Origin of the sequence: Sphingomonas sp. Leaf407, assembly GCF_001425385.1 — a bacterium.
GTDB lineage: Bacteria > Pseudomonadota > Alphaproteobacteria > Sphingomonadales > Sphingomonadaceae > Sphingomonas.
This window is the reverse complement of record NZ_LMQO01000001.1, coordinates 113,280-168,256: the sequence shown is the minus strand read 5'-3', so window position 1 is coordinate 168,256 and position 54,977 is coordinate 113,280. Positions and strand designations below refer to the sequence as shown.

Below are 54,977 nucleotides of genomic sequence, written 5' to 3'. Positions count from 1 at the left end.
AGCTTCCACCCCGAGCGCAGCAGCGCATACGCGCCGACCGCCATCGCGACGTCAACGGCAAGGATCACCGCCCCGCCGATCAGCACCGGCGAATCGGCGCGTTCGAGGAAGCCGTAGCGAAACCCTGAGATGATGTAGAAGAACGGGTTCAGGTGGCTGATCTGCCGGAACAGCGGGGTCAGCGCCTCGACCGAATAGAAGGTCCCCGACAGCAGCGTGAGCGGCCCAATCACGAAATTGGTGATCGCGGCGGCATGGTCGAACTTTTCCGCCCAGATCGAGGTCAGCACCCCGGCGAGCGCGAGGAACACCGACCCGAACAGCCCGAACCACAGCACGGCGCCGGGATGGCGCGGCATCACATGGACGCCGGGATACAACAGCATCGCCCCCCACAGCACGATGCCGACGAGGAACGCGCGAGTCACCGCGCCGCCGACCAGCGCGGCCAGCAGCTCGCCGGTCGACAGCGGCGGCATCAGATAGTCGACGACCGTGCCCTGGATCTTGCCGACCAGCAGCGCAAAGCTGGAATTGGCGAACGCATTGTTCAGCATCGCCATGGCGATCAGCCCCGGCGCGACGAAATCGGGGAAGGGCACGCCCAGCACGGTGCGTCCCGCCCCGCCCATCGCGACCGAAAAGATCACGAGGAACAGCAGCGTCGTGACCGCCGGTGCCCAGATCGTCTGCAACTGCACCTTGAAGAAGCGGCGCACCTCCTTGATATAGAGCGTGCGCAAGCCCCCCCAGTTGACGTTCCGTATGACGGGCACGCCGGGTTCGGGCAGAGTGATTTTTGCGCGCAACGGGGATTGTTCCTGCATGGCTGCGTCGCCTAATCGCTGGCAGGCGCGGCGGCAAGGATCATGGTCGCCCAAGCGCATCGAACGAAGGACGAGTACGGGCATGAGCTGGACCGAAGAGCGCATCGCGACGCTGGCCAAGATGTGGGAATCGGGCATGACCGCCAGCCAGATCGCCGAGGAACTGGGCGGGATCAGCCGCAATGCAGTGATCGGCAAGGCGCATCGCCTGGGGCTACAGTCGCGCCCCTCGCCGGTACGATCGGCCGAATCGAAGGCGGCAGCAGCATCCGCAGCCGCGGCGGCCGCCGTTCCCGCGCCGGCACCCGTTGCGCCCGAGCCTGCCCCTGCGCCGGTCGCGGAAACCCCGCCCGCGCCGCCGCCGGTACCCGAACCGGTCGTCGCCGCTCCTGCGCCGGCTCCGGTCGAACCTGCTCCGGTCGACGACGATCCCTTCACCCCGCTCGCCGATGCGATCGAGGATGAAGAAGAGGAAGACGAGGAGGAGGACGATGCCCCCGCCGCGCCGAAGCCGCGCAGCGATGCGCCAGTGCTGCGCTCGGTCGGCCCCGGCGGCTTCCTGCGCCAGAACCCCGGCGAGCAATCGGCCCCGCTGACCCCCGCGCCGCCGCGCCGCCTCGTCCCCGCGCGGCCGAGCGATGCGATCTCGGGCAAGACGACGCTGCTCGACCTGAACGACCGCATCTGCAAATGGCCGATCGGCCATCCGGGTGAACCCGACTTTCATTTCTGCGGCGACAAGGTGAATCCGGGCTTTCCGTACTGCGTCAACCATTGCGGCCATGCGTATCAGGCGCAGCTCCCGCGCCGCGACCGTCGCCCCCCGCCGCCGCTACCCTATGGTGGGCCACGGGTGCGTTGACCGCGCAAGGCCGGGCATTTGCCCGGCCGCGCCCTTGCGGTCAGCCGGCCGGCGCGGCCCAAAGCCGCGACCGACGCCATGGGCTTTGCCCATGGCGCACCCCTGACCCACAACCGCCACTCCCTTTGCGGATGGCCCCGTTTCGTTCTATACCGTCGCCATGGCCGACAATCTGTTCGACGCGAACGCTCTCACCCCGCCCGCCTATGACGCTTCGTCGATCGAGGTGCTCGAAGGGCTGGAGCCGGTTCGCCGCCGCCCGGGCATGTATATCGGCGGCACTGACGAGCGCGCGCTGCACCACCTCGCCGCAGAGGTCCTCGACAATGCGATGGACGAGGCGGTCGCCGGCCATGCCACCCGGATCGAGGTGCAACTGGACGTCGGCAACCGGCTGACGGTCATCGACAACGGTCGCGGCATCCCGGTCGATCCGCACCCCAAATTCCCCGACAAATCGGCGCTGGAGGTGATCCTCTCGACGCTCCATTCGGGCGGCAAGTTCGCGGGCAAGGCCTATGCGACCTCGGGCGGGTTGCACGGCGTGGGCATCTCGGTCGTCAATGCGCTGTCGGTCGATACCGTGGTCGAGGTGGCGCGCGACCGGCAACTCTACCGCCAGCGTTTCTCGCGCGGGCAGACGATCGGGCCGCTCGACCATGTCGGCGCGGCGCCCAACCGGCGCGGCACGCTGGTGGCCTTCACCCCCGATGCGGAGATCTTCGCCGACCTGCAGTTCAAGCCGGCGCGGCTGCACAAGCTGGTGCGGTCGAAGGCGTATCTGTTCGCCGGGGTCGAAATCCGCTGGAAATGCGCGCCCGAGCTGGTCGCGGGCACCGATGTCCCGGCCGAGGCGGTGTTCCAGTTCCCCGGCGGCCTTGCCGATCACCTGCGCGAACAGGTCGGCGGGCGCGAATGCGCCACCGCCGACTTCTTCACCGGGCGACAGGATTTCGCGGGCGAGGCGGGGCGCGTCGAATGGGCGGTGGCGTGGCCGCTGTGGAGCGACGGCAGTTATAGCTATTATTGCAACACCATCCCGACGCCCGATGGCGGCACGCATGAACAAGGGCTGCGGCAGGCGCTGGTCCGGGGTCTGCGGACCTTCGCCGATCTGGTCGGCAACAAGCGCGCCAAGGACATGACCGCCGACGACGTGACGATCGGGTGCGAGCTGATGCTGTCGGTCTTCATTCGCGAACCGCAGTTCCAGAGCCAGACCAAGGACCGGCTGACCAGCGTCGAGGCCGCCAACCTCGTCGAGAAGGCGGTGCGCGACCATTTCGACCATTTCCTCAGCCATAATATGGAGCGCGGCAAGGCGCTGCTGGGGCTGGTGCTCGACCGGATGGACGAACGCCTGCGCCGCAAGGCCGAGCGCGAGGTCAAGCGCAAGACCGCGACCTCGTCGCGCAAGCTGCGCCTGCCGGGCAAGCTGACCGATTGCGCCTCGGACGATCCCAAGGGCACCGAATTATTCATCGTCGAGGGCGATTCGGCCGGTGGATCGGCCAAGCAGGCGCGCGACCGCAAGAACCAGGCGATCCTGCCGATCCGTGGCAAGATCCTGAACGTCGCCTCGGCGACCAGCGCGAAGATCGTCGCCAATCAGGAGATTGCCGACCTGATCCTCGCGATGGGCTGCGGCACGCGCAAGGACTGCCAGCCCGATGCGCTGCGCTACGAACGGATCGTCATCATGACCGACGCCGATGTCGACGGCGCGCATATCGCCACGCTGCTGATGACGTTTTTCTTTCAGGAGATGCCCGACATCGTCCGGCGCGGGCACCTGTATCTAGCACAGCCGCCGCTTTACCGGCTGACCGTGGGGGCGAAGTCGCTCTACGCCCGCGACGACGCGCATCGCGCCGAGCTGGAACGCACCGCCTTCAAGGGCAAGAAGGTGGAGGTTTCGCGCTTCAAGGGACTGGGCGAGATGAACCCGGGGCAGCTCCGCGAAACGACGATGGACCCGAAGAGTCGCAGCATGATCCGCATCACGTTGCCGCAGGAATATGAGGAACGCGCGGCGGTGAAGGACCTCGTCGACCGGCTGATGGGCACCAACCCGGCGCACCGCTTCGCCTTCATCCAGGAAAATGCGGCACGGCTGGACGATGCGGTGATCGACGCCTGACCGGGCGATTGACGCGAAACCGCGGCAAGCGCAGGTTGTTATCCGGGGACGGAGAACTGCCGAAGGGACGATCGACGATGCAACCGATGATTGCCACATTATTGTTGTTCGCAGCACCGGCCACCGCGCAGGAGGCACCGCCCCCCAACCCCGACCGTGACATCGTCGTGACGGGTGTGCGACTGGAAGACACCCGCAAGGCGCTTGAATCCTGTCTCGCGCAGCATTGTTCGCCGCGTGAGGATATGGCGGCGACGCTGGCCCATACAGAAAATCTGTTCGTGGCCGGCAAATATCAGATGGCGCACCGGGTGGTATCGGCGGGCGTCGACCGCAATCGTCGCTACGGCCGCGAACTTCCGCGGGAGGTTGCGGGACTGTTGCGCGCCCATGCGAGGCTGTCGGGAACGCTGGGCGATATTGGCCTGCAACGTTCCAGCACGCTGGATCTGGTCAGCGTATTGAAATCGGGTCTGCCCGCGAACACCCCGGATATTCAGATCGCGCAGATCGAACTCGCCGACGTCTATGGCAAGAACGGCAACTACCTGATCGCCGAAGCCAATTATCGCCAGATCGAGGCGGACGCGCGTGCCGCCGGCAATCTTCAAGCGGAGGGCTATGCCCGGTTCCGGCGCGGCGTCATGCTGCTCGCCCTGTCCGAAACCGATGGTGCGTTCCGCGGCCGCGCCCGGGACGTGTTGCAAGATGTCGCTCGCAGCACCGTCCCGGAACATGCCGTATTCGTCGATGGCGCGCGGATCGGCTTGGGACGCATTGCGGCGCGCCAAAGCGGGAAGCAGGGCGGCGACCAGATGCTGGCCAATATGCCCGCGCTGGCCGCGACGACCCGGCCGACACTGATCTATGGCGAGCCGATACGGTTGAACGTTACCCGCCTCGAGGAAGAGGGCGGATCGGTCACGCGGCGGCTTGCCACCGATTCGGTCGAGGATCAGTGGATCGACGTGACCTTCATGATCGATCGCGACGGCAAGCCGCAGGACATCGAGGCGGCGCGGACCAGCGCGGGCTACAGCGGTGACTGGGCGGACAAGGTGATCGAATCGGTTCAGTCGCGGCGCTATGCCCCGCTCAAACTCGCGGCGGGTACGCCGGGACTGTTCCGGGTCGAACGCTATACCAAGACCGCGCCGTTCACGACGGGCACCGGAACCCGTATCCGCCAGCGTTCGACCGAATCAAGGGTCGAAATGATCGACCTCTCGATCGAACCGGCTGCACCGCTTGGGACGCCGATGACGGGTTCCGCCGGACCGGCGGCCTGACGCCATGTGGCTCGCGTTGGCGCTGCAGGCCGCAGCCGTTGCCTCGGCGCCAACGCCCGGTTCGGCACCGGTTCGCCAGGGGGTAGCGAATGATCCGGCGGTGCGAGCTCGCACCGAGGATGTGCTGCGGCTTCTCGACAACAGGAGCGGCTACGACACCACCTTCGCCCCCGCTTTTCGCAACGCCGTGCCCAAGGCGCAGTTCGATGCGATCGTCAGGCAACTCTCCGATGCGCTCGGCAGGCCGACCGGGGTCGAATCGATCACGGCGGTGACGCCGTGGTCGGCGCGGGTGCGGATCGGTTATGAACGCGGCGTGCTCAATGCCGACATCGTGGTCGACTCCGCCGCGCCGCATCTCGTCACCGGATTGCTCGCCAAGGGGGCGGAACCGCGTGGGCCGCAAGTGGCGTCGGTCGACGAGGTCGTTCGGCAGATCGCCGCACTGCCCGGCCGGACCGGGTTCGCGCTGGCAAGGCTGGGTGATGGCGCGCCCGCGCTGACTGCCGGGCATGAAGCCGGCCGTCCACTGGCGATCGGGTCGGCGTTCAAGCTGGTGATCCTTGCCGAACTGGCCCGGTCGATCGCGGCGGGCGAGCGTAAGTGGGGTGATGTCGTCACGCTCGACGGCAGCGCGCTGCCCGGCGGCGGCTATGCGCAACAGCCCAAGGGCACCAAGATCCCGCTGCGCGAACTGGCCGGGCGGATGATCTCGGTCAGCGACAACAGCGCGACCGACATCCTGCTGTTTCATCTGGGCCGGACGAAGGTGGAGGCGATGCTGCCCGTCGTCGGCATGACCGACGGCGGCCGGCGCAACGTGCCGTTTCTGGGCGCGCTCGAACTCTTCAAGCTGAAGGGGGTGAACGGCGGGGCGCTGGGGGTCGAGTATCTGACGCTCGATGCCGCCGGGCGACGGCGAATGCTCGACGGCAAGGTCGCGGCAACGCCGATCGCGGCGATCCCGCGCGATCTGTTCCAGGACAAGAAGCCGGTGCGTATCGCCGAACTGGAATGGTTCGCCAGCCCGGGCGACCTGATCCGCACGATGGACTGGCTGCGGCGGCACAGCGAGGGACCGGACGGGGCTGAGTTGCGCGCGATCCTGTCGAAGAACCCCGGCCTGTCCTCGGCGACCGAAAGCTGGTCCTATGTCGGGTACAAGGGCGGATCGGAGCCGGGGGTGCTCACCATGACCTTCCTGCTGCGGGGCAATGATGGCGCATGGGCCGCACTGTCCGCCGGCTGGAACGATTCCGCGAGCGATGTCAATCTGTTGAAATTCAGTGGCCTGGTCGGCAGCGCACTGAGGCTGGCTGCGCCGAACTGAGGGTGGGAGCCGGACGACCCGCTGCGAAATCGTTGCGGCTGCTTCCTTCCGGACCTGACCGGGTTGGCGACGACATCGTCCGCCCGACTCCCGTGCGCCCTATGCGCGAAGCCGGACGGCAACGCAAGTCCGTCAGCCGCGCCGCCCCGGCAGGCGCGAATAGGGCACGAACTCGCCGAGCGCGACCGAGCCGCTGAACATCTGCGATCCCCGGTCGACCAGCGTCACGATGTCGATGCTGCACAGCCGGGTGGAGATCGTCCGGGTGACGAGAATATCGTCGCGGTCGAGCAGCCCGCCGCCTTCGGGACGGTTCACGTAGAGCATGCCGTTATTCATGCGATAGACGATCGCGGTATCCTCCACGATCTCGCTCGACCGGATGTCGCGCAGGTTGATGCAGGAAACCGGCGCGGTGGCGCTGCGTCCGGCGGTGATCTTCGCCAGCGCCGCCTCGCCATTGGCACCACGGTCGCGCGCGGCGGCGGGAAGCGCGAGCGCGGCCAGCGCAAGCGCACTCGGGAGCAGGACGGACAGACGCATCGGACGGTTCCTCATGGCAGCGGGTCGGGCCTCGCTAGCATAGCACCGCTGAACGCTGGCTGACGACCGCTTGGTTCCTGTTGCCGGGTCAACGCCTTGGCGGCGGGGAAGATGCACGCCCCCTCCCCGCCGGACCCGTCAGAAGGCGGCCGCCGCCTCGATGATCGGTACGAACTTGTCGGCGGTGAGGCTGGCGCCGCCGACCAGCGCGCCGTCGACGTCGTCGATGGCGAGGATCGCGGCGGCGTTCGCGCCCGTCACCGACCCGCCGTAGAGGATGCGGATCGTGTCGGCCGCATCGCCGACCATCTGGCGCAGCTTGGCGCGGGCGATGGCGTGGACCTGCGCGATCTCCTCGGGCGAGGGCGTGCGGCCGGTGCCGATCGCCCAGCGCGGTTCATAGGCAAGCGTGAACCAGTCGCCGTTCGCGCCTTCGGGCACCGACTTCTCGATCTGCGCCTGCACGACGCGCTCGGCGCGGCCGGCGTCGCGCTCGGCCTCGGTCTCGCCGCAGCACAGGATCACGTCGAGGCCGTGGCGACGCGCGGCGGCAGCCTTGGCCCACGCGTCGTGGCTCGTCTCGTTCTGGTCGGCGCGGCGTTCGCTGTGGCCGACGATCACCACGCTCGCGCCTGCCTCGCGCAGCATTTCCGCCGACACGCAGCCGGTGTGCGCGCCGCGATCGTTGGCGTGGACGTCCTGCCCGCCGATCCGCACCGCGCGGACGATCCCGGCGGCATGATGCACCAGCGTCGCGGGCACGCAGAGCGCCACGTCCACCCCCGGCGCGGCGAGCGCGGCGGCATCGATCGCCTCGATCTCGGCGAGGCCGGTGCGCAGCCCGTGCATCTTCCAGTTGCCCGCTACCAGCTTGCGACGACTCATGCCCTGCCCTCCAACGCCCGTTTTACATGTTCTACAGCCGATAGCGGCTTGTGCGGTCCACGCAACCTTGAAGCGTGCGCGCCTGCCTTCTAAAGCACCCCGGTTTCCATTCTTTCGATCGGTTGCACGGATGCTCGGTTTCTTCAGGCGCATGACCAAGTCGAAGGTCGGCATTTTCGTCGGCCTCGCGTTTCTTGCGGTCATCGCGGTCGGTTTCGCCATGGCCGATCTGAACAGCATGCGTCCCGCGTCGCTGGGCGGCGGCGGGTCGGCGGTGGCGACGATCGGCGATCAGCAGATCACCGACCAGCAACTGACTGATCGGGTACGCAACGACGTGCAGGTGGCAGGCCAGCGTCAGCCGGGCCTCGACGTCGCGCAATATATCGCGGCCGGTGGCTTCGACGGATCGCTCGACCGCGCGATCAGCGATGCCGCGCTGATGCAGTTCGCGCAGGAACATGGGCTGGTCGTATCCGACCGCTATGTCGACGGGCAGATCGCCAGCATCGCCGCGTTTCAGGGGCTGAACGGCCAGTTCGACCAGCGCACCTTCGAACAGGCGCTCGCCCGCGCGCGGATCACGCCGCAGCAGTTGCGCGACGACATCCGCCGGGCGGCGCTGACCAAGCTGATGCTGGCGCGCACGATCGAGAGCAAGTTCATGCCGCAGCAGATCGCGCTGACCTATGCCTCGTCGCTCAAGGAAGCGCGCTCGGGTCAGGTCACGATCGTGCCGACCGCCGCGCTGCCCGCGCCGGCCGCGCCGACCGACCAGCAGGTGCAGGCCTATTACGCCGCGAACCGGGCGCGCTACCTGATCCCCGAGCGGCGGGTGATCCGCTACGCGATCGTAACCCCGGCGAGCGTCGCAGCGCAGGCGCAGCCGAGCGATGCAGAGGTGCAGGCCGCGTATCGCGCCAATGCCGCGCGCTTCGCCGCGACGCAGACGCGCAATGTCGCGCAGGTCGTCGTCGCCGATCAGGCGGCGGCGAACCGCATCGCGCAGGCGGTGCGTGGCGGCCAGAGCGTGGCGGCGGCCGCCAGCGCCGCCGGGCTGGAAGCGACGACATTGACCGGCCAGACCAAGGCACAGCTCGCCGGGCGCAGCGCGCCGGCGGTAGCCGATGCCGCCTTCGCCGCACAGCAGGGTGCGGTGGTCGGCCCGATCCGGTCGCCGTTCGGCTTCGTCGTGCTGAAGGTCGATGGCATCACGCAGGTGCCCGGCAAGACGATCGAGCAGGCGCGCCCCGAGCTGGTCGCCGAACTCGCCAAGACCAAGGGCGCGACGGCGCTGGGCGCGGTGCAGGAGAAGATCGACGCGGGGATCACCGACGGCGCGACCTTCGACGAGATCGTCAAGGACGCCGGTCTGACGCCGCAGGCGACCGCGCCGGTGACGGCGCAAGGGGTCGATCCGCTCAAGCCCGCACAGCCCGACCCAGCGCTTGCCCCGATTCTGCAGGCGGGGTTCGCCGCCGAGGCGGGCGACGCGCCGCAACTGGTGCAGACTGGATCGGACGGCACCTTCGCGCTGGTTGCCACCGGGGACATCACCCGCGCCGCGCCGCGCCCGCTGACCGAAATCCGCGAGCAGGTCGCCGGGCAATATCGGCAGGATCAGGCGATGAAGGCGGCGCGCGCGGTGGCGCAGGCGATACTGACCAAGGTCAACGGCGGCACCCCGCTCTCGGCGGCGGTGGCGCAGGCGGGGGTCCGCCTGCCGGCACCGCGCCCGGTCACGGCGTCGCGCCAGCAACTGGCGCAACTGGGCGGACAGGTGCCGCCGGCGTTGTCGCTGCTGTTCGCAATGGCGCCCAAGAAGGCGCGGATCACCGCCGCGCCCGACGGGACGGGCTGGCTGGTCGTCTATCTCGACGGTATCCAGCGCGGCGATGCCTCGGCCGACAAGGCGGCGATCGCCGGGGTCGGGCGCGAGCTGGGCCAGATCGGCGGCAATGAATATGCCGAGCAGTTCGTCGAGGCGGTGAAGCGCGAAGTCGGCGTGAAGCGCAACGACGCGGCCATCGCCCGCGTGCGCGGCGAGCTGGCGGGCGGCGCGGCCGCAGCGCCCGCGCAGTGAGCGGCGTCGAAGGCGTCGAGGCCGCACGCACCGCGCTGGGCGACGGCAAGGGCGCGCTCGTCTGGACCAGCCGGGTCGCCGATACAGAGACGCCGGTCGCGGCGGCGCTCAAGCTGATCGAGCCGGGGCGCGGCGACTTTCTGCTCGAATCGGTCGAGGGCGGGTCGGTGCGCGGGCGCTACAGCCTGATGGGCCTCGCCCCCGATCTGGTGTTCCGCGCCGAGGGGCAAGCGGCGGCGATCAACGATCGCTGGCTGACCGATCGCGATGCCTTCGTCCCCTGTGGCGAGCCGACGCTGGCGGCGCTGCGCACGCTGGTCGGACAGTGCCGGACCGACGTGCCCCCGGCGCTGCCACGCGCGCTCGCCTGTCTGGTCGGCTATTTCGGCTATGAGACGGTCGGGCTGGTCGAGAGCTTGCCCAAGGCGGCGAACGATCCGCTGGGGCTGCCCGACATGATGTTCGTGCGGCCGACGGTGCTGCTGGTGTTCGACCGGCTGTCCGACACGCTGTTCGTCGTGGCGCCGGCGTGGCCGGGCGGGTCGGTCGACGCGGCGGTCGAGCGGATCGAGGCGACCTGCGCTGCGCTGGATGCCGCCGCGTTGCCCGCGCCGGCACGGCTGGCGGAGGTGCCCGAGGTGGCGCTGACCCCGGTGCTGCCGGAAGGGCGCTATGGCGCAATGGTCGCGGCGGCTAAGGAGTATATCGCGGCGGGCGACATTTTTCAGGTGGTGCTGGCGCAGCGCTTCACTGCGCCGTTTCCGCTCGCACCGTTCGAGCTGTACCGGGCGCTGCGGCGGATTAATCCGTCGCCGTTCCTCTATCACCTCGACCTGCCGGGCTTCGCGCTGACCGGTTCCAGTCCCGAAATCCTCGTGCGGTTGCGCGATGGCGAGGTGACGATCCGGCCGATCGCCGGCACCCGGCCACGCGGCGCCACGGCGGCGGAGGACGAGGCGAACCGGACGAGCCTGCTCGCCGACCCCAAGGAGCGCGCCGAGCATCTGATGCTGCTCGACCTCGGGCGCAACGACGTCGGCCGGGTGGCGGCGGCGGGCAGCGTGCGCGTGACCGACAGCTATGCGGTCGAACTCTACAGCCATGTCATGCACATCGTCTCGAACGTGGTCGGCACGCTGGATAGCAAGGCCGATGCGCTCGACGCGCTGTTCGCCGGCTTTCCGGCGGGCACGGTGTCGGGCGCGCCCAAGGTGCGGGCGTGCCAGATCATCGCCGAACTGGAGGCCGACAAGCGCGGGGCCTATGCCGGCGGAGTCGGCTATTTCAGCCCCGACGGGTCGATGGATTCGTGCATCGTGCTGCGCACCGCGATCGTGAAGGACGGGGTGATGCACGTCCAGTCGGGCGCGGGGATCGTCGCCGACAGCGATCCCGCCTATGAACAGCGCGAGTGCGAGGCGAAGGCCGGCGCGCTGCTGGCAGCGGCGCGCGAGGCGGTGGCCCAAGCGGGGGCGGCGCGCTTCGGGCAATAGCGCGTTACCGTACCGGATTGAGCTACGCCGATGACCCAATCTGGTCTGGTAACGCTCTGGGCAAAGTTTACAAAGTTTACACTTGCGGGCCGTCTGCGGGCGCTTGCTGACGGGTGTCTGCTTCGGGGCGTCGGCATGGGGGCAGGTTCACGGAATCGAAAGAGCGCTCCCACCCTACCCCGGCGGCCATATTGTAGGACAGCGGTTCAGCGGCGCAGCGCGTGGGCCGCCAGCCAGAGCCAGCCGCCGATCAGCAACAGCCCGCCGAGCGGCGTGACCGGCCCCAGCACCCCGCGCGGCCCGCCCAGCGCCATCGCATAGAGCGACCCGCCGAAGAACAGCCCGCCCGCGACGAACAGCCAGCCCGGCCCGCGCGCGCCCATCTGCAGCGCGACCAGCGCGGCGACGGCATGGACCAGTTGATATTGGCCGCCCGTGCGCAGCCAGTCGGCCGCCGCGCCCGAGGCACCATGCGCGCCGAACGCCCCGGCGGCGACGGCTATCGCCCCCGACAGCGCGGCGGCGAGAAGCAGGACGTTCATCGAAAAATCTCCAGCGTGTCGACCACCACTGCCCCGGCGACCCCCAGCGCGGCAAGCGCCGCGACGAGGACCGCGCCGGCCAGCATGTCCTTGGCGATACCGATCTCGCGGTGATGATCGGGGTGGAGCCGGTCGATCACCCCCTCGATCGCGCCGTTGAGCAGTTCGAGCGCCAGCACCAGCGCGACGGTGATCGCGACCAGCGCCCACCAGATGGGGGCGGGGCGCAAGGCGAGGAGCGCGATCAGCACGGCAGCAGCGAAGCCGAGATGGGTGCGGAAGCTCGCCTCGCGCGCCCATGCGGCGCGCAGGCCGCTCAGTGCGAAGCCAAGGCGTTCGCGGAACGGACGGCCTTTCATGACGTGCGGTCGGGCGGCAGGGGCATGGGCGTGAACGGTGTTCCGATGGCGGGGGAATCGATCCGGTGGTGATCCTGCCACCGGCCGGCGATCGGCGATACCGGCTTTGGCCGGCTGTCGTTCAGCGAACGGCTAGAAATGATGGCGAGCGGCGTTCTGCAAGGATAGTGTCGCGCCATGCGCTACGCCTTGCCCGCTTTCCTCGCCCTCATGGCCGCTCCGCCTGTCCAGGCCGAGCCAAAGCTTGAACGCGGTTTCGACGGGGCGCTACGAGGGTGCGAGGAATGGTTGCTGAATCCGGCGAGCTGGGTGGATGGCACGGACGCCTTCATCAAGGCCGTCGGTCTTGGCGAACAGATGCGTTCGGTCGACAAGGTCGACGAGGTCAACCTGCCGCCGGAGCGGATGCGCAAGGCGAACCATTATTGGCGGATCGATTCGAGTCCGAGGTCCGGCTATGTTCTCGTGGTTTCGGACCAACTCCCGATCTGCCACATTACCGGTGGCGGCGGCACCGATCTTCAACCCAGCGTTCAGAGCGTTCTCGCGTCGCCCGGGTTCGACACCCGCTGGGAGCCGGTGAACAACAGTTCGCGGGACGGCATGGCGACAACGACGTTCCGCAACCGGCGGGACCCGAATTTGTCGATCACCATCAGTCGCGCGGCGCAAGCGCAGCAGCGACTGGACAGGGTTCAGGTGCTGGCTACCGCCATCTTCCAACCCGCCGGGTGATCGCACGACACCATGAGGCGATGGTAGCCACCGGACAAACGGACGGTGCGGAGATCGACACGCCCGTGATTTGCGGACCGTGACGGCGGCCCGGCCGTTCTGACCAGCGCGGCAAGAATTCCGATCCGGAAATCACATCGATTGCGCAGCCATTTTTTCACCTTTGCCACCTACGTGCCGGACCCTTGTTGACCGCACGGGGCATGGGAATGAGACAGGCCGGAAACGAGACACCCGCCCTGCGGGACCTGCCGGTCAATGTCGCGGCGCTGCTCGACCAGTCGATCGCGTTGATCGGCGTGTACGACCAGAATGAGGTATTGCGCTACAGCAACGCGGCCTTTCGCGCGGCGTATTTCGTGGAGCCGGGAGAAGACGTCGACTGGCAGGCCCTGATGCGCCGCAATCACGCGGCGGGTCGCGGCACCATCATCGAAACCGCCAATATCGAAAACTGGATTTCGTCGGTGCGGTCGCGCCGGGGCAAATCCCGGCAGCGCACCTATGAGAGCGACCTCCAGGACGGTCGGTTCATCTGGGTGACCGAAACCAGACGGGACGACGGCTGGATCGTCTATGTCGGTACGGACATCACGTCGCTCAACGTGTCCGAGCGGAAGCTGCGGCTGGCAAACGAGCAACTGTTCCGTCAGTCCTTTACCGACGAACTGACCGGCGTTTCCAACCGCCGCCATATCTTCGGCAAGCTGAAGGAACTGCTTGCCGAGGGGCGCGATGGCTGGGCCTGTCTGGTGGACATCGATCATTTCAAGAAGATCAACGACACCTATGGCCATCACGGTGGCGACGAGGTGCTGACCGGCATCGCGCAAACGGCGCGCAGGACCGTCCATCTGAAGGAATCATTCGGGCGCGTCGGCGGGGAGGAATTCCTGATCCTGTTCGCCAGCCAGCCGTTCGACGAGGTCAGGTCAACGCTGGCGCGGCTGCGCGCGGCCATCGGCGGCATGGACACCGCTGCCCGATACCCCGGCCTCACGGTGACGATCTCGGGCGGGCTTACCCATATCTCGCCGGGGGATACCGAAGAGGCGGTCTTCATCCGCGCCGACGCCAGCCTCTACCTCGCCAAGACGAGCGGCCGTGACAGGATCTATTTCGGGACGGCGGACATACGGTCCGACGAGGCGGGACGGATCGTCGGTTCGGGACACCGCGACACCGGGTAGCACGGTTTGGGGCCGGACCATGGCACTGGCGCGCCGTTCCTGCCCCCTCACTCCTTCCCGGCGTCGTCCGGCACCGTGCCCGCCGCCGCGGTGACGCGGGCGTTGGTGAAGATCATCTCGCGGCCGGTGCGCAGGTCGCCGGTTTCGCTCTGCTGGAACAGGCGTTTGGCGTCGGTCTTGCGATACAGGTCCTCGGTACGGTCGATCTCGCCATCGTCGACGCCGACGCAGACCATCGCGGCGCGGGCCATCGACACCGCCGAATCGAGCACCTCGCGGAACACGCCTTCGATCGGCGCGCCCGCCAGCTTCACCACCGCGCGGCGATCGAACGCACGCACGAAGATGCCGGGGTTGGGGAACGCCTGATGGATCGCCTCGATCGCTTCTGTCTCCAGCGGATCGCCGTCGGTGCAGAACAGCAGCAGTTCGGCATCCTGCGCACCCGCCAGCCGCAGCAGGTCGATACGGGTGCCGTCGCCGTAATAGACCTTCATGCCGAAGCTGCCGGCGATTTCGATCATCTCGACGTCGCGGTCGATCACGGTGACGCTGATCCCCTGCGCCAGCAGCATCTGCGCCACGGTCTGGCCGAAGCGGCCATAGCCGACGACGACCGCGCTCGCCCCGTCGTGGCGCGGGCCTTCGGGGGTGCCGCCCTCGCGCTTTTCGGGTTCGGCGCGGAAGCGACGGGTGGCCATCATCAGGAACGGGGTGGTCGCCATCGACAAGGTGACGATCGCGCCGAACACGCTCGCCGCCTCAGGGGCGATCAGCAGCGCGTTCTGCGCCTGCGCGAACAGGACGAAGCCGAATTCGCCGCCCTGGCTGAGCAGCAGGCCCAGCGCCAGCGCGCCGCGCCACGGCATGCCGAACAGGCGGCCGATGCCGAAGATCACCAGCCCCTTAGTCGCGATCAGCGCCAGCGCCATGCCGACGACCAGCACCGGATGCTCGGCGATCTCGCCCAGATCGAGCATCATGCCCACCGCGAGGAAGAAGAGGCCGAGCAGGATCGAGCGGAACGGCTCGACATCGGCCTCCAGTTCGTGGCGATACGGGCTGTCGGCGAGCATCACGCCCGCGACGAACGCGCCCAGCGCGGTCGACAGGCCGAGCGCCTGCATCAGCGCGGCGCTGGCGATGACGGTGAACAGGCCGGCGAAGACGAACATCTCGCGTTCGCCCATGTTGCCGATCAGGCGGAACATCGGCCGCAGCAGGAAGCGACCGGCGAGGATCAGCCCCGCGACCGCGCCCAGCGTCCACAGCCCCAGTTGCCAGCCCGGCGGCCCGCCGGCATCGGCCGGGTTGCGCGACAGCGCGGCGGTGATGGTGATGAGCGGCACGATCGACAGATCCTGAAACAACAGGATCGCGAAGGCGCGCTCGCCGAATGGGGTCTTCATTCGGCCCGCCGATTGCAGCATCGGCAGCACCTGCGCGGTCGACGACAGCGCCAGCGGCAGCGCGAGTGCGATCACCGCGCCCCAGGTGAAGCGCGTGCCGAACCATACGACGCCGATTAGCGCGACCCCGCACAGCGCGACCTGCATCAGCCCGAGGCCGAAGATGTCCTGCTTCATCCGCCACAGACGCGAGGGCGAGAGTTCGAGGCCGACAAGGAACAGCAGCAGGGTGATGCCGAGTTCGGCGATGCCGAGCTTGGCCTCCGCATCGCCGACGATGCCCAGCACCTGCGGCCCCACGACCGATCCGGCGACGAGATAGCCGAGCGTGGCGCCCAGCCCCAGCTTGCGGAAGATCAGCACGAACACCAGCGCCGCGCCGAGCAGCGGGGCGAAATCATGGAGCAGCGAGGCGGTGCCGTGCTCCTCCATTATGCCGCCGCCCGGTGGCTGGCGGCCTGTTCGGCGGCCTGCGCGGCGGCTTCGAAGGCGAGGCGGATCGAGGCGTGGCGCGCGCTGTGCGGGCGGGCGGGCTCGAACAGGGTCAGGCCGGGCCAGTCGGGCGCATCGCCCTCCCCGGCCAGCCATGCGGTGAGCGTATCGCGGGCGTTCACCAGTTCCTGCGGGCTGCGGCCGACGATGTGCTGCGCGAGCAGCGCCGAGGAGGCCTGCCCCAGCGCACAGGCCCGCACCAGCATGCCGACCTCAGCCACGCGATCGTCGGGGCCGAGCGCGATGTCGACGGTCACGCGGCTGCCGCAGACGGGCGAGCGTTTCTCAACCGAGGCATGCGGTTCGGCCAGACGGACGCTACGCGCCGTATCGGCGGCGAGGCGGAGGATTTCGGTGTTGTAGAGTGCGGTCACGCACAGGGATGTAGGGGAGGCAAGGGACGGTGGCGAGTCGTTACTCGCCGAACACCGGTTCGCCCTTGCGCCGCCGGTCGACGAAATCGGCGACACTGGCGCTGGTGGCGTTGAGCAGCGGATAGGTCCGCGCCTGTTTGATCCATGCCGGGCGGCCGGTCGGGCCACCGCCGACGAAATCGGCGGCGAGCAGCAGCAGCAGGAAGGCGAGGCTGGCAAGGATCAGCCCTTTCAGCGCGCCGAAGCCGAAGCCCAGCGCCCGGTCGAGCGGCCCGAGGACCGAGGCGCGGGTACGGCTGCCGACCGCATTGGCGACGAGGCGACCGCCGAAATAGCCGACGCCGCTGATGAGCGCGAAGGCGAGCGTCGCCGCGCCGCCGGCGGTGCCGGTGGGTCCGGCGAGTGCTGCGGCGACGGGGGTGTGGAACAGCTTGAGCGCGATCACCACCAGCACCCATGCGGCGAGCGAGAGGACTTCGGTGACGAAGCCGCGCAGGAACCCGAGGACCGCCGCCCCGCCGACCGTGAGGATGACCGCGATGTCGAGCGAGGTGAGCGCCATGCGTGGGGGTATGGCGCGGGCGGCGGGGAATGTCGAGGTTGGGGAGTGGCGGTCTATCTCCCCTCCCTGACAAGGGAGGGGTTGGGGGTGGGTCGGTTTGGGGCGGGCGCTGCGGTTCCTCGCGGGCCGACCCACCCCCGGCCCCTCCCTTGTCAGGGAGGGGAGTGAACTACCGCCCCAGCATATGATCGACGAACCTCGACAGGTCCTTGAAGCTCGACAGTTTGAGCGCGCCGCCCTCCGCCGTCTGCGCGGCGGGGACGAGCGCGCGGCCGAAGCCCAGTTTGCCGGCTTCCTTCAAACGCAGCGCGCCGTGGGCGACCGGGCGGACCTCGCCCGACAGCGCGATCTCGCCGAACACGATCGCGTCGGCGGGCAGCGGCCGTTCGGACAGCGCCGAGACGAGTGCTGCGGCGACCGCCAGATCGGCGGCGGGATCGGTCACGCGGTAGCCGCCGGCGATATTGAGATAGACTTCGGCCGTGGCGAAGGCGAGGCCGCAGCGCGCCTCCAACACCGCGAGGATCATCGCCAGCCGGCCCGAATCCCAGCCGACCACCGCACGACGCGGCGTCGCCCCCGACGCCAGCCGGACGGTCAACGCCTGCACCTCGACCAGCACCGGGCGGGTGCCCTCGAGCGCGGGGAAGACGACGGTGCCCGTCACATTCTCGTCGCGGCTGGTCAGGAACAGCGAGGACGGGTTGGAGATTTCCGACAGGCCCTCGCTCTCCATTGCGAACACGCCGATCTCGTCGGTGCCGCCGAAGCGGTTCTTGACCGCGCGCAGGATGCGATACTGGTGGCTGCGCTCGCCCTCGAACGCCAGCACGGTGTCGACCATGTGTTCGAGCACGCGCGGCCCGGCGATCGATCCGTCCTTGGTGACATGGCCGACGAGCACGACGGCGGTGCCGCGTTCCTTGGCGAAGCGGATCAGTTCACCCGACGAGGCGCGGACCTGGCTGACGGTGCCCGGCGCGCCTTCGATCAGGTCGCTGTGCATCGTCTGGATCGAATCGATGATGAGCAGATCGGGCGCGGCGCCGCCGCCGAACGTCGTCAATATGTCGCGCACCGACGTCGCCGCCGCCAGTTGCACCGGCGCGTTGCCGAGGCCCAGGCGACGCGCGCGCAGCCGCACCTGATCGGCCGCCTCCTCGCCCGAGACATAGGCGACGCCCTTGCCCGCCAGCGCGAGCTTCGCAGCGGCCTGTAGCAGCAGCGTCGACTTGCCGATACCGGGATCGCCGCCGATCAGCGTCGCCGATCCCTCGACGAAGCCGCCGCCCAGCGCGCGGTCGAGTTCGGCGATGCCGGTGGTGAGGCGGTCGGGCAGCGCGATGTCGGTGTCGAGGCCGGAGAGCAGGATCGGCCGTCCGCCGCTTTGCAGGTTGTGCCGCGCCGAAAACGGGGTGACGACCGCGCCGGCATCCTCGACCAGCGTGTTCCATTCACCGCAATCGGCGCATTGCCCCGCCCATTTCGACGTGACCGATCCGCACTGCTGGCAGACGTAGCGCTTCTGGGGTTTTGCCATGCCGCCGCGCCTAGCAGATGGGGAACGAAAGGGGAATATGCCGTCCCCAACGCGGGTTGCCCGGTTCAGCGGCGCGGTTCGGCGACCGGGCCTTCGGGGTTGCCGGTGGCATGCGCCTCGACCGGGCGCGCGCCCAGCCGTGCGGCGACATCGGGCGCGACATAGGACAGGGTGAGGAAGGCGAGGAAGATGCCAACACCCAGCCCGTAGAACGACGGCACCAGCCGGAGCGCGAGCCGCGAACTGTCGAGCGGCGGCTTGATCCCCTGACAATATTGCATGATGTCGGTCTTGCCCTGGAGCGCCAGCATGCCCGAGATCGCGACCGGCAACGCGGCCAGCCCCATTTGCAGCGGCGAGATGCGGGTTCCGAACACCGCCTCGCCCAGCGTCAGGATGCCACCCAGCGTCGCCACGCTGACCGAGGCCATGCTCTTGAAATAATCATAGGCGAATTTCGGATCGGGCAGCGCCCGGTCCGCCGAAGGTTCGTCGCGCATCACCCTGCCCTGTCCCCGTTGCCGTATCGGCGAGGATAGCGCGCGGTGGAGGTGGCGCAAGGGTGGCTGGCGGGATCGGGGGGCTTGGGTCGACTTCCTCTCCCCCGGCCCCTCCCCTGAAGGGGAGGCGTCAGTTCAGCTCGCTGCCGCGTTTCAGGACCTTGGCACCGTCGTCCTGCTCGATCAGATAGGCGGGGTTGTCCTTGGTGCCGTTCTTGGTGATCTTCGATCCCTTGATCGTGCGCTGGACGCGGCGTTCGAAGCGTTCCTCGACCTTGCCGGTCGCGGTGCCGTTGCCCCACGACCATTCGACCGTCGCACCCTTTTTATAGCTGTCGCTCATTGCCCGCTCCTGTTGTCGGCGGGGTCAACCGGCAGCGGCGGCAAGCGTTCCGGTAGCGTGCGATGCGTTCCGGCGCTATGCGGCGGCGATGAAGCCTTCCCACCTGCGCGTCGCGATGTTCAGCGGAAACTATAATTACGTCCGCGACGGCGCGAACCAGGCGCTGAACCTGCTCGCCCGCCACATGCTCGACCGGGGCGTCGCGTTGCGCGTCTATTCGCCGACCATCGACAAGCCCGCCTTCCCGCCGACCGGCGATCTGGTGAGCGTGCCCGCGTTCGGCATGCCGGGCGGACGCGGCGAGTATAAGCTCGCGCGCGGGCTGCCGCGCCGGGTCCGCGCCGATCTGGAGGCCTTCGCCCCCAACATCGTCCATGTCGCCGCGCCCGACATCCTCGGCCACCGCGCCTTGAGCTGGGCGCGCGACAAGGGGGTCGCGACCCTCGCCTCGCTCCACACCCGGTTCGAGACGTATCCGCAATATTACAAGATCGGCTTTCTCGAACCCCTCGCGGTCGCGCTGTCGAAGCGCTTCTACAACCGCGCCGATCAGGTGATGGTGCCCGGGCGCGGCATGGCCGAGTTGCTGCGCGAATGGGGCGTCACCTCACCGATCGGCATCTGGTCGCGCGGCGTCAACCACGCGCGGTTCCACCCGGCGATGCGCGATCTCGACTGGCGGCGGTCGCTGGGGATCGGCGACGACGAGGTCGCGGTCAGCTTTCTCGGGCGGCTGGTGCTGGAGAAGGGCCTCGACATTTTTTCCGAGGTCGCCAAGGAATTGCAGCGGCGCGGGGTCAAGCACCGCATCCTCGTGATCGGCGAAGGCCCGGCACGCGACTGGTTCGCGCAGGCCGTGCCGCATGCGGTGTTCGCGGGGTTCCGATCGGGCGACGATCTGGGCCGGGCGGTCGCGTCGATGGATGTGTTCTTCAACCCGTCGATCACCGAGACGTTCGGCAACGTCACGCTGGAGGCGATGGCGGCGGGCGTGCCGGTGGTCGCGGCGCGCGCATCGGGCGCGGTGGGGCTGGTCGACGATCGCCGCACCGGATTTCTGGTGCCGCCGCGCGACGTGCCCGCCTATGCCGACGCGATCGCGCGGTTGTGCGAGGATGCGTCGCTGCGGTGGCAGATGGGGATCGCGGGCCATGAGGATGCCGGGGGCTATCAATGGGACCGCGCCAATCAGGCGGTGCTCGATGCGTATCTGGGGATCGTTCGGGGGTAGTGGTTTGGCGGGGTCGCGGTTGCCCCTACCCCCTTCCGTCATTCCGGCGCAGGCCGGAATCCACGGATACGGGCCGGTGCGGCCCTTGCGATGCGCTTCGTGACCATGGATCCCGGCCTTCGCCGGGATGACGGGAAGGCCGGGGGTGACGGGCCGCCCCCCGCCCTTAACGTCGCATCAATCCCCGTCGCCTAAGGCTGGCGCGACACGCGAAGGGTCTGGCCGATGATCGACAATTTCTCGCTGGGCCTTACCCATGTGCTGATGCTGTTCGCGGTATGGCGGCTGCTGCGGCGCGACGACCTCGACCGCGAGGGCGAGGTCGAGTCGATGCAGCGCGCGAAGAAAGACCGTTTCGGTGCGTGACCTTGCGTTCATTGCGTTTCTGGTCGCGCTGTTCGGCATGGGGTTGCATCGGCCGTTCGTGTTCGTGCTGACCTATGTCTATATCGACATCGTAGCACCTCAGCGGCTCACCTACATGCTGCTCAATTCGATCCAGATTTCGCTGATCGCCGCCGCCTGCGCGATCGGGGCATGGGTCGTGGTCGACGACAAGCGCGATACGCGCATCGCGCCCCGGCAGGGGCTGATGCTGGCGCTGCTGCTTTACTGCCTGTGGACCACCAAGGGCGCCGATTTCCCGGTCGACGCGCAGTTCAAATGGGAATGGGTGTGGAAGGCGCTGGCCTTCGCGATCTTCCTGCCGCTGACGCTGCGCACCCGGTTGCGGATCGAATCGCTGCTGCTGTTCATGGTGCTGTCGGCGGCGTCGATCATCATCGTCGGCGGCATCAAGACATTGGGGTCGGGTGGCGGTTACGGCGAACTCAACCTGATGGTGTCGAACAACGCCGGGCTGTACGAAGGATCGACGATCTCGACGGTCGCGATCGCGATCATCCCGCTGATCCTGTGGTTCAGCAAATACGGCACGGTCTATGTTCCCGACTGGCGGGTGCGGGGCTTTTGCTATGCGCTGGTGTTCTCATGCCTGCTGATCCCGGTCGGCACCTCGACCCGCACCGGGTTGCTGTGCATCGGCCTCTTGGGCGTGCTGATGCTGCGCGACGTGAAGCGGCGGTTGACCTATCTGATGGCGGCGGGCGCGGCGGCGGTGATGGCGGTGCCGTTCCTGCCGAGCGCGTTCACCCAGCGGATGGAGACGATCGGCACCTACCAGTCCGATGCGTCGGCCTCGACCCGGATCGCGGTGTGGATGTGGACGCTCGACTATGTGAAGAATCACCCCTTCGGCGGCGGGTTCGAGGCGTATCGCCAGAACCAGATCCGCTATGACAAGGTCGCCGTCACCGGACAGGGCAACAACCAGACGGTCCGCCGCGATCTGGAGGTCGACAAGGGCCGCGCCTATCACAGCGCCTATTTCGAGATGCTGGGCGAACAGGGCTGGCCGGGGCTGTTCCTGTGGCTGGCGATCAACCTTGGCGGGCTATTCCGCATGGAGGTGCTGCGGCGGCGCTATGCCAAGCCGGGCGACGGTGAGGGTTGGGTCGCGCCCTTGGCCGGGGCGCTCCAGAACGGGCATATCGTCTATCTGTTCGGCGCGAATTTCATCGCGATCGCGTTCCAGCCGTTCGTATTCATGCTGATCGGTGCGCAGATCGGGCTCGACACCTATCTGGCGAGGAAGCGTGCCGAGGGCGCATGGCGGCCGATCCAGCGACGGGCGCGTGTCCCGGCATGAGCGAGTTGAAGGCGCTGACCGGCGCGCGCGGGATCGCGGCGTGGTTGGTGGTGTTCTTTCACCTGCGCCATTCGCTGGTCGGCGTGCCGGCCCCGGTGATGGCGGTGCTCGACAAGGGCTATCTCGCGGTCGATTTCTTCTTTCTGCTCTCAGGCTTCGTCATCGCGCTGGCATGGGGCCCACGCTTCGCCGCCGAGGGGTGGCGCGCCGTCCTGCCCTTCCTGCGCAAGCGGTTCGCGCGGGTGGTGCCGCTGCACTGGTTCGTGCTGGCGGGGACGGTCGTTTTGGCGGCGGCGATGGGGCTGAGCGGGCGCGAGGTAGGCGACCAGTTTCCGTGGGGCGCGCTGCCGCTGCATGTCGTGCTGGTGCAGAGCTGGGGGACCGGGCATGCGCTGGCGTGGAACGACCCGGCGTGGTCGATCTCGGCGGAGTTCGCGGCGTATCTGCTGTTTCCGGTGGCGGCGGTGAGCGTCGACTGGCGGCGCCGCTCGACCGGCTTGGCGCTGCTGGCGATCGCCGTCGCGACGCTGGCGGTGGCGCTGCTGCTCGCCAGCCGGGGCGAGCACGGGATGAACGGCGACGTCGGCCAATATGGCGTGGCGCGTTGTATCGGCGAGTTCACCTCGGGCACGATCGTCGCCGCGCTGTATCTGCGCTGGCACGCGGTGCCCGGCGTCGCGGTGGGGGCCGCGCTGATCGGGCTGACGATGCTCGGCGGTTTTGCGGCGGGGTGGCTGAACGAGTTGCTCGCCGCGCCGGTCGGCTTCGCCGCGCTGCTCCTCGCGCTGGCGCTTACCGCCGGGCGGGCGGGCAATATGCTGGAGGGGCGCTGGGTCCATTGGCTGGGCGAGGTCAGCTATGCGACCTATCTGGCGCATTACCCGATGTGGTTCGTGTTCAAGCTGTTGTTCGTGACCGATGCCGCCGCCGCGCCATGGGGCGTCGTGATGGCGTATTTCGGGGCAGTCGTGGTGGCGTCGGGGCTGCTCTACCGCTTCGTCGAGCGGCCGGCGCAGCGCTGGGTCAACGGCCTGGGGCGAGTACCGGTCAGGCGCGCGGTTCGCGGATGAGGCGATAGACCTCGCGCGGGGCGGCGATGCGGAAGAACTGCCCGAAGCGGTTCAGCGCCGGAACCCACCAGTCCATGCCGTTCATGGCACTGAAGATGTTGGCAGGGCCGAAATCGATCGTCCCCGTACCATCACGATGTTCGGTGAGATCGAGGCGCGGCAGCCGTTCGATGTCAAACGAGCTGAACTTGCGGTTGCGCAGGATCAGAATGCGCTGGTCGGACACGGCATAGCGCAGCGACTTGCGCAGCCATGCGTCGTGTACGAACCGGCCGGCGATCAGATACAGGCCGACAATCAGGAACGGCAGTCCCCACAGCCGGAAGAACAATGGCGGCGCACCGTCGCCGCCGCCGAACGGTTCGGACCATACCATCACGTTCCAGAAGATCGCGAAACCACCCCACAGCAGCGAGAACGGGATGAGGAAAATGTCCCTTGCACCGAACGCGATCCCCTGTCTGGGGCGACCCGACCAGCGGATGCGTTCGCCGGGGAAAAGGTAGGACTGGAACGCCGCTTCGGCCTTCATATCGCGCATGCGCCGGAGCGTAGCGCCGACCATAGGCCGGCACCAGAACCGATCGATCTTTGGGACAAACGTGCATTTCCGTCATTCCCGCGAAGGCGGGAATCCATAACCGCTGACGTTTCGGCTGGAGTCGCGACGCTGGCGCATATGGACTCCCGCCTTCGCGGGAGTGACGAAAAGGAACGGAACCGTCGTTCCGCGTCAGCGAAGCGAATGTAGATCGGCCCGGTCGTCCGGCGCGGCGGCGAACCGCCACGCCGCGCCCCTCACGCCTCGGCCAGCTCGCTCGCCAGCGCTTCGAGGATCGCCTTCGAGAAAGCGGGGATGTCGGCGGGCTTGCGGCTGGTGATGAGGTTGTCGTCGATCACGACTTCCTCGTCGACCACATCGGCCCCGGCGTTTTCGAGGTCGGTGCGCACCGACGGCCAGCTCGTCACGCGGCGGCCGTCGACCACGTCGGCCTCGACCAGCAGCCACGGCGCGTGACAAATCGCGGCGACGATCTTGTCATCGTCCATGAACTCGCTGACGATCTCGACCGCGCGTTCCTCGATCCGCAGCTTGTCGGGGTTGCCGACGCCGCCGGGCAGGAGGAGCATGTCGAACTGTTCGGTGTCGACGTCGTCGAGCGTCAGGTCGGGGGTGATCGTCCGCGCCTTCTCGCTGTCGTTGACGACGCCCTGGATCGGATCGGTCTTGATCGATGCGAGCGTCACCTGCGCGCCGGCGTCGAGCAGCGCCTGACGCGGATCGAACAGTTCGGATTCCTCGAACCCGTCGGTCGCGAGGATCAGCACGCGGGCATTGGTGAGGTCGGCCATGGGGCAGTCTCCGTAGGGGTAAGTCCGCCTCTCAACAGGCTGGTCCGGGCGGGGTTCCCGGAACGAAGCGACGAGCCGAACATTGATCCGACGAGCTGAAACGGGAACGCCGATGGCCGAGAGCGCCGAACCGATCGATTGTGCGCCGGGATGCGTTTTCTCCGATTGCGAGACGCCGGGCATCACTCGCCGCCGGCGCGGCAAGGGATGGGAATATTGCGACCCCGACGGCAAGCGGATCACCGACACGGGCGAAATCGAGCGGTTGAACGCGATCGGCCTGCCCCCCGCCTATCGCGACGCATGGTATTGCCCCGACCCCGCCGGCCATATCCAGGCGATTGGCTGGGACGAGAAGGGCCGCAAGCAATATCGCTATCACAATGATTTCCGCGAGGCGCGCGAGCTGGCGAAATACGACCGCTGCGCCGCGTTCGGCCATGCCCTGCCCGCCCTGCGTCGTGCGGTCGAGCGCGACCTGAAGGCGCGCAAGCTCAGCCGCGAACGCGCGGTGGCGGCGGTGGTGCGGCTGCTCGATCTGGGGCGGGTGCGCGTCGGCAACGAAGGCTATGCGCGCGAGAACAAGAGCTACGGCGCGACGACGCTGCGCAAGCGCCACGCGCACCTCTCGGGCACGAAGCTCAAGCTCCAGTATCGCGCCAAGTCGGGCAAGCTGCGCGTGCTGACCATCACCGACCGCTCGCTCGCCAGCTTCGTGCGCAAGTGCCAGGACCTGCCGGGACAGCATCTGTTCCGCTGGATCGACGACGATGGCGAGGCACACCCCGTCACCTCCAGCGACGTCAACGCCTATATCCGCGAGGCGATGGGCGGCGATTTCACCGCCAAGCATTTCCGCACCTGGGGGGCGAGCGTGCTGGCGTTTCAGGCGCTGGCGCAGGCGGAGGCGGACATCAGCCTCAAGGCGATGCTCGAACCCGTCGTCGAGGCGCTGGGCAATACGCCCGCCATCGCGCGCAAATCCTATGTCCACCCGCTACTGATCGATCTGGCGAAGGACGGACAGGCTGCGTTCCGCACCACGCTGGCACTGCCGCGCGCGGCCAAACACCTGTCCGCGCACGAGCGCGGGCTGATCGCGCTGCTCGAAGCGAAGGACGCCGCGCCTCGCGCCGCGTGAAAGGGTTTCCATGACCAATACCGCCACCCCCGCCGCGACCGTCGAGCGCGCGTTCAACGCCGACCGCGCGCAGGCACAGGCGCGACTGTTGTTTCAGGACAGCGCGCGCTGGATCGCCGACACGTGGTTGCAGGTGCTGATCGCGCTGGGCGTCGGCGCCGGCATCGTGCTGGTGCTGCTGATGGTGCGCCGCTGGGCGTTGAGGCTGTGCCGGAACGATCGCGCCGGCTGGGGCGGGATCGTCGGCAAGGCGGTGTCGCGCACCAGCCTGTTCTTCATGGTCACGCTCGCCGCCAAGCTAGTCGACGGCTATGCCAGCGCACCGCCCGCCGTGACCAACACCATCGAATTCCTGTTCACTGTCGCATCGGTGTTCCAGGCGGCGGTGTGGGCGCGCGAGGTGATCCTCGGCGTCGTCGAGCGGCGCACCGCCAGCGACCATTATCATGGCGAGGCGTTGGCATCGGCGATGGGGCTGATCCGGCTGCTCGTCACCTTCGCGCTGTTCGCGATCGCGCTGATCGTGGTGCTCGACAATCTGGGGGTGAACGTCACCGGGCTGGTCGCCGGCTTGGGCGTCGGCGGCATCGCCATCGGTCTGGCGGCGCAGGGCATCTTCGCCGATCTGTTCGCCGCGCTGTCGATCATCTTCGACCGGCCGTTCCGGCGCGGCGACAACGTCAGCTATGACAAGACCGACGGATCGATTCAGGAGATCGGCCTGAAATCCACGCGCATCCGCTCGATCACCGGCGAAGAGCGGATCATCAGCAACAAGAACCTGCTCGACAAGGAAATCATCAACAACAGCCGGCGCGAGCATCGTCGCGCGGTGTTCGCGATCGGCGTGACCTATCAGACCCCGGCCGACACCTGCGCGCGCCTGCCCGCGATGCTGCGCGAGGTCGTGGAGGCCAATGATCGCAAGTTCGTGCGCTGCGGCTTCACCGGCTTCGGCGCGTCGAGCCTCGACTTCGAGGTGATCTTCGATTCGCCCGGCGCCGACTATGCCGCCTTTTATGACGGACGGACGGCGGTGGGCCTCGCCATCCTGCGCCGGCTGGCCGCCGAGGGGATCGAGATCGCCTATCCGACGCAGGTGAACCTGACGGCGGCGGCCGATGGGCGGATCGTCGATCCGGGGTGACGCTACGGCGTTGCTCCATCCGCAGCAAACCGTCGCCCCAGCGAAGGCCGGGGCCTCTCGCGGCTCCTGCCGTGCGCCATGCCTGGGAGATCCCAGCCTGCGCTGGGATGACGTCTGGGGTAGTGTAAAGGAGCAAGCCCCTTTGCATTTTAGAAGGATCGGTTTGGCGAAAGCACAGAACGAAAGCTGATTTTAAGGTAACGGGTGCGGCACCGGCTTGCGCTTGCTACTACGATCCGGCTATTCCCGGCGGCAGGAGAGGAGCGCCAAATGGCGTCCCATCAAGAACCGCCCGTAGAGGAAGCCTGCCCCATGCGTTCCGCCGTCATCGTCTCGACCGCCCGTACCCCGATCGGCCGCGCCTATCGCGGGGCGTTCAACAACCTGCCCGCCCCGACCCTCGCCAGCCATTCGATCCGCGCCGCGATCGAGCGCGCCGGGGTAGAGGGAGCCGAGGTCGACGACGTGCTGTTCGGCGCGGCGCTGCAACAGGGGCATCAGGCGGGCAATATCGCGCGGATGGCGGCCTTGCGCGCCGGGCTGCCGACCAGCGTGTCGGGCATGTCGATCGACCGGCAATGCGCCAGCGGGCTGATGGCGATCGCCACCGCCGCCAAGCAGGTGGTCCACGACCGGATGGAAATCTGCGTCGCGGGCGGGGTCGAATCGATCAGCCTCGTCCAGACGCCGCAGATGCGTGTCGCGTTCGACCCCGAACTGGTGGCGATGCACGGTGACATCTACATGCCGATGCTCCAGACCGCCGAGATCGTGGCGCAGCGCTATGGCATCTCGCGCGATCGGCAGGACGACTATGCACTGCGCTCGCAACAGCGCACGGCGCACGCGCAGGCGAACGGCCGGTTCGATGCCGAACTGATCCCCGTCACCGCGACGATGAACGTAGTCGACAAGGCGACGAAGGAAGTCTCGGCGCACGAGATCACGCTGACCAAGGACGAAGGCAACCGCGCCGACACCACGATCGAGGGGCTGCGCAGCCTAAAACCGGTGATGGGCGAACAGGCAGTCATCACCGCCGGTAACGCCAGCCAGTTGTCCGACGGATCGTCGGCGTGCGTCGTGATGGAGGAAGCGCTGGCAGCCAAGCGCGGGCTGCAACCGCTCGGCCGCTATGTCGGCATGGCGGTGGCGGGCACCAAGCCCGACGAGATGGGCATCGGCCCGGTCTATGCGGTGCCCAAGCTGCTCGAACGGTTTGGGCTGGGCATGGACGATATTGGCCTGTGGGAGCTGAACGAGGCGTTCGCGGTGCAGGTGCTGCATTGCCAGGACGTGCTGGGCATCCCCGACGACCGGCTGAACGTCAACGGCGGCGCGATTTCGATCGGCCACCCCTACGGCATGTCGGGCGCGCGGATGACCGGCCACGCACTGATCGAGGGCAAGCGGCGTGGGGTGAAGTACGTCGTGGTGACGATGTGCGTCGGCGGCGGCATGGGCGCTGCGGGGTTGTTCGAGGTGTTGTGAGAGCGTCAACAATTACTTGACGTATCTTCGTCAATGATCGATTGACTTTCCGTCAGTCTTTCATTGACGGAGCGTGCCATGGACATTGCCGAAGAACACCGGTTGCGCACGCGCACCACTGCGGTCGTGCTCGACTGGGCGGCGGAGCGCGAGCCGCCGTTCCGCGGCGAGGACAAGGCGGGCTATGGCGAGGCGATCGTCGCCGCGCATATCGTCGCCGATGAGGCGCGGTTGACGCTGCATCGCTGGATCGATGCCGCCAGGCGGGCCGACCTGAGCTGGAGCGAGATCGGCGAGGTGCTGGGAATCAGCAAGCAGGCGGCGCAGCAGCGCTTCCGCGCGCTGACGACGACCGATACGTCGATGGCGGAAGCCGAAGTCGTCCGCACCGGTGCCACCGCGTTCAACGAGATGCGCATCCTTGCCGACGAAGGCCGGCAGGGCCATGAACTGACCGGCGTCGGGGTGCTGACGCTCACGTTCCGCACCAGCGACCGGCAATGGGAATATTGCCGCCGCGTCGGCAGCGGCAGCGACACCGCGCGACTGAAAGATGCGGGCTGGGAGCATGTCGCGAGCTACCTGCCGTTCCATTATTACAAGCGGGCGATGGGGTAGCGGCGGCCTGCGCTTCCCCTCTCCCAACCCTCTCCCCTGAAGGGGAGAGGGCTATCGGGATCAGCCGATCCGCTGCATCCACCCATGCGGATCGTTGCTGCGGCCGCGCTGGATGTCGGTCAGCGACTTGAGCAGCGCCTGGGTCCGCTCGCCCGGCTGGCCGTCGCCGATGGTGAAGCTGAAATCCGCCGACGACACCTTGCCGATCGGGGTGACGACCGCCGCCGTGCCGCAGGCGAATGCCTCGACCAGCCGGCCGTTGGCGGCGTCGGCCTGCCACTGGTCGATCGAATAGCGTTCCTCGCGCACCTCGATGCCGGCGTCGCGCGCCAGCGTCAGGATCGAATCGCGGGTCACGCCGGGCAGGATCGTGCCGGTCAGCGGCGGGGTCAGCATCGTGCCGTCGTCGAACACGAAGAAGATGTTCATGCCGCCCAGTTCCTCGACCCAGCGGCGCTCGACCGCATCGAGGAACACGACCTGGTCGCAGCCCTGTTTGATCGCCTCCGACTGGGCGAGCAGGCTCGCGGCATAGTTGCCGCCGCACTTGGCATCGCCGGTGCCGCCGGGCGCGGCGCGGGTGAACTCGCGCGACACCCATAGCGACACGCTCCGCGCGCCGCCCGGCCAGTAATTGCCGACCGCCGAGGCGATGACGCAGTAGAGATATTCGGCCGACGGCTTGACGCCGAGGAACGTCTCCGACGCGATCATGAACGGGCGCAGATACAGCGCGCTGCCCTCCCCGCCCGGAATCCACTCGCGCTCGGCCAGCACCAGATCGCGGCACGAGGCGAGGAACTGTTCCTCGGGCAGCTCGGCCATGGCGAGGCGGCGTGCCGACCGCTGAAACCGCCGCGCATTCTGTTCGGGCCGGAACAGCGCGACGCCGCCGTCGGGCAGCGTGTACGCCTTCAGCCCCTCGAAAATCTCCTGCGCATAATGGAGAACGGCGGCGGCCGGGTCCATGATGATCGGCGCGCGCGCGGTGATCTTCGCATCGTGCCAGCCCTTGTCGTCCGACCAGCGCATCGTCGCCATGTGATCGGTAAAGACCCGCCCGAAACCGGGATTTACGATCCGCGCCGCGCGCTCGCTCGCCTCCACCGGGTTGGCATGGGGTTCGAAGGCGAAGGTCGGCTGGCTCATGGCATCCTCATCGATCAATGCTTGCGGCGGGTTAGGCCGGATGGCACAACAGGTCAACATGACTGCCCCAATTTCGCCCGCCCAGCCGATGACCGCATCGGCGCTGTTCCTGCGCGAAGCGGAGGTGCGGCGCGGGATCGAGCTGCTCTATTTCGGCTACAGCCACCTGACCCGCACGATCGACGAGGCGCTGGCCGACCAGAAGCTGGGCCGGGCGCACCACCGCGCGCTGTATTTCATCGCCAGGCGGCCCGACCTGTCGGTCAGCGACCTGTTGCGGCTGCTGGCGATCACCAAGCAATCGCTCGGCCGGGTGCTGGGGGATCTGAGCGAACGCGGGCTGGTCGAGAGCCGCGCGGGCGACCGCGACGCGCGGCAACGGCTGCTGAAACTGACGGCGGAGGGGCAGGCGCTGGAGGCGCGGCTGTACGAGATGCTCAATGCCAAATTGTCGCGCGCCTATTCGGGCGCGGGGCAGGACGCGGTCAGCGGCTTCTGGGCGGTGCTGGAGGGGCTGATCCCGGCGGGCGACAAGGCGGCGGTGGCGGCGCTGGGGCGGTAGGTCGAATCGATCTTCCACGGCATTCTGGCGCTGCCCTCTGCCCTCGACAGGGGAGAGGGATACCGAAGCTTGCTGGCTAGCGCAGGTCGAGAGAAGGGTGAAGCAAGCCTGCGACTCGCGCGCTCGTTGTCCGAGCGCTTACCCCTCTCCCAGCTCCGACTAGGCGGGATCGATCTTCAGCCAATGCTACGGCTGTTCGTCGTTCCCGCGCAGGCGGGAACCCATAGACGCAACGGTCTCGGTTCGATCACCGGCGTCAGCGTGAATGGATTCCCGCCTGCGCGGGAATGACGCGCGGGGAGACGAGGGCAAATTCCCCCTAACAAAGCTGAATGTCGATCAGTCTTGAGTCAGCGAACTTCCTGCCGCAACCGGGTATCCAGACGTGCGTGCGCCTGCGCCGCATAGTTCACGCAGCCATGCCGGTCGACCAGCGGCTTACGCTGCGCCAGCCGCTCACCCATGTCGCTGGCTCCCGGATGCGGGGTCAGCAGGATGTCGCATTTCAGCGCCGCGACCCGCCCGATGCTGCCGCGCAGGCGCGCGATATAATCCGGGTGGTCGGTGAAGCGATAGCTGTCGGCCGACACCGCCGACAGACTGTCGGCAAAGACCATCCGGTAACATTTGCTACCCTCGCACGAGGTCCACGACCAGCTCATCCCGTCGGGAGCATGGCCGGGGGTCGAATGGGCGAGCATGCGAACGGGACCGACGCTCAGCGTCTGCCCATCGTCCACCGTGCCGGCCACCGGCACCCGCGCGACCGGGGTCAGGATCGTCCTTTGCGGATCGTCGGCCGCCGCCTTCCCGCTGGTCAGCACCGCGCGCGCGGCGGCGCTCGCCATCAGCCGCGCGCCGGTGGCGCGTTGCAACGCCGCCAGCCCGCCGGCGTGGTCGACATGGCTGTGGCTCATCAGCAGCAGTTTCACGTCGCGCGGACGGAAACCCAGCCGGGTGATGTTGGCGAGGATCGACGGCACCGCCTGCGCCGTGGCCGCGTCGATCACGACATGGCCGGCCGTGCTGGTTAACAGCAGCACGGTGATGCCGCAGGTGCCGACGTCATAGACGTTGCCGTAAATACGGACCGGCGGCGCGGGATCGCTCCAGCCGTCCTTGCCCGCGCATACCCGCTGGCGTTCGCGCACGTCGGCGGGCGCGCCCTGCGCCCATGCCGGGGCAGCACCCAGCAACGCCAGCGCAAGGAGCAAGGCGCGGATCATGCCCGCGCCGCCGCCGCCATCTCCGCATTGCGCCGTTCCGACGCGGTCAGCGTCGCCACCAGCAGGCGTTTGAGCGCATCGTCGGCATCGAGGACGTTCAGCCCCTGCCGCGTCGATCCGCCCGGACTGGCGACCCGGTCGGCCAGCACCGCCGGCGATACGTCGGCGTCGGCCGCCATCGTCGCCGATCCGCGCACCGTCGCCAGCGCGAGCCGCTGCGCCTGATCGGCGGGCAGGCCGAGCGCGGCCCCGGCGGCCGCAAGCGCGTCGACGAAGCGGAACACGAACCCCGGCCCGCAGCCCGACAATGCCGTTACCGCATCGAACAGCGCGGCATCCTCGATCCACTCGACGAGTCCCAACGGCCGCATCAGCGCCTCGGCGGTGTCGCGCGCCGGTGCGTTCGTGCCGTGGCTGTGGAGCGCCACCACCCCCTGCCCGATCGCGACCGGCAGGTTGGGCATGGCGCGCACGATCGTGCCCACGTCGAACCGCTGCGCCAGCGCTGCTTCCTCGACCCCGGCAAGGATCGAGATCAGCAGCGGCGTGCCGGCGATGCGCGGGGCGAAGCTCGCGACGACCTCGTCCAGTTGCTGCGGCTTCATCGCGAGGATCACGGTGGCGGGCGGCGGCCCGTCGGGTAGCATCGTCGCATGGGCGACGCCCGGCGGCAGCGCGCGCGGCGAGCGGGTGACGACGGTGATCCGCGCCGGATCATGACCCTCGGCCAGCCAGCGCGCGAGCATCGCCCCGCCCATATTGCCGCAGCCGATCAGCCACAGCGCGCCGCCGTCCATCGTCACGCCTCGCCCTGCGTCTCGATCATCGAGGCGGCGATCGCTTCCTTCGGGGTCTTGCCGCCCCACATCACGAACTGGAACACCGGATAGAAGCGCTCGCATTCGTCGATCGCGGCATCGACCAGCATCTCCGCCTGATCGAGCGTCAGTTGCGGCTCGTCGCCGAGCATCGCAGCGTGGCGGAACAACAGGATGCCGCTCGACGACCACAGTTCGAAATGGCCGATCCAGAGCTGTTCGTTGATGAGGCCGATCGTCTCGTACATCGCTGCGCGCCGCTCGTCGGGCACGCGCACGTCGGGCAGCGCAAGGAATTGCAGCACCCCGTCCTCGCCCCGCCAGATCGCGCGCAGCTCGAATTCGGTCCAGCTTCCCTTCACCTGCGCGACGATCTCGTCGGCGTCGCGTTCATTCTTCCAGCCGTGGGCGGCGAAATACCGCTCCAGCGTATCGATCGGTGCGGCGTCGTCGCCGTCTTCTTCCACTTCGTCGAGCATCATGCGGGTGCTGTAGGACGAATCTTGCGGTCGCGAAACCGGGCGTGGTGAGAAGGTCGAAGAAGTTTGGTTCACGCGAAGGCGCGGAGACGCGGAGGCGTTGCGTTCGCCGAGGGTGTTGCGCGCTGCTCAGAGCGGCGGCGGGCTGGGCTGGCTGCGGAGAAGAAGGGATGTTCGCGCAGAGGCGCGGAGGCGCAGAGAGGTCAGACCCACCGCGATAGCGGCTCTCCATCTCACCGATCGGCAAATGAAGGGCTTCGCCGGGCAGGTGACGACTGCAGCGCCCGGAACCTCTCCGCGTCTCCGCGCCTTCGCGTGAGTCAAATCGACCCAAGCGACCCGGCAGGAAGAATCAGAGCGCGCCCTCGCCCGCCCCCGGTTCCTTGTCGAAGCTGACCGGGGCCGGAACGTCCGCCGCATGCTTCGCCTCCAGCGCGTCGAGCCGGGCGCGCAGCGTGTCGGCCTCGTCGCGGGCGGCGACGGCCATCGCCTTCACCACCTCGAACTCGTCGCGGCTGACAAAGTCCATGCCGCCCAGAAACGTCTTGGCCCGCTCGCGCGCGGCAGCCTCGCCTTCACGCGCCATGCCGGCGATCGTGCCCGCGGCACCGTTCACGAACTTGGCGAAATCGTCGAACAGGCGGTTGTCGGACTGCATGGAACTTCCTTCGGATCGGCGGGCGACGCTTCGCCCGATGCTACAGGTCGATTTGGGTGGAGGCGGGCGGCGACGCAAGGGCCTCCGCATCCGGGTTCGCCCGGTCGATCTGCCAGTTGAGCGCGGTCGCGATCACCAGCCATGCCAGATACGGCACCAGCAGCCACGCCGCGAGCGGCCGGATCCGCCCGAAGGCGACAGTAGTGATAACCGCGGCGACGAACAGCACGATGAGGAGGATCAGCGCCGCCGACACCTGATGCGCGCCGAAGAACAGCGGGGTCCACGCAAGGTTCAGCACCATCTGGATCGCGAAGATCGCGATCGCGCTGCCCCGCCCGCGCGCGCCGCGCGCGTTCAGGATCATCGCCAGCGACACCCCCATCAGGATATAGAGCGCGGTCCACACCACGCCGAACGCCCAGTCGGGCGGCCGCATCGCCGGCAGCGTGAGCAACTGATACCAGCGGTTCTCCGACCCCACCGGGACCATCCGCCCCGACAGGAACCCCAGCAGCAGGATCAGCGGCACCGTCACCACCGCCCAGCGCAGGAACCCCGCGCGCAACTGCCCCTTCGATGCGATCTCGCTCATCCCCGACCCCCTTCGGTTCGCGCCGCCATGGCGACACGCTCAGGGCGCATGGCGCGGTGTATCGGGTGCGTCAATATCGGACAAAGGAACGGTAGCGGGCGCATGTGCCGCAAGGAGAAACTCGACGTTCCCCTCGGGTCCCGTAATGGGACTGGGGTCGATCCCCTCGACCCGCCAGCCGATGCCGGTCAGCCAGGCGGCCACCGCATCGCATACCCGCCTATGGATGGCGGGATCGCGCACCACCCCGCCCTTGCCCACTTCGCCGCGCCCCGCCTCGAACTGCGGCTTGACCAGCGCCAGCAACCGTCCGCCGGGGCGCACGAAGGTCAGCGGGACGGCCAGCACCTTTTCCAGCGCGATGAAGCTGGCATCGCACACCACCAGATCGATGGGTTCGGGGATGTGCGTCTCGGTCAGCAGCCGCGCGCTCAACTGTTCGTGGACGATGACGCGCGGGTCCTGCCGCAGCTTCCACGCAAGCTGGTTGGTGCCGCTGTCGACCGCATAGACCCGCGTCGCGCCGCGCGTGAGCAGCACGTCGGTGAAGCCGCCGGTCGACGATCCCACGTCGATCGCCACGGCATCGGTCACGTCCCAGCCGAACCGGTCGAGCCCATGCGCCAGCTTGATCCCACCGCGCGACACCCATGGATGATCGCGCCCGCGCACGTCGATCACCACGTCGTCCGACAGTTGCTGACCGGGCTTGTCGACCTTGCGATCGCCGACGAACACAAGGCCCGCCATCACCAGCGCCTGCGCGCGGGTACGGCTTTCGGCGAGGCCGCGATCGACGAGGAGCTGGTCTGCGCGCTGCTTGGCCATGGCGCGTCCATGGCGCGGCTTTCGGCTGGCCGCAAGCGGCGTTCGATTCATCGGCGGGGCTATTGCCTATTGGAACAGTAGGAATATCTTGAATGCCGGAAGCCGACTCCCGATCCTCCCTAAGCCAAGGGGTGCCGGCTTCCACCGTTGTTGCCAAGGAGCAGGACGATGGCCCAGTTTTCCAGTCTATCCGCAGGATCGCCGACCGTGCTGACCGTGCCGGGCCTCAATGGCTCCGGCCCGTCGCATTGGCAGACCTTGTGGGAACAATCGCGGCCCGACACCGCGCGCGTCGAACTGGGACTGTGGTCGCGGCCGCTGCGCAATGCGTGGGTGACGAAGCTCGACCAGGCGATCCGTCAGGCGCAGGCCCCGGTGGTGCTCGCCGGCCATTCGCTCGGCTGCCTTGCGATCGCATGGTGGGCGCAATTGTCGGGACAGCCCTATGGCTGGCCGGTCGCGGGCGCGCTGCTCGTCGCCCCGGCCGATGTCGACCGCGCCGGTGCGCCGATCGAGTTGCAGGGTTTCGCGCCCGCACCGCGCATTCCGCTGCCGTTCCCGTCGATCGTCGTTGCATCGACCGACGATCCGTGGATTTCAATCGAGCGGGCGCATTCGATGGCGGTCGATTGGGGCAGCCACTTCGTCGACGCCGGCGCGCAGGGGCATCTCAACGCCGCCAGCGGCATCGGCTGGTGGGAGGAAGGGCAGGAATTGCTCGACCGGGTGATCGACGCCTCGGGCGACGGGCGCGGCCACGTCCGCGCGCCGTCGGAAGCACGTTCGGTGCTGGCAGTCAGCGCGACCGATGCGATGCAGCAGCGCTATTACGGGGTGTAATCACAGGAACGGATTGGCGACGTCCAGCCGGCCATCGATCATCAGGCCGTGCTGGAGGTCCTCACTCCACAACCGATCGCACCCGGCCGACAGTGCGGCGGCGGCGATCATGCTGTCGTAGATCTGGAGCTTGTAGCGTTCGGCGATGCGCAGGCCGTCGGCATGGATCGTTTCGGTAAGGGGGACGATGCTGCTCATACCCTGTCGGATCAACGCGATCCGCCTCGCGATCTCGATCCACGACAGTTGCTGCTTGCGTCGGCTGACGACGGCAAACTCGTTCAGGCACTGAACGCTGATGATGGGTGTACCGTCGATCAATCGTCGTGCCGAAACCTGCTTCGGATCGTCAGCATAGGCATATAGCAGAATATTGGTGTCGAGGAACGCCCGCATCAACGCGCGTTCACTTCCTCGCGATCGAACTTGTATCCTGGAGGAAACGGGCGGACCAACTCGTCCATGCTTGCCCATAGCTCCGCCAGTTCCGCATCGCCAAGACGCTTTGGTTCGGAAAGCCGCTGGATCGCAACCCCGTCCCCTTCGTGCAGCCCGAGTGCCGTGGCCACATCATAGGGAATCCGGACGGCGAGCGTGTCCCCGATCTTCTCGACCTTCATCGATCAGTCTCCTCGGCGATCAATCTATGCCGTTCGTCTCGCGTCGGCAACCGACTGGAGATACTCCGCCAGATCGCGCAGGTCGCGGATCGGGGGCACGTCCGTCGGCTCCGGCCGGTCGGCCCCCAGTTCCTCGCAGCCGGTAGCGGCAATATCGGCGACTTCGGTTTCATCGACCGCCAGAAACCGGGCGAAATCGTCATCGGGATGCGGCGCTATGCCGGCACCATAGAACGGCGCGCTCACCAACTCCCGCACCAGCACCGCCACCTGCGCAGACACCCCGTTCGCCACCAGTTGCGCGTCGAAATCGGCCGCGCTCCAGCCCGCGCGCTCGGCCTGCGCCGCCTTCAGCCGGCGCCACAGCGACCAGTTGAACGCAGCCATGGCGATCACCACCAGCGCGATGATCGCGGCGGCCTTCTGCCCGCCGGTCATGCCCGGACTTCGGCGACCCCGCTGTCGTTCCAGCGCAGCGCGGAGAGCACCGTGTCGACGATCTGCGGCGCGTTCAGCCCCGCCTCGTCATATTGCTTGGCCGGTGCGTTCTGGTCCTGGAAGCTGTCGGGCAGGCGCATCGTGCGCAGCTTCAACCCGCCATCGATCAGTCCGTTGTCGCTGGCGAAGGTCAGCACATGCGCGCCGAGGCCACCGACGGCATTCTCCTCGACCGTCACCGCCACCTCGTGGCTGGTCAGCAACCGGCGGATCATCGCCTCGTCGAGCGGCTTGGCGAAGCGCAGGTCGGCGACCGTGGTCGACAGCCCCTTGGCCTCCAGCGCGTCGGCGGCCTTCAACGCTTCTTCGAGGCGGGTGCCGAGCGACAGGATCGCGACCTTGTGCCCCTCGCGCACCAGCCGGCCCTTGCCGATCTCCAGCTTCTGCGGGATCTCGGGCAGCGCCACGCCGACGCCGTTGCCGCGCGGATAGCGCACCGCGATCGGGCCCGCGTCATATTCGGCGGCGGTGTAGGTCATGTGAACCAGTTCCGCCTCGTCCGCCGCCGCCATCACCACCATGTTGGGCAGCGTGGCGAGATAGGTCACGTCGAAGCTGCCGGCGTGGGTCGCGCCGTCCGCACCGACCAGCCCGGCGCGATCGATCGCGAAGCGCACCGGCAGGTTCTGGATGCAGACGTCGTGGACGACCTGGTCATAGGCGCGCTGGAGGAACGTCGAATAGATCGCGCAGAACGGCCGCATCCCCTGCGCGGCAAGACCGGCGGCAAAGGTCACGGCGTGCTGTTCGGCGATGCCGACGTCGAAAAACCGGTCGCCATGGTCCTTCGCGAACCGGTCGAGCCCGGTGCCCGACGGCATCGCGGCGGTGATCGCGCAGATGCGGTCGTCCTTGTCGGCCAGCGCCGACAAGGTGTGACCGAAGACGTTCTGATATTGCGGCGGCCCGGCGGGGGCCTTCACCTGCGTGCCGGTGATGACGTCGAACTTCTGCACGCCATGATATTTGTCCGCCGCCGCCTCGGCCGGGGCATAGCCCTTGCCCTTCTTGGTCACGACATGGACGAGGATCGGCCCTTCCTCGGCATCGCGCACATTCTCGAGCACCGGGATCAGGTGATCGAGATTGTGCCCGTCGATCGGCCCGACATAATAAAAGCCCAGTTCCTCGAACAAGGTGCCGCCGGTCGCCATGCCACGGGCGAATTCGTCGGTCTTGCGCGCGGCGGTGTGCAGCGGGCGCGGCAGCTTGCGGGCCAGCTTCTTGAACGCCTCGCGGATGCCGAGGAACTCGCGGCTCGACACGATGCGCGACAGATACGCCGACAAGCCACCCACCGGCGGCGCGATCGACATGTCGTTGTCGTTCAGGATCACGACCAGCCGGTTGCCCGCCTGTTCGGCGTTGTTCATCGCCTCATAGGCCATGCCCGCCGACATCGCGCCGTCGCCGATCACCGCGATGCCCTTGCCCGGCGTCCCCGCGATCTTGTTGGCGACCGCGAAGCCCAGCGCCGCCGAGATCGAGGTGGAGGAATGCGCCGCGCCGAACGGGTCGTATTCGCTCTCGCTGCGCTTGGTGAAGCCCGACAGCCCCCCGCCCTGGCGCAGCGTGCGGATGCGGTCGCGCCGCCCGGTCAGGATTTTATGCGGATAGCATTGATGGCCGACGTCCCACACCAGCCGGTCGGCCGGGGTGTCGAACACATAATGGATCGCCACCGTCAGTTCGACCACGCCGAGCCCCGACCCCAGATGGCCGCCGGTCGTACCGACCGCGCTGATCGTCTCCTGCCGCAGTTCGTCGGCGAGTTGCCGCAGGTCGGCGGGGGGCAGTTTGCGCAGGTCGGCGGGCGTCTGAACGGTGTCGAGCAGCGGCGTGTGAAGAGGTTCGGCCATCAACCGTCTGTATCGCAGGTCAACCGGACTGTCGATTGGCCGTAGGCGCGCTGCCGGACAAACTATTGTGGAAGTTCAGTGCAGGTTCAGGCGACGGCCGATGCTGCACTGCACAGGGCACAGGTGCCGCGTACTTCGATCACCGGGCGAATGGGCGTGAATCCCGCGCCGCAAGCCGCCGAGCGGACGTTGCGGGTGATGCTGTCGTCATCGATATGCGTCGTCTGTCCGCAAGCGTCGCACACGAGGAAGATGCAGTCGTGAATGCAGTCGGGATGGGTGTTCGCCAGATAGGCGTTGGCACTCTCCACCCGCCGGGCGAGGTTCGCGTTCACGAACAGGTCGAGGATGCGATAGACGCTGTTGGGCGCCACCCGCCGCCCCTGCGCCTTCGATACCGCGTCGGCGATGTCATAGGCCGAGGCCGGCTTGTCGAACGATGCCAGCACGTCGAAGATGCTGGCACGCATCGCGGTCCATTGTTCGCCCGCGCGGATCAGCGCCGCCTCGGCGGCCTTGTTCCATGCCGGGCCGTTATGTTCGTGATGCTCATGCGCCATGTCGCCCAAGATAAGCGTGGGTACGCGGCGCGGCAAGCCGATCAGGCGGCGCGGCGGTTGAGATGGTGGCCGAACGCCAGCAACGCCACCCCGGCGATCGTCGCCAGCGCCTCGGGCAGCCCGTGCGGCAGCATCAGCGCGGCAGCCATGATCGTCAGGCCCAGACCACCGACCAGCGTCGGCAGGCGGCGGCCATGGCGCCAATAGCCGCTGCCGAGCGCCACCACCCCGATCGCCACGGCGACGGCGAGGCCTACCTCATGGATCGCGGGATGCAGCAACGCCCCCCCGACCGAGGCGAGCAGCAACGTCAGGATGACGGTCGACACGCAATGCACCGCGCACAGCCCGGACAACACCATGCCGATACGGTCGAGACGACCCTCGACTCCGGCCGGACGGATGACAGTGCTACGCATGGCATCGCTATGCCGCACCGCGCGCGAAGTTACAACATATCGTTTCATCGCCGGCAGTAACGGCGGTCGGAGGATTTGGTTCGATCGCTTCGTCCCGCGCCCCACTCGTCATTCCCGCGCAGGCGGGAATCCATAAACGCAACGCCGACGATAGAAGCGGACCGATAGCGTGTATGGATTCCCGCCTTCGCGGGAATGACGAAACCGGATCAATCCAGATTCGGCCGCAGCCAGCGCTCCGCCTGCTCCACGCTCACCCCGCGCCGTGCGGCATAGTCGGTAAGCTGATCGCGCCCGATCCGCGCGACGCCGAAATAGGCGCTGTCGGGATGGCCGAAATAGAAGCCCGATACCGCCGCCGTCGGCAGCATCGCGAAACTGTCGGTCAGGGTGATGCCGGTCGCCGCGCTTGCGCCCAGCATCTCGAACAGGATCGGCTTCTGGCTATGGTCGGGGCAGGCCGGATAGCCCGGCGCGGGGCGGATGCCGCGATACTGCTCGCGGATCATCGCCTCGTTGGTCAGTTGCTCGCCCTGCGCATAGCCCCACAGGTCGGTGCGGACATGATGGTGCAGCCGTTCGGCGAATGCCTCGGCCAACCGGTCGGCCAGCGCTTTCAGGAGAATGTCCTGATAATCGTCGTGCGCCGCCTTGAACCGGGCGATGTGCGGGTCGATGCCGTGGATGCCGACCGCGAAGCCACCCATCCAGTCGCCCTTGGGATCGACGAAATCGGCGAGGCACATGTTCGCCCGCCCCTCGCGCTTCGCCACCTGCTGGCGCAGGAACGGCATGCGGATCGCGTGGGTGGCATGGGTCGTCTGCATCGGCGTGGCGAAGTCGTGCGGCACCCCCGACAGCGGCGAGACGCGCCCCGCCTCCAGCGCCGGTTCGATCTGCTCGGCGGGCACGTCGACGATCACGTCGTCGCCGTGTGCGTGACAATGCCACAGCGCGGCCACGCCCTTCGCGGTCAGCCACTTCTCGGCGATGATCTGGTCGAGCATCGCCTGCGCATCCTCATAGAGCGACGACGCGCTCTCGCCGACCACGGCATCGGTCAGGATCGCCGGGAAATTGCCCGCCAGTTCCCATGCGCGGAAGAACGGCGTCCAGTCGATATAGGCACGCAGGTCGGCCAGATCCCAATCGTCGAACACATGGCGGCCGGGCTTCACCGGCGCGCCGGGCTTCTGCGCGAAATCGGCCGTGAAGCGGTTGGTGCGCGCATCGGCGATCGGGGTGAGTTCGCTCTGCCCCTTGCCCGCGCGCGCCACGCGCACCGCTTCGTAATCGGCGGCGATCTGCGCGACATAGGCGTTGCGCCCGGTGTCGCTGACCAGCGTCGTCGCCACGCCGACCGCGCGCGATGCGTCAAGCACGTGAACGATCGGCCCATCATAGGCCGGCGAGATGCGCAGCGCGGTATGCACCTTCGACGTGGTCGCCCCGCCGATCAGCAGCGGCATCGTCATGCCGGCGCGCTTCATCTCCTCGGCCACCGTCACCATTTCATCAAGGCTGGGGGTGATGAGCCCCGACAGCCCGATCATGTCGGCGTCATTCTCGTTCGCCGCTTCGAGGATCCTGGTCCACGGCACCATGACGCCCAGATCGACCACGTCGAAGCCGTTGCATTGCAGGACGACGCCGACGATGTTCTTGCCGATGTCATGCACGTCGCCCTTGACGGTCGCCATGATGATCTTGCCCTTGCCCTTGGCCCCCGGCTCCTTCGCCGCCTCGATGAACGGCAGCAGGTGGGCCACCGCCTTCTTCATCACGCGGGCGGATTTGACGACTTGCGGCAGGAACATCTTGCCCGATCCGAACAGGTCGCCGACCACGTTCATCCCGTCCATCAACGGCCCCTCGATCACCTCGATCGGCCGGGCGAACTGCTGGCGGCATTCCTCGGTATCATCGACGACATGCGCGTCGATGCCCTTGACCAGCGCATATTCCAGCCGCTTGGTGACGGGCAGCGAGCGCCATTCGGCCGCCGCCTTCTCCGCCACCGCGTCGGTGCCCTTGTACTTCTCGGCCAGTGCAATCAGCCGGTCGGTGGCACCCGGATCACGGTTGAGGATCACGTCCTCGCACGCCACCCGCAGCTCGGTATCAATCGTGTCGTACACGTCGAGCTGCCCGGCGTTGACGATCCCCATGTCCATGCCCGCAGGAATGGCGTGATAGAGGAAGATCGAGTGCATCGCGCGGCGTACCGGCTCGTTGCCACGGAAGCTGAACGACAGATTCGATAGCCCGCCCGAGATATGGCAATGCGGGCAGCGCGCCTTGATCTCCCGACATGCCTCGATGAAGTCGACGCCGTAGTTGTTATGCTCCTCGATCCCCGTCGCCACCGCAAAAATGTTGGGGTCGAAAATGATGTCCTCAGGGGGAAAGCCGATCGTCATCAGCAGGTCGTAGGCGCGCGAACAGATCTCGACCTTGCGCGCCTGGGTATCGGCCTGTCCGACCTCGTCGAACGCCATCACGACGACCGCCGCGCCATAGTTCATGCAGATGCGGGCGTGGTGGAGGAACGCTTCCTCGCCCTCCTTCATGCTGATCGAATTGACGATCGGCTTGCCCGATACGCACTTCAGCCCCGCCTCGATCACGTCCCATTTGGAACTGTCGACCATCACCGGAATGCGCGCGATGTCCGGCTCGGCCTGGATGAGCTTCAGGAACGTCGTCATCGCGTGGTGCGCGTCGAGCAGCCCCTCGTCCATGTTGACGTCGAGGACCTGCGCCCCGCTCTCGACCTGTTGCAGCGCCACCTCGACCGCGGCGGCATAGTCGCCGGCCATCACCAGCTTCTTGAAGCGGGCCGATCCGGTGACGTTGGTGCGTTCGCCGATGTTGACGAAATTGGTCGAAGCGTTGGTCATGAGAGCTTTCTCTCCCTCTCCCCTTCAGGGGAGAGGGCCGGGGAGAGGGGAATACAGCGGAGAGGACGGTGGACACCCCCTCTCCCAACCCTCTCCCCCAAGGGGGAGAGGGCTATGATGGTCACGCCGCCATCGTGAACGGTTCCAATCCGGCAAGCCGCGTCCGCACCGGCACGCTCGGCACCCGGCGCGGGGTCACGCCGCGCACCCGCTCGGCCATCGCCTTGATATGCGCCGGGGTCGATCCGCAGCAGCCGCCGAGGATGTTGACCTGCCCGTGATCCGCCCAGTCGCCGACCAGCGACGCGGTCGTCGCCGGCAGTTCGTCATAGGCACCCAGTTCGTTGGGCAGCCCGGCATTGGGATAGACCATGATGAGCGTATCGCAGATTTCGCTCAGCGTCTTGACGTGCGGCCGCAACTGCTCCGCGCCGAACGAGCAGTTCAGCCCGATCGTCACCGGCCGCGCATGGCGCACCGCATGCCAGAACGCCTCGACGGTATGGCCCGACAGGTTGCGCCCCGACAGGTCGGTCAGCGTCATCGACAACATGATCGGCAGGTCGCGGCCCAGCGCCTGCCCCGCCTCGATCGCCGCCATCACCCCGGCCTTGGCGTTCAGCGTATCGAACACCGTCTCGATCAGCACGAAATCGATCCCGCCATGCACCAGCGCATCGATCTGTTCGCGATAGACGGCCTTGAGGTGATCGAAATCGATCTCGCGATAGCCCGGATCGTTGACGTCGGGCGACAGCGACAGCGTCTTGTTGGTCGGCCCGATCGCCCCGGCCACGAACCTCGGCCGCCCGTCGCGCGCGGCATAGTCGTCGGCGAGGCGGCGGGCGATCCGCGCGCTCTGGATATTGATGTCGGCGACCAGCGCTTCCGCGCCATAATCGGCCTGGCTGATGAGGTTCGCGCTGAACGTGTTGGTCGACACGATGTCCGACCCGGCGTCGAGATACGCGCGGGTGATCGTCTCGGGCACTTCGGGCTTGGTGATCGCCAATATGTCGTTGTTGCCCTTCTGATCGTGCCCGAGCGTCAGTTGGCCGGCATAATCGGCCTCGGACAGTTTCCAGTTCTGGATCTCGGTCCCGAACGCGCCGTCGGTGATGAGGACGCGGCTGGCGGCCTGTTCGTTCAGGCGTTGGCGAGCATCGGTCATGGCAATTCCTCTCGGATCACGCCGCCGCCGCGATCGCCATCGCCTTCGGGCGCAGGCCCATCAGGTGGCAGATCGCATAGGACAGTTCGGCGCGGTTGAGCGTGTAGAAATGAAAGTCGCGCACGCCGCCGGCGTACAGCTTGCGGCACATTTCGGCGGCGACCGTCGCCGCCACCAACGCGCGCGCGCCGGGGTGGTCGTCCAGCCCCTCGAACAGCCGGTCCATCCATGGCGGGATCGCCGCACCGCACATGCCGGCAAACTTGCGCACCTGCCCCACGTTCGACACCGGCAGGATGCCCGGCACGAGGTCGGCGTTGATCCCGGCGGCGGCGGCGGCATCGCGGAAGCGGAAGAACGCCTCGGGCGTGAAGAAGAATTGCGTGATCGCCCGCGTCGCCCCCGCGTCGATCTTGCGCTTGAGGTTGTCGAGATCGGCCGCCTGATGTTCGGAATCGGGATGGCATTCGGGATAGGCCGCGACCGAAATCTCGAACGGGTGCAGCTTCTGCAACCCCGTCACCAGCGCGGCGGCGTTTTCATAGCCATCCGGGTGCGCCGTGAACTTCTGCCCCATCGTCGGCGGATCGCCGCGCAGCGCGACGATATGGCGTACGCCCGCCGCCCAATAGGCCTGGGCGACCTCGTCGATCTCGGCACGGCTCGCCTCGACGCAGGTCAGGTGCGCGGCGGCGGGCATCGACGTCTCGCGCGCGATCCGCTCGACCGTCGCATGGGTGCGCTCGCGGGTCGATCCGCCCGCGCCATACGTCACCGACACGAATTTGGGTGCCAGCGGCTCCAGTGCGCGCACCGTCTCCCACAGCGCGGCTTCCATCTTCTCGTTCTTCGGTGGGAAGAATTCGAAGCTGACCGAACAGTCGCCCGCCAGATCGGCGAACAGCGGCGCATCGAGCGCGCGTCGTGCTTCTTCCATATCGGAAATGGTCGGAGTCATGCCGCCTTCACCTCTTGCACGTCGCCCAGGCGACGTCCCATCCATAGTTTGACCGTCAGTTCGGCCCCGTCGAGCGTCTCGATCGACACCGGGGCAAGCCCGCCGTCGCCGAACCAGCGCAGCATCTGTTCGTCGGAAAAGCCCAGCCGCGCATGCGCGTCGCGCGAGCGCAGCTCCTCGCGCTCGTGCGGCGCGAAGTCGCAGATCAGCAACCGCCCGCCCGGCCGCAGCACCCGCGCCGCCTCGGCGATCGCGGCGCCGGGATGCTGCGCGAAATGTAGCACGTGATGGACCACCGCCGCATCGGCCGCGCCATCCTCGATCGGCAGCGCATACAGGTCCGCCTGCCGCAGCTCGGCATGGTCCAATCCGCGTTCGGTCAGCTTGGCGCGGGCGAGGCGCAGCATCTCCGACGAGCGGTCGATCCCGATCGCGGCGGCCGATTGCGGCGCGAACAGCTCCAGCATCCGCCCGGTCCCGGTGCCGATGTCGACCAGCAGGTCAAGCCGCGCCTGCCCCAGCGTGCGCGCCATCGCCGCCTCGACCGCTTCCTCGGCGACATGGAGCGAGCGGATCGCATCCCATTCGCCGGCATGCGCCTCGAACCACGCCGCCGCCGCACTCGCCCGGTCGGCGCGCACCGCCGCCAGCCGCGCGAGATCGGCGACGCGCCACGCATCGCCCTGCGGCAGCCAGCTATCGAGCGCGCCGACGAGCGGTGCCACCACCGGCGGCGCGCCCAGCGCCACGAATACCCAGCTTCCCTCCTTGCGCCGCACGGCAAGGCCCGCATCGCACAGGATCTTCACATGGCGGCTGACGCGCGGCTGGCTCTGCCCCAGCACCTGTGCCAGTTCGCCCACCGACAGCTCCATATGGCGCAGCAGCGTCAGCACCCGCAGCCGGGTGGCGTCGCTCGCCGCGCGCAGGATGTCGAGAGCCGGAACCATGGCGCATCATATAAAGAAATCTTTATATGGGGTCAATCGCGGAGTGCCACGCCACGCCATCGTTCCGTTCATGAAACCAGCGCCGCGAACATGCGTTAGGCGGCGGATCATGGGATCAAGAAAGGGCCATTCATGAAAAAGCTGTTCCTCCTGCCGCTCGCTATCGCTGCCTTCTCGGTCGGGGCCTGCAGCCAGAAAGCCCAGAACGAAACCGGTGAAGCCGCCGATGCCGTCGCCGCCGACGTGAACTCGACCGTCGGCGAAGCCGTCGACGACGTGCAGGCCGCCGGCGACCGCGCCTTTGGTGCCGCCGAGAACGCCGCCGACCGCGCCGGCGACAAGCTCGACAACGCCGCCGACCGCGCCGGTGCCGCCGCCAACCGCGCGGGCGACCGCATCGACAACGCGACCGACCGCGCCCAGCGCGAAGCGGGCGAGGAACTGGAACAGACCGGCCGCGAACTGCAGCGCTAAGCCGCGACCTGCGCTAGACGACAAGGCCGCGCCCCGTGCAACGGGACGCGGCCTTTTTCGTTTGGAGATGCCTGATGCCCCGCACCGCCGCCCTTGCCCTCCCCGCCCTGCTCCTCCTCGCGGCCTGTAGCGGCGGCGACGAGGATACCGCGCCGGGCGGCGTGACGCAGAGCGAGGCGGCCGCGCTCAACGACGCGGCGGCGATGCTCGACGCCAATGCGCTGGCTCCCGACACGGTGGCCCAACCCAAGGAACGACCATGACCGACCTGCCGCCGCGCACGCTGGGCGCGACCGACCTCGCCACCCCGCCGCTGATCCTCGGCGGCAATGTATTCGGCTGGACGATCGACCGCGACCAAAGCTTTCGCATCCTCGACGCCTTCGTCGATCTGGGCGGCACGATGATCGACACCGCCGACGTCTATTCGGCATGGGTCGATGGACACCGTGGCGGCGAATCCGAAACGATCCTCGGGGAATGGCTGAAAACTTCGGGCAAGCGCGACCGGGTATTGCTCGCGACCAAGGTCGGCATGCTGCCGGGCGACGGCGGCGAGAAGCTCGCCCCCGCCCGCATCGCCGCCGCCGCCGACGCCTCGCTCAGTCGGCTCGGCACCGACCGTATCGACCTGTATTACGCGCATCAGGACGACACCGACACGCCGCAGGCCGACTATCTCGCCGCGTTCGGCCGGTTGATCGACGCCGGCAAGATCGGCGTGCTCGGCGCGTCGAACTTCGGGGCGATGCGCCTCAAATCCGCGCTCGACCTTGCCACCGCCGAGGGCCTGCCGCGCTTCCACGTCCTTCAGCCCGAATATAACCTCGTCAGCCGGAAGAAATATGAGGGCGAACTCCAGAACCTGTGCGTCGAGCACAATATCGGCGTCGCCCCCTATTTCGGCCTCGCCGCCGGCTTCCTGACCGGCAAGTATCGCAGCAAGGCCGACCTGACCAAGAGCGTGCGTGGGTCCAGCATGGCCGACCTGCTCGAAGGAAAAGGCGCGAAGGTCCTCGCCGCGATGGACACGGTCGCGGCGGCAACCGGCGCGACCCTGCCGCAGATCGCATTGGCATGGCTCGCCGCACAGGAAGGCGTCACCGCCCCGATCGCCAGCGCCACCAGCGTCGACCAACTGGAGGAACTGGCGGGATCATGGCGGCTCGAACTGAGCAAGGAACAGTTGGCCGCGCTGACCGACGCCGGCATCTGACCCTCTCCCCTCCCTGACAACAGTTTCGGGTCGGTCATGCCCCCGGCATGACCTGAACAGTGCGGGGCACTGTTCATCCGAAACTGGGCCGGGGGTGGGTCGGCCCGTGGCGAGCGCTACCGTTTCCTCTCGGGCCGATCGACATTCAGCCTTGCCGGCCGATATTCGTCATTTTCGGCCGAAACAGCCGCTCCTTTCGTCACCCCGGACTGGTTCCGGGGTCCACGGCGCGGCAATCGGTGCGCCTTGAGGCCTTATCGACAGCGTCTGGGGCGAGGTAGACCCCGGAACAAGTCCGGGGTGACGACGCGCGAAGGAATGGCTTCCTAATCTGCTCCCCTCCCTGACAAGGGCGGGGAGCAACGTCCCTACACCAGCGGCCCATTCGCCACCGGCGGATCGAACAGCGGCACGCCCTCGCCATTGTACCGCACCGGCTGCACCCGCGTATGCCGGTTGGGATCGAACAGCGGGTCGCCGGTGATCTTCTCGTAATCGCGCGCATGGAACACCAGCATGTCGCGCCCGCGCTCGTCGACGGTGAAGCTGTTGTGGCCGGGGCCGAAAATCTTGTGCTCGACCGACGTCTTCATCACCGGCTCGGGCGACTTGCTCCACACCGCCGGGTCCATGATGTCGGCATCGTCGCGCGCGGTCAGCATGCCTAGGCAATAGCGCGCATCGGTCGCGCTCGCCGAATAGGTCAGGAACAGCCGCCCGTTGCGCGCGAGGATCGCCGGCGCTTCGGCCACCTTGTACCCCCGGATTTCCCACGGCAACGTCGGCACGGTCAGCCGGGCGGGCTTCGCTGCCAGCGTCAGCGGCGTGGCGAGCGGGGCGAGATACAGGTTCGAGTTCGTCTCGATCCCCGGTTCGCGCTGTGCCCATGCCAGATAGCGGGTGCCACGATGCACGAAGCTGGTCGAATCGAGGTTGAAGCTGTCCCACGGCGTCTGCAACTGGCCGAGCACGGTCCATTTGCCGGTCATCGGATCGGCCCCGTCACACACCACCGCATAGGTGCGGATGCGGAACACGTCCTCGCCGCCGCCGCTGGGACCGGCGGCGAAATACATGATCCACTGGTTGCCGATCCGGTGCAGCTCGGGCGCCCACAGGAAGCCCGACATCGGCCCCTTCGCCTCGTGCCGCCACAGCACTTTCTCGGGCGCGGTGGAAAGGCCAGCGATGGTGCGCGACCGGCGCAGCACCAGCCGGTCATATTCGGGCACCGATCCGGTCAGATAATACCAGCCGTCGGTGTGGCGAAACACCTGCGCATCGGCGCGGTTCTTGACCAGCGGGTTGACGATCCGGGTCGGGCGCCGCTGCGCGAACGCGGGCAGCGCCGCGCTCGCCGCCATGCCGCCCAGAACCGAGCGGCGGGTAAGCGATAGGGTCATGGTCACTCTCCTTGGGGCCGGGCCACCGGCCAGCCGTCCGCACCCCAGTGCAGGGTCGCGATCCGCAGGGTCGGCGCGCCGGCGTTTTCCTTGTCATAGGCATGGTAGACGAGGCGGTCGACACCGTCGGCCCCGCGATACTGGCCGGCATGGCCGGGACCACGAAACCGCCCCTTCTCCTCAAGGTCTGCGCGCAGCAGCAGCGTGCCGCCGCCCGCCAGCATCGAACTGCCGTCCTTGCCGCGATACGGCCCGGCGATCGTCCGCGACCGGCCGATCACGGTATAATAGGTGCTGTTCACGCCCTTGCAGCAATAGTCGTAGCTGGCGATCAGCCAGTACCATCCGCCCCGCTCGAAGATATAGGGTGCCTCGATGATCGACGGCGCGCCGGCGGGCACCGGACGGCTGGCGAGCGCCAGCGGCCGGGCGGCGGGGCGCAGCGGCTTGCCGGTCGCAGGGTTCAGCTCGACCAGCTTCAACCCGCTCCAGAAGCTGCCGAACGACAGCCAGTGTCGCCCTTGCCGGTCCACCACGAACGCCGGATCGATCGCGTTATACGCATCGCCCGGCCGCGACTCCAGCACCAGCCCCTCGTCGCGCCAGCCATAGCCCGGCCGCTTGGGGTCAAGCGTCGGCGTCGTCGCCAGCCCGATCGCCGATCGGTTCGACCCGAAGGTCGATACCGAATAATACAGCCGGTAGCGCCCGTTCACGAACGATATGTCGGGAGCCCACAGGTTGCGCGCGCCGGGAATGGCGCGCGCCGCCCACTCGGGCAGGCTCGCGAACGGCGGCGTGCCCGGTGCCCATGTCACCAGATCGGCGGAGGTACGCGCGGCGATCAGCCCCTGCCCGTCCTTGCCGATGCCGGTCGAAAAGACGTGCCACGTCGCCCCCTCGCGGATCAGCACCGGATCGTGGACCGGGCGAGTATCGCCCTGCGGCGGCGCGGTCTGCGCCCCCGCCGCCAGCAGCGCGATCGCCGCGAGGATACGGCGCGGGCGCATGCTACTGCGCCACCGGCCAGCCATCGGCGTCCCAGTTCAGCTTCTGCACCTGCAGCGTCGGCGCGCCGTTCCGCTGCGTGTCATAAGCATGATAGACGATATAGTCGCCCGCCGCCTCCTGCAGCACCGCGACATGGCCCCGCCCGACATAGCGCGCCCCCGTCCCCCGGCCCGATGCCAGCACCGCCGACCCGCCACCGTCGAGCATCGATTTGCCCGCCTTGTCGAGATACGGCCCGGTCACGGTCCTCGAGCGTCCGACGACGGTGTTGTAGGTGCTGTCCGCGCCCTTGCAGCATTCGTCGAACGAGGCGAACAGGTAGTAGAATTCGCCGCGCCGCACGACGAACGGTGCCTCGACCGCGCCCGGCGCGGGCCGGCTCGCCAGCGGATAGATCGTCTGGTCGCTCGCCAGCCGCAGGCCGGTGGCAGGGTCGAGCCGGATCAGCTTGATCCCCGACCAGAAGCTACCGAACGCCATCCATTCGCGCCCGTCGGCATCGGTGAACACGGCGGGGTCGATCGCGTTGAAATTGTCGGTCGTCTGCGACTGGATCACCGCGCCCTTGTCGCTCCACCCGGCGGCGGGCGAATTGAGGTTCAAGGCGCTGTTGGTGGTCAGCCCGATCGCCGACTGATTCCGCCCGAAAGTCGATACCGAATAATACAGGCGATATTCGCCGCCGCGCTTGACGATGTCGGGCGCCCAGATGCCGGTCGTGCCCGGCACCGCCGTGGTCGCCCACGACGGCAGCGCGGTATAAGCCGCCCCGCGCCACGTCCACCCGGTCAGATCGGTCGAGGTGCGCGTGGCGAGCAGCCCTTCGCGGTCGCCGACCGCGCCGGTGGCGAACAGGTAATAGGTGTTGCCGTCCTTGATGATCGCCGGATCATGGACCGGCATCGTATCGCCGGTAAGCGCGAGGCCGACCGGGGTCGCGGTGGCGGTCGGCGTCGGCGTGGGGGTCGGCGTCGGCGCGGGATAGACGGGTGCCGAGATATTGCCGCTGGCATCGGTGCCCGAGATGCCGTTGCATCCGGCGAGGAGCAGGACGAGCGCGGCGAGCGGAAGCGTGGACCGGATCATGGAATCACTCCGAGAATAGGGGGATCGGCGAACGGGCGGCGCCAAGCGGCCGCCCGCACGGGCACCGATCAGTCGAGCGAGAAGCGCAGGCCCACCGCGAAGGTCCGCGACAGCAACGTCGTGCCCAGGTTGAACTGGTCGGCGTTGCCCGCATCCTCGAACCGGTAGTAGTTCTGCTGCGTCTGGCTGGTCAGGTTGACCGCATCGAGCGTCAGCCCCAGCCGGTCGGTGATGCCATAGGTGAGCTGGAAATCGAGGCTGCTTTCCGGCCGCCGCCACACGCCGATCGGGTTGGCGAACAACCGCGCCTCGTTGTTGGCGAGGAACTCCTTGCGCCACACATAGGAGAGGCGCGCACCAAGACCGCCCTTCTCATACGCCAGCGTCGTGTTGAACGACAGGTCGGAGACGCCGAAGAACGCCGATTCCGTCTCGCCGGTGACATTGCCCGACCCGTCGGTCAGCGGGATGTTCTGCTTCGAATCGAGCAGCGTCAGGCTCCCCTGAAATCCGAACCCGTCGAGGATCGAGGGCAGATAGGTCGGGAAATAGGTCAGCCCCAGTTCCGCCCCCTTCAGCACGCCGTTCGAGGCATTCTCCGGCCGCGTGACCGCGAAGACATTGGTGTTCAGCCCCGAATTGGGGATCGTCAGCACCGAGGTCAGCGGCACGACCAGCCCGTCGATCTCGCGCCGGAACAGCGTGGCATACAGCGCGCTGTTGCGTTCGAAATACCATTCGGTCGAAAAGTCGTAGTTCTTGGCGACGGTCGGCCGCAGCCCCGGATTGCCCGCGCTGCCGCTGCCGCGCCCGATGCTGGTCAGGTCGCCGGTCAGGTTGAAATTGGGGTTCAGGTCGGCGAACCCCGGCCGGCGCAGCGTCTCGCCATAGTTGAAGCGAACGCGGAAGTTGTCGGTGATCTCCCAGCGCAGCGTGGCGCTCGGCAGGAAGCGGGTGGTGCCCTGCGACGCGCCGGTCACGGCACCGCTCAGCCGGTCGGTGAAGACCAGATCGGTATCGACATCGACATAGCGCACGCCCGCCTGAACGTGGAACGGCCGCCCGAACAGGTCGAACTGCCCGTCCGCCATCGCATAGGCGGTCATCGTGATCTCGTTGATGTCGAACACGTCGATCATCTTCAACTGGTCGGACAACTGGATGCCGGGATCGACCGAGCCGCGATACAATTGCCGGATCGCATCGACATTGTCGTAGATATAGGTCCCGTTGGGTACCAGCCACGACGTCGGCACGCTCGCGCGCCCCTGGAAAAAGTCCTTGTTGACCAGTTGCAGCCCGGGATCGAGCGTCGAGAACTTGCGGCCGAGGCCGGGCGCGTCCTGCGTGCGCACCGAATCCATCGCGTTGCGGCTGTCGACGCGGATGCCCGCCTTCACCCGGCGCAGGAAGCCGTCGTCCCAGCGGTTCTCGCCGTCGAGATGCAGCGTGATCGCATCGCCCTTCGACCGGTTGGCATTGTCATAGAATTCGCCGACGTCCCACTGGGTCGGATCGACCAGCAGGTCGTTGTTGTCGAAGTTGTACGACGGGATACCGTTCTGGGTATTGAAATCGACGTCGATCCGCCGCGCCACGCGGGTCAGCCGCATCGCGAGAAATTGCGTGTCAAACTGGCTGTTCTGGTACGACAGGTCGGCGGTGACGCGCGCATTGTCGCCTACCTTCCAGTCGCCGTTCAGCGCATAGACGAAGCTGTCGGTCTTCGAGCGGGTATAGTCGCCGCTGTTGAAGCCGAACACGTCGCCGACCGAGCGCGCCTTGATGATGTTGGTGTCGGGATACAGCTCGATCGTCGAGCCGGGATTGGTGCCGAGCGCCCCCCACCAGTCGACGAAGCTGAAGAACAGGCTGTTCTGCGTCGTCGACTTGAACTGGTTCCAGAAGAATTCGGCGGTGTAGGTCGCATCGCTGCTGGGCGACCATTGCACCGCCGCGCTCACCGCCGGGCGTTCGCGCGTGCCGGCGACATCGGGGCTGAACACCGCGTCGCGCGACAGATAATAGGGCACCTGCCGCCCGCCGAGCAGAAAGGTCGAACCGGCGGCGGTCGGCAGCCCGCGCTCGGTGCCCGGCTGCCACGCGCCGGATTCGGGGAACACGCGCTGCAACGGCACGAAGCCCGGCGGCGCATTCTGGGTGACGAACGGCACCATCGCGCCCGACGTCACGCTCATGTCGCGATATTTGGTCCGCGCATAGCTGCCGCTGACCAGCACGCCGATGTCGCCGATCCCGGTTTCCCAGCGGTTGCTGATAAGGCCCGAGACATTGGGGTTAAACGTGTCGGCCTGTTCGTTGTAGATGCCGCGCGCCACGCCCGACAGCGCGAAGCCGTCGAAATCGAACGGCCGCCTGGTGAACACGTCGATCTGCCCGGCGATGCCAGTTTCGATCTGGTCGGCGGCGCGCGTCTTGTACACGTCGATCCGCTTGACGAGGTTCGCCGGAATGTCGGCCAGCGCGAACGCCTGTCCCGATGCGGTAAAGATGTTGCGCCCGTTCATCGTGGTCAGCGCATCGGGCAGGCCGCGGATCGAGATGCCCGCCGCCTCGCCGCCGGCACGGTTCGTCACCTGCACGCCGGTCACGCGCTGCAATGCCTCGATGACGTTGTTGTCAGGCAGCTTGCCGACATCCTCGGCGACGATCGAATCGACTACCTGCGTCGCGTTGCGCTTGACGTTCAGCGCGCCGAGGATCGACGCGCGCACGCCGGTAACGACGATCTCGTCCGCGTCGTCGGACGTCGCCTGACGCACCGGGGTGCCGTCGGACACCTGTTCTGGCGCATCGCTGGGCGTGCCGAGCGGCGCACCGATGCTTTCGGGCGTGTTGGCCCCCGGCGTGGTCTGCGCCAGCGCCGGTGCGCACAGCAGCGACAGCGACGATGCCGACGCCAGAATGATCGGTCTGAAACCCATTTCCCTCTCCCTGCCTCGAGCCGTTGGCGGCTTCGATATACTCGGACAAATACGGAGAAATTCGAACAGGCGCAATGGGAAAAGTATGAGTAATTGTGCCATTCCCTGCCGTTAGGGCATGGCGGGGGTTTGGGGGCGGATCGGTATTTCGCAGGGCAAGCGTGTCGCGACAATCAACATCCAGCCGGACAGCGGTTCATAGCCTCTCCCCTCCCTGACAAGGGAGGGGCCGGGGGTGGGTAGGCCCGAGAGGAACCGCAACCGCCCCACAACCGACCAACCCACCCCCAACCCCTCCCTTGTCAGGGAGGGGAGCAGACAGAACGTCACCACAAGCCGGCAGTTCGACCTACTGCGCCCCTACCGCAGCCGGAACCGGTCGCACCGCACCCCGCGCCGCGCCTTGTCCAGCCGGTCCTTCGCCGGACTGTCGCACACCACCACCAGATCGCGCGCGCCCTCCGCCCCGTCGAGCAGCAACAGCCCCTCGGGGTG

At 67.6% G+C, this 54,977-nt stretch carries 55 protein-coding genes, 1 other RNA gene and 1 pseudogene (2 of these 57 cut by a window edge); 21 read left to right on the top strand and 36 right to left on the bottom strand.

From position 1 onward, the window contains the following. Window positions 1-827 carry the 5' portion of an ABC transporter permease gene (locus tag ASG37_RS00785; RefSeq protein ID WP_055755381.1) on the bottom strand. Its footprint begins 10 nt before the window's first position, so only the first 827 of its 837 coding nucleotides appear in the window; the start codon lies at window positions 825-827; its stop codon lies off the left edge, out of view. 82 nt (window positions 828-909) lie between these two features. On the opposite strand from ASG37_RS00785, the gene ASG37_RS00780 reads away from it, so the two are divergent. The 4 genes from ASG37_RS00780 to ASG37_RS00765 all read left to right on the top strand — a co-directional run bounded on the left by ASG37_RS00780 (window position 910) and on the right by ASG37_RS00765 (window position 6,448). Further along, complete coding sequence (locus ASG37_RS00780; RefSeq protein ID WP_055755380.1) at window positions 910-1,689, top strand: GcrA family cell cycle regulator; 780 nt, start codon at window positions 910-912, stop codon at window positions 1,687-1,689. A gap of 160 nt (window positions 1,690-1,849) precedes the next feature. Further along, window positions 1,850-3,829: a DNA topoisomerase IV subunit B gene (parE, locus tag ASG37_RS00775; protein WP_055755379.1), complete on the top strand. Its 1,980-nt coding sequence runs from the start codon at window positions 1,850-1,852 to the stop codon at window positions 3,827-3,829. A 77-nt stretch (window positions 3,830-3,906) separates the two neighbouring features. Beyond that, window positions 3,907-5,118 carry a hypothetical protein gene (locus tag ASG37_RS00770; protein ID WP_055755378.1) on the top strand — a complete coding sequence of 404 codons (1,212 nt, stop codon included), beginning with the start codon at window positions 3,907-3,909 and terminating at the stop codon, window positions 5,116-5,118. A 100-nt stretch (window positions 5,119-5,218) separates the two neighbouring features. Continuing rightward, window positions 5,219-6,448: a serine hydrolase gene (locus tag ASG37_RS00765; RefSeq protein WP_162233439.1), complete on the top strand. Its 1,230-nt coding sequence runs from the start codon at window positions 5,219-5,221 to the stop codon at window positions 6,446-6,448. Here the strand turns inward: ASG37_RS00765 and ffs are convergent. From ffs to tpiA, 3 genes are all read right to left on the bottom strand, one after another. Then, window positions 6,448-6,542, bottom strand: an RNA gene (ffs, locus tag ASG37_RS17210) — signal recognition particle sRNA small type. The two genes, ASG37_RS00765 and ffs, sit on opposite strands and share 1 nt — an antisense overlap. Window positions 6,543-6,580: 38 nt before the next feature. Further along, complete coding sequence (locus tag ASG37_RS00760) at window positions 6,581-6,991, bottom strand: hypothetical protein (RefSeq protein ID WP_055755376.1); 411 nt, start codon at window positions 6,989-6,991, stop codon at window positions 6,581-6,583. Between the two features lie 138 nt (window positions 6,992-7,129). Next, window positions 7,130-7,876: a triose-phosphate isomerase gene (gene tpiA, locus ASG37_RS00755; RefSeq protein ID WP_055755375.1), complete on the bottom strand. Its 747-nt coding sequence runs from the start codon at window positions 7,874-7,876 to the stop codon at window positions 7,130-7,132. Here tpiA and ASG37_RS00750 point away from each other — a divergent pair. Beyond that, a complete protein-coding gene (locus tag ASG37_RS00750) occupies window positions 7,875-9,959 on the top strand; it encodes a peptidylprolyl isomerase (RefSeq protein ID WP_082447904.1) in 2,085 nt (694 codons plus the stop codon). The two genes, tpiA and ASG37_RS00750, sit on opposite strands and share 2 nt — an antisense overlap. Then, entirely contained in the window at window positions 9,956-11,452 is a 1,497-nt protein-coding gene (locus ASG37_RS00745) for an anthranilate synthase component I family protein (RefSeq protein WP_055755373.1), read from the top strand. Before ASG37_RS00750 ends, ASG37_RS00745 begins: the two co-directional genes overlap by 4 nt. A gap of 206 nt (window positions 11,453-11,658) precedes the next feature. Here the strand turns inward: ASG37_RS00745 and ASG37_RS00740 are convergent, their stop codons facing one another. Together ASG37_RS00740 and ASG37_RS00735 are read right to left on the bottom strand one after the other, a co-directional pair. Beyond that, the gene (locus ASG37_RS00740; protein WP_055755372.1) at window positions 11,659-11,994 is read right to left on the bottom strand and encodes a DUF423 domain-containing protein; all 336 of its coding nucleotides are present in this window, start codon (window positions 11,992-11,994) and stop codon (window positions 11,659-11,661) included. Then, on the bottom strand, window positions 11,991-12,353 hold the full coding sequence (locus tag ASG37_RS00735; RefSeq protein ID WP_055755371.1) for a diacylglycerol kinase: 363 nt from the start codon (window positions 12,351-12,353) through the stop codon (window positions 11,991-11,993). The genes ASG37_RS00740 and ASG37_RS00735 overlap by 4 nt, the downstream gene beginning before the upstream one ends. A gap of 177 nt (window positions 12,354-12,530) precedes the next feature. Here ASG37_RS00735 and ASG37_RS00730 point away from each other — a divergent pair, with 177 nt between their 5' ends. Together ASG37_RS00730 and ASG37_RS00725 are read left to right on the top strand one after the other, a co-directional pair. After that, the gene (locus tag ASG37_RS00730) at window positions 12,531-13,088 is read left to right on the top strand and encodes a hypothetical protein (RefSeq protein WP_156348987.1); all 558 of its coding nucleotides are present in this window, start codon (window positions 12,531-12,533) and stop codon (window positions 13,086-13,088) included. Between the two features lie 209 nt (window positions 13,089-13,297). Then, window positions 13,298-14,278, top strand: coding sequence for a GGDEF domain-containing protein (locus ASG37_RS00725; RefSeq protein WP_055755369.1), 981 nt, complete (start codon window positions 13,298-13,300; stop codon window positions 14,276-14,278). A 47-nt stretch (window positions 14,279-14,325) separates the two neighbouring features. Here ASG37_RS00725 and ASG37_RS00720 read toward each other — a convergent pair whose 3' ends face one another. The 6 genes from ASG37_RS00720 to ASG37_RS00695 form a co-directional block, all read right to left on the bottom strand. Beyond that, the gene (locus ASG37_RS00720) at window positions 14,326-16,119 is read right to left on the bottom strand and encodes a cation:proton antiporter (protein WP_055755368.1); all 1,794 of its coding nucleotides are present in this window, start codon (window positions 16,117-16,119) and stop codon (window positions 14,326-14,328) included. After that, complete coding sequence (locus tag ASG37_RS00715; RefSeq protein ID WP_055755367.1) at window positions 16,119-16,553, bottom strand: iron-sulfur cluster assembly scaffold protein; 435 nt, start codon at window positions 16,551-16,553, stop codon at window positions 16,119-16,121. Before ASG37_RS00715 ends, ASG37_RS00720 begins: the two co-directional genes overlap by 1 nt. Window positions 16,554-16,593: 40 nt before the next feature. Beyond that, window positions 16,594-17,115, bottom strand: coding sequence for a CvpA family protein (locus ASG37_RS00710; RefSeq protein WP_055755366.1), 522 nt, complete (start codon window positions 17,113-17,115; stop codon window positions 16,594-16,596). Window positions 17,116-17,284: 169 nt separating this feature from the next. Next, window positions 17,285-18,655: a DNA repair protein RadA gene (gene radA / locus ASG37_RS00705; protein WP_055755365.1), complete on the bottom strand. Its 1,371-nt coding sequence runs from the start codon at window positions 18,653-18,655 to the stop codon at window positions 17,285-17,287. 65 nt (window positions 18,656-18,720) lie between these two features. Further along, on the bottom strand, window positions 18,721-19,155 hold the full coding sequence (locus ASG37_RS00700; RefSeq protein ID WP_055755364.1) for a hypothetical protein: 435 nt from the start codon (window positions 19,153-19,155) through the stop codon (window positions 18,721-18,723). Between the two features lie 130 nt (window positions 19,156-19,285). Further along, the gene (locus ASG37_RS00695; RefSeq protein WP_055755363.1) at window positions 19,286-19,498 is read right to left on the bottom strand and encodes a DUF2945 domain-containing protein; all 213 of its coding nucleotides are present in this window, start codon (window positions 19,496-19,498) and stop codon (window positions 19,286-19,288) included. An 88-nt stretch (window positions 19,499-19,586) separates the two neighbouring features. On the opposite strand from ASG37_RS00695, the gene ASG37_RS00690 reads away from it, so the two are divergent. From ASG37_RS00690 to ASG37_RS00680, 4 genes are all read left to right on the top strand, one after another. After that, on the top strand, window positions 19,587-20,729 hold the full coding sequence (locus ASG37_RS00690) for a glycosyltransferase family 4 protein (protein WP_055755362.1): 1,143 nt from the start codon (window positions 19,587-19,589) through the stop codon (window positions 20,727-20,729). A 225-nt stretch (window positions 20,730-20,954) separates the two neighbouring features. Continuing rightward, window positions 20,955-21,095, top strand: coding sequence for a hypothetical protein (locus ASG37_RS17865; protein WP_200909683.1), 141 nt, complete (start codon window positions 20,955-20,957; stop codon window positions 21,093-21,095). Further along, window positions 21,088-22,437 (top strand): DUF5935 domain-containing protein, encoded by a 1,350-nt coding sequence (locus tag ASG37_RS00685; protein WP_055755361.1) that lies wholly within the window; start codon window positions 21,088-21,090, stop codon window positions 22,435-22,437. The genes ASG37_RS17865 and ASG37_RS00685 overlap by 8 nt, the downstream gene beginning before the upstream one ends. Continuing rightward, entirely contained in the window at window positions 22,434-23,507 is a 1,074-nt protein-coding gene (locus ASG37_RS00680) for an acyltransferase family protein (protein ID WP_055757147.1), read from the top strand. Before ASG37_RS00685 ends, ASG37_RS00680 begins: the two co-directional genes overlap by 4 nt. Here the strand turns inward: ASG37_RS00680 and ASG37_RS00675 are convergent. Further along, window positions 23,485-24,048, bottom strand: a complete 564-nt coding sequence (locus tag ASG37_RS00675; RefSeq protein WP_200909682.1) for a hypothetical protein — start codon at window positions 24,046-24,048, stop codon at window positions 23,485-23,487. The genes ASG37_RS00680 and ASG37_RS00675 overlap by 23 nt on opposite strands. A 257-nt stretch (window positions 24,049-24,305) precedes the next feature. Further along, entirely contained in the window at window positions 24,306-24,860 is a 555-nt protein-coding gene (locus ASG37_RS00670; RefSeq protein WP_055755359.1) for a type 1 glutamine amidotransferase domain-containing protein, read from the bottom strand. Window positions 24,861-24,972: 112 nt separating this feature from the next. Between ASG37_RS00670 and ASG37_RS00665 the strand changes: the two genes are divergently transcribed. The 4 genes from ASG37_RS00665 (at window position 24,973) to ASG37_RS00650 (ending at window position 29,257) form a co-directional block, all read left to right on the top strand. Further along, window positions 24,973-26,001 carry a DNA topoisomerase IB gene (locus ASG37_RS00665; RefSeq protein WP_055755358.1) on the top strand — a complete coding sequence of 343 codons (1,029 nt, stop codon included), beginning with the start codon at window positions 24,973-24,975 and terminating at the stop codon, window positions 25,999-26,001. Between the two features lie 10 nt (window positions 26,002-26,011). Beyond that, a complete protein-coding gene (locus ASG37_RS00660) occupies window positions 26,012-27,148 on the top strand; it encodes a mechanosensitive ion channel family protein (protein ID WP_055755357.1) in 1,137 nt (378 codons plus the stop codon). Window positions 27,149-27,460: 312 nt separating this feature from the next. Further along, window positions 27,461-28,639 carry an acetyl-CoA C-acyltransferase gene (locus tag ASG37_RS00655; protein WP_055755356.1) on the top strand — a complete coding sequence of 393 codons (1,179 nt, stop codon included), beginning with the start codon at window positions 27,461-27,463 and terminating at the stop codon, window positions 28,637-28,639. A gap of 78 nt (window positions 28,640-28,717) precedes the next feature. Continuing rightward, on the top strand, window positions 28,718-29,257 hold the full coding sequence (locus tag ASG37_RS00650; protein WP_055755355.1) for a hypothetical protein: 540 nt from the start codon (window positions 28,718-28,720) through the stop codon (window positions 29,255-29,257). 60 nt (window positions 29,258-29,317) lie between these two features. Here the strand turns inward: ASG37_RS00650 and ASG37_RS00645 are convergent, their stop codons facing one another. Beyond that, a complete protein-coding gene (locus tag ASG37_RS00645) occupies window positions 29,318-30,406 on the bottom strand; it encodes a branched-chain amino acid aminotransferase (protein WP_055757145.1) in 1,089 nt (362 codons plus the stop codon). A 58-nt stretch (window positions 30,407-30,464) separates the two neighbouring features. Here ASG37_RS00645 and ASG37_RS00640 point away from each other — a divergent pair, with 58 nt between their 5' ends. Next, window positions 30,465-30,968 carry a MarR family winged helix-turn-helix transcriptional regulator gene (locus tag ASG37_RS00640; protein ID WP_055757142.1) on the top strand — a complete coding sequence of 168 codons (504 nt, stop codon included), beginning with the start codon at window positions 30,465-30,467 and terminating at the stop codon, window positions 30,966-30,968. Between the two features lie 350 nt (window positions 30,969-31,318). On the opposite strand, the gene bla is transcribed toward ASG37_RS00640, so the two are convergent. The 6 genes from bla to ASG37_RS00610 all read right to left on the bottom strand — a co-directional run bounded on the left by bla (window position 31,319) and on the right by ASG37_RS00610 (window position 35,572). Further along, window positions 31,319-32,194: a subclass B3 metallo-beta-lactamase gene (gene bla, locus ASG37_RS00635; protein WP_156348986.1), complete on the bottom strand. Its 876-nt coding sequence runs from the start codon at window positions 32,192-32,194 to the stop codon at window positions 31,319-31,321. Next, entirely contained in the window at window positions 32,191-32,991 is an 801-nt protein-coding gene (proC, locus tag ASG37_RS00630; RefSeq protein ID WP_055755354.1) for a pyrroline-5-carboxylate reductase, read from the bottom strand. Before proC ends, bla begins: the two co-directional genes overlap by 4 nt. A gap of 2 nt (window positions 32,992-32,993) precedes the next feature. Further along, entirely contained in the window at window positions 32,994-33,494 is a 501-nt protein-coding gene (locus ASG37_RS00625) for a YbjN domain-containing protein (protein WP_055755353.1), read from the bottom strand. Between the two features lie 349 nt (window positions 33,495-33,843). Next, on the bottom strand, window positions 33,844-34,149 hold the full coding sequence (locus ASG37_RS00620) for an accessory factor UbiK family protein (protein ID WP_055755352.1): 306 nt from the start codon (window positions 34,147-34,149) through the stop codon (window positions 33,844-33,846). Window positions 34,150-34,189: 40 nt separating this feature from the next. Further along, window positions 34,190-34,744, bottom strand: a complete 555-nt coding sequence (locus tag ASG37_RS00615) for a TspO/MBR family protein (RefSeq protein WP_055755351.1) — start codon at window positions 34,742-34,744, stop codon at window positions 34,190-34,192. Window positions 34,745-34,783: 39 nt separating this feature from the next. Beyond that, on the bottom strand, window positions 34,784-35,572 hold the full coding sequence (locus tag ASG37_RS00610; protein WP_055755350.1) for a TlyA family RNA methyltransferase: 789 nt from the start codon (window positions 35,570-35,572) through the stop codon (window positions 34,784-34,786). Window positions 35,573-35,740: 168 nt separating this feature from the next. On the opposite strand from ASG37_RS00610, the gene ASG37_RS00605 reads away from it, so the two are divergent. Then, complete coding sequence (locus ASG37_RS00605; protein WP_055755349.1) at window positions 35,741-36,412, top strand: RBBP9/YdeN family alpha/beta hydrolase; 672 nt, start codon at window positions 35,741-35,743, stop codon at window positions 36,410-36,412. Here ASG37_RS00605 and ASG37_RS00600 read toward each other — a convergent pair whose 3' ends face one another. From ASG37_RS00600 to ASG37_RS00555, 10 genes are all read right to left on the bottom strand, one after another. Further along, window positions 36,413-36,808 carry a PIN domain-containing protein gene (locus ASG37_RS00600; protein WP_055755348.1) on the bottom strand — a complete coding sequence of 132 codons (396 nt, stop codon included), beginning with the start codon at window positions 36,806-36,808 and terminating at the stop codon, window positions 36,413-36,415. Beyond that, on the bottom strand, window positions 36,808-37,032 hold the full coding sequence (locus ASG37_RS00595) for an AbrB/MazE/SpoVT family DNA-binding domain-containing protein (RefSeq protein WP_055755347.1): 225 nt from the start codon (window positions 37,030-37,032) through the stop codon (window positions 36,808-36,810). The genes ASG37_RS00600 and ASG37_RS00595 overlap by 1 nt, the downstream gene beginning before the upstream one ends. Window positions 37,033-37,056: 24 nt before the next feature. Continuing rightward, complete coding sequence (locus ASG37_RS00590; RefSeq protein ID WP_055755346.1) at window positions 37,057-37,470, bottom strand: hypothetical protein; 414 nt, start codon at window positions 37,468-37,470, stop codon at window positions 37,057-37,059. Further along, a complete protein-coding gene (dxs, locus tag ASG37_RS00585; RefSeq protein WP_055755345.1) occupies window positions 37,467-39,389 on the bottom strand; it encodes a 1-deoxy-D-xylulose-5-phosphate synthase in 1,923 nt (640 codons plus the stop codon). The genes ASG37_RS00590 and dxs overlap by 4 nt, the downstream gene beginning before the upstream one ends. 86 nt (window positions 39,390-39,475) lie before the next feature. Then, window positions 39,476-39,949, bottom strand: coding sequence for a Fur family transcriptional regulator (locus ASG37_RS00580; protein ID WP_055755344.1), 474 nt, complete (start codon window positions 39,947-39,949; stop codon window positions 39,476-39,478). Window positions 39,950-39,990: 41 nt separating this feature from the next. Continuing rightward, window positions 39,991-40,368 carry a MerC domain-containing protein gene (locus ASG37_RS00575; RefSeq protein ID WP_055755343.1) on the bottom strand — a complete coding sequence of 126 codons (378 nt, stop codon included), beginning with the start codon at window positions 40,366-40,368 and terminating at the stop codon, window positions 39,991-39,993. A 209-nt stretch (window positions 40,369-40,577) separates the two neighbouring features. After that, window positions 40,578-43,268: a methionine synthase gene (gene metH, locus ASG37_RS00570; RefSeq protein ID WP_055755342.1), complete on the bottom strand. Its 2,691-nt coding sequence runs from the start codon at window positions 43,266-43,268 to the stop codon at window positions 40,578-40,580. A 121-nt stretch (window positions 43,269-43,389) separates the two neighbouring features. After that, complete coding sequence (locus ASG37_RS00565) at window positions 43,390-44,439, bottom strand: homocysteine S-methyltransferase family protein (RefSeq protein WP_055755341.1); 1,050 nt, start codon at window positions 44,437-44,439, stop codon at window positions 43,390-43,392. A gap of 16 nt (window positions 44,440-44,455) precedes the next feature. Next, window positions 44,456-45,397, bottom strand: a complete 942-nt coding sequence (gene metF / locus ASG37_RS00560) for a methylenetetrahydrofolate reductase [NAD(P)H] (RefSeq protein ID WP_055755340.1) — start codon at window positions 45,395-45,397, stop codon at window positions 44,456-44,458. Next, window positions 45,394-46,347: an ArsR/SmtB family transcription factor gene (locus ASG37_RS00555; protein WP_055755339.1), complete on the bottom strand. Its 954-nt coding sequence runs from the start codon at window positions 46,345-46,347 to the stop codon at window positions 45,394-45,396. Before ASG37_RS00555 ends, metF begins: the two co-directional genes overlap by 4 nt. Window positions 46,348-46,479: 132 nt before the next feature. On the opposite strand from ASG37_RS00555, the gene ASG37_RS00550 reads away from it, so the two are divergent. The 3 genes from ASG37_RS00550 to ASG37_RS00540 all read left to right on the top strand — a co-directional run bounded on the left by ASG37_RS00550 (window position 46,480) and on the right by ASG37_RS00540 (window position 48,037). Then, window positions 46,480-46,821, top strand: a complete 342-nt coding sequence (locus tag ASG37_RS00550) for a hypothetical protein (protein ID WP_082447902.1) — start codon at window positions 46,480-46,482, stop codon at window positions 46,819-46,821. Window positions 46,822-46,895: 74 nt separating this feature from the next. After that, window positions 46,896-47,084, top strand: a complete 189-nt coding sequence (locus ASG37_RS00545) for a hypothetical protein (protein WP_055755338.1) — start codon at window positions 46,896-46,898, stop codon at window positions 47,082-47,084. Continuing rightward, on the top strand, window positions 47,081-48,037 hold the full coding sequence (locus ASG37_RS00540; RefSeq protein ID WP_055755337.1) for an aldo/keto reductase: 957 nt from the start codon (window positions 47,081-47,083) through the stop codon (window positions 48,035-48,037). Before ASG37_RS00545 ends, ASG37_RS00540 begins: the two co-directional genes overlap by 4 nt. Window positions 48,038-48,411: 374 nt before the next feature. Here ASG37_RS00540 and ASG37_RS00535 read toward each other — a convergent pair. From ASG37_RS00535 to ASG37_RS00515, 5 genes and pseudogenes are all read right to left on the bottom strand, one after another. Further along, window positions 48,412-49,440, bottom strand: a pseudogene (locus tag ASG37_RS00535) (glycoside hydrolase family 43 protein); the annotation flags it as partial. Between the two features lie 2 nt (window positions 49,441-49,442). Then, window positions 49,443-50,450 (bottom strand): arabinan endo-1,5-alpha-L-arabinosidase, encoded by a 1,008-nt coding sequence (locus ASG37_RS00530; protein WP_055755335.1) that lies wholly within the window; start codon window positions 50,448-50,450, stop codon window positions 49,443-49,445. A gap of 1 nt (window position 50,451) precedes the next feature. After that, the gene (locus ASG37_RS00525) at window positions 50,452-51,537 is read right to left on the bottom strand and encodes an arabinan endo-1,5-alpha-L-arabinosidase (protein ID WP_055755334.1); all 1,086 of its coding nucleotides are present in this window, start codon (window positions 51,535-51,537) and stop codon (window positions 50,452-50,454) included. Between the two features lie 68 nt (window positions 51,538-51,605). Then, entirely contained in the window at window positions 51,606-54,482 is a 2,877-nt protein-coding gene (locus tag ASG37_RS00520) for a TonB-dependent receptor (protein ID WP_055755333.1), read from the bottom strand. A 360-nt stretch (window positions 54,483-54,842) separates the two neighbouring features. After that, window positions 54,843-54,977: the end of a DUF3616 domain-containing protein gene (locus ASG37_RS00515; protein ID WP_055755332.1), read on the bottom strand. The gene runs 930 nt beyond the window's last position; 135 of the gene's 1,065 nt are visible here — the last part of the coding sequence; its start codon lies off the right edge, out of view; it ends in the stop codon at window positions 54,843-54,845.

What these genes read in the sequence shown, in the direction of transcription:
- ASG37_RS00695 (WP_055755363.1), bottom strand. Translation starts at nt 19,498, where the DNA reads ATGAGCGACAGCTATAAAAAGGGTGCGACGGTCGAATGGTCGTGGGGC.
- dxs (WP_055755345.1), bottom strand. Translation starts at nt 39,389, where the DNA reads ATGGCCGAACCTCTTCACACGCCGCTGCTCGACACCGTTCAGACGCCC.
- ASG37_RS00640 (WP_055757142.1), top strand. Translation starts at nt 30,465, where the DNA reads ATGACTGCCCCAATTTCGCCCGCCCAGCCGATGACCGCATCGGCGCTG.
- ASG37_RS00555 (WP_055755339.1), bottom strand. Translation starts at nt 46,347, where the DNA reads ATGGTTCCGGCTCTCGACATCCTGCGCGCGGCGAGCGACGCCACCCGG.
- ASG37_RS00740 (WP_055755372.1), bottom strand. Translation starts at nt 11,994, where the DNA reads ATGAACGTCCTGCTTCTCGCCGCCGCGCTGTCGGGGGCGATAGCCGTC.
- ASG37_RS00520 (WP_055755333.1), bottom strand. Translation starts at nt 54,482, where the DNA reads ATGGGTTTCAGACCGATCATTCTGGCGTCGGCATCGTCGCTGTCGCTG.
- ASG37_RS00725 (WP_055755369.1), top strand. Translation starts at nt 13,298, where the DNA reads ATGAGACAGGCCGGAAACGAGACACCCGCCCTGCGGGACCTGCCGGTC.
- ASG37_RS00720 (WP_055755368.1), bottom strand. Translation starts at nt 16,119, where the DNA reads ATGGAGGAGCACGGCACCGCCTCGCTGCTCCATGATTTCGCCCCGCTG.
- ASG37_RS00615 (WP_055755351.1), bottom strand. Translation starts at nt 34,744, where the DNA reads ATGAGCGAGATCGCATCGAAGGGGCAGTTGCGCGCGGGGTTCCTGCGC.
- metF (WP_055755340.1), bottom strand. Translation starts at nt 45,397, where the DNA reads ATGACTCCGACCATTTCCGATATGGAAGAAGCACGACGCGCGCTCGAT.
- tpiA (WP_055755375.1), bottom strand. Translation starts at nt 7,876, where the DNA reads ATGAGTCGTCGCAAGCTGGTAGCGGGCAACTGGAAGATGCACGGGCTG.
- ASG37_RS00605 (WP_055755349.1), top strand. Translation starts at nt 35,741, where the DNA reads ATGGCCCAGTTTTCCAGTCTATCCGCAGGATCGCCGACCGTGCTGACC.
- ASG37_RS00735 (WP_055755371.1), bottom strand. Translation starts at nt 12,353, where the DNA reads ATGAAAGGCCGTCCGTTCCGCGAACGCCTTGGCTTCGCACTGAGCGGC.
- ASG37_RS00540 (WP_055755337.1), top strand. Translation starts at nt 47,081, where the DNA reads ATGACCGACCTGCCGCCGCGCACGCTGGGCGCGACCGACCTCGCCACC.
- ASG37_RS00660 (WP_055755357.1), top strand. Translation starts at nt 26,012, where the DNA reads ATGACCAATACCGCCACCCCCGCCGCGACCGTCGAGCGCGCGTTCAAC.
- ASG37_RS00530 (WP_055755335.1), bottom strand. Translation starts at nt 50,450, where the DNA reads ATGCGCCCGCGCCGTATCCTCGCGGCGATCGCGCTGCTGGCGGCGGGG.
- ASG37_RS00575 (WP_055755343.1), bottom strand. Translation starts at nt 40,368, where the DNA reads ATGCGTAGCACTGTCATCCGTCCGGCCGGAGTCGAGGGTCGTCTCGAC.
- ASG37_RS00565 (WP_055755341.1), bottom strand. Translation starts at nt 44,439, where the DNA reads ATGACCGATGCTCGCCAACGCCTGAACGAACAGGCCGCCAGCCGCGTC.
- bla (WP_156348986.1), bottom strand. Translation starts at nt 32,194, where the DNA reads ATGATCCGCGCCTTGCTCCTTGCGCTGGCGTTGCTGGGTGCTGCCCCG.
- ASG37_RS00600 (WP_055755348.1), bottom strand. Translation starts at nt 36,808, where the DNA reads ATGCGGGCGTTCCTCGACACCAATATTCTGCTATATGCCTATGCTGAC.
- proC (WP_055755354.1), bottom strand. Translation starts at nt 32,991, where the DNA reads ATGGACGGCGGCGCGCTGTGGCTGATCGGCTGCGGCAATATGGGCGGG.
- ASG37_RS00730 (WP_156348987.1), top strand. Translation starts at nt 12,531, where the DNA reads ATGCGCTACGCCTTGCCCGCTTTCCTCGCCCTCATGGCCGCTCCGCCT.
- ASG37_RS00670 (WP_055755359.1), bottom strand. Translation starts at nt 24,860, where the DNA reads ATGGCCGACCTCACCAATGCCCGCGTGCTGATCCTCGCGACCGACGGG.
- ASG37_RS00595 (WP_055755347.1), bottom strand. Translation starts at nt 37,032, where the DNA reads ATGAAGGTCGAGAAGATCGGGGACACGCTCGCCGTCCGGATTCCCTAT.
- metH (WP_055755342.1), bottom strand. Translation starts at nt 43,268, where the DNA reads ATGACCAACGCTTCGACCAATTTCGTCAACATCGGCGAACGCACCAAC.
- ASG37_RS00625 (WP_055755353.1), bottom strand. Translation starts at nt 33,494, where the DNA reads ATGATGCTCGACGAAGTGGAAGAAGACGGCGACGACGCCGCACCGATC.
- ASG37_RS00760 (WP_055755376.1), bottom strand. Translation starts at nt 6,991, where the DNA reads ATGCGTCTGTCCGTCCTGCTCCCGAGTGCGCTTGCGCTGGCCGCGCTC.
- ASG37_RS00550 (WP_082447902.1), top strand. Translation starts at nt 46,480, where the DNA reads ATGAAAAAGCTGTTCCTCCTGCCGCTCGCTATCGCTGCCTTCTCGGTC.
- ASG37_RS00665 (WP_055755358.1), top strand. Translation starts at nt 24,973, where the DNA reads ATGGCCGAGAGCGCCGAACCGATCGATTGTGCGCCGGGATGCGTTTTC.
- ASG37_RS00680 (WP_055757147.1), top strand. Translation starts at nt 22,434, where the DNA reads ATGAGCGAGTTGAAGGCGCTGACCGGCGCGCGCGGGATCGCGGCGTGG.
- ASG37_RS00610 (WP_055755350.1), bottom strand. Translation starts at nt 35,572, where the DNA reads ATGGCCAAGCAGCGCGCAGACCAGCTCCTCGTCGATCGCGGCCTCGCC.
- ASG37_RS00690 (WP_055755362.1), top strand. Translation starts at nt 19,587, where the DNA reads ATGAAGCCTTCCCACCTGCGCGTCGCGATGTTCAGCGGAAACTATAAT.
- ASG37_RS00590 (WP_055755346.1), bottom strand. Translation starts at nt 37,470, where the DNA reads ATGACCGGCGGGCAGAAGGCCGCCGCGATCATCGCGCTGGTGGTGATC.
- ASG37_RS00620 (WP_055755352.1), bottom strand. Translation starts at nt 34,149, where the DNA reads ATGCAGTCCGACAACCGCCTGTTCGACGATTTCGCCAAGTTCGTGAAC.
- ASG37_RS00700 (WP_055755364.1), bottom strand. Translation starts at nt 19,155, where the DNA reads ATGCGCGACGAACCTTCGGCGGACCGGGCGCTGCCCGATCCGAAATTC.
- ASG37_RS00580 (WP_055755344.1), bottom strand. Translation starts at nt 39,949, where the DNA reads ATGGCGCATGAGCATCACGAACATAACGGCCCGGCATGGAACAAGGCC.
- parE (WP_055755379.1), top strand. Translation starts at nt 1,850, where the DNA reads ATGGCCGACAATCTGTTCGACGCGAACGCTCTCACCCCGCCCGCCTAT.
- ASG37_RS00655 (WP_055755356.1), top strand. Translation starts at nt 27,461, where the DNA reads ATGCGTTCCGCCGTCATCGTCTCGACCGCCCGTACCCCGATCGGCCGC.
- ASG37_RS00750 (WP_082447904.1), top strand. Translation starts at nt 7,875, where the DNA reads ATGCCCTGCCCTCCAACGCCCGTTTTACATGTTCTACAGCCGATAGCG.
- ASG37_RS00545 (WP_055755338.1), top strand. Translation starts at nt 46,896, where the DNA reads ATGCCCCGCACCGCCGCCCTTGCCCTCCCCGCCCTGCTCCTCCTCGCG.
- ASG37_RS17865 (WP_200909683.1), top strand. Translation starts at nt 20,955, where the DNA reads ATGATCGACAATTTCTCGCTGGGCCTTACCCATGTGCTGATGCTGTTC.
- radA (WP_055755365.1), bottom strand. Translation starts at nt 18,655, where the DNA reads ATGGCAAAACCCCAGAAGCGCTACGTCTGCCAGCAGTGCGGATCGGTC.
- ASG37_RS00525 (WP_055755334.1), bottom strand. Translation starts at nt 51,537, where the DNA reads ATGATCCGGTCCACGCTTCCGCTCGCCGCGCTCGTCCTGCTCCTCGCC.
- ASG37_RS00710 (WP_055755366.1), bottom strand. Translation starts at nt 17,115, where the DNA reads ATGGCGCTCACCTCGCTCGACATCGCGGTCATCCTCACGGTCGGCGGG.
- ASG37_RS00675 (WP_200909682.1), bottom strand. Translation starts at nt 24,048, where the DNA reads ATGCGCGATATGAAGGCCGAAGCGGCGTTCCAGTCCTACCTTTTCCCC.
- ASG37_RS00780 (WP_055755380.1), top strand. Translation starts at nt 910, where the DNA reads ATGAGCTGGACCGAAGAGCGCATCGCGACGCTGGCCAAGATGTGGGAA.
- ASG37_RS00770 (WP_055755378.1), top strand. Translation starts at nt 3,907, where the DNA reads ATGCAACCGATGATTGCCACATTATTGTTGTTCGCAGCACCGGCCACC.
- ASG37_RS00650 (WP_055755355.1), top strand. Translation starts at nt 28,718, where the DNA reads ATGGACATTGCCGAAGAACACCGGTTGCGCACGCGCACCACTGCGGTC.
- ASG37_RS00645 (WP_055757145.1), bottom strand. Translation starts at nt 30,406, where the DNA reads ATGAGCCAGCCGACCTTCGCCTTCGAACCCCATGCCAACCCGGTGGAG.